The organism is Allobosea sp. BH3 (genome assembly GCF_025499465.1).
Lineage (GTDB): Bacteria > Pseudomonadota > Alphaproteobacteria > Rhizobiales > Beijerinckiaceae > Allobosea.
This window is the reverse complement of record NZ_JAIMCA010000004.1, coordinates 610004-665545: the sequence shown is the minus strand read 5'-3', so window position 1 is coordinate 665545 and position 55542 is coordinate 610004. Positions and strand designations below refer to the sequence as shown.

General features: G+C 66.7%; 53 protein-coding genes and 1 tRNA gene (2 of these 54 only partly in view). 28 read left to right on the top strand and 26 right to left on the bottom strand.

Annotated features, from left to right (window positions below):
- Positions 1–31: the start of a hypothetical protein gene (locus BoBH3_RS16085; RefSeq protein ID WP_262331818.1), read on the bottom strand. Its footprint begins 320 nt before the window's first position; only the first 31 of its 351 coding nucleotides appear in the window; the start codon lies at positions 29–31; its stop codon lies off the left edge, out of view.
- 416 nt (positions 32–447) lie between these two features.
- On the opposite strand from BoBH3_RS16085, the gene BoBH3_RS16080 reads away from it, so the two are divergent.
- The 5 genes from BoBH3_RS16080 to BoBH3_RS16060 all read left to right on the top strand — a co-directional run bounded on the left by BoBH3_RS16080 (position 448) and on the right by BoBH3_RS16060 (position 8050).
- Positions 448–2694, top strand: coding sequence for a TonB-dependent hemoglobin/transferrin/lactoferrin family receptor (locus tag BoBH3_RS16080; RefSeq protein ID WP_262331817.1), 2247 nt, complete (start codon positions 448–450; stop codon positions 2692–2694).
- A gap of 94 nt (positions 2695–2788) precedes the next feature.
- The gene (locus BoBH3_RS16075; protein ID WP_262331816.1) at positions 2789–3541 is read left to right on the top strand and encodes a ChuX/HutX family heme-like substrate-binding protein; all 753 of its coding nucleotides are present in this window, start codon (positions 2789–2791) and stop codon (positions 3539–3541) included.
- On the top strand, positions 3525–4415 hold the full coding sequence (locus BoBH3_RS16070; RefSeq protein WP_262331815.1) for a ChaN family lipoprotein: 891 nt from the start codon (positions 3525–3527) through the stop codon (positions 4413–4415). The genes BoBH3_RS16075 and BoBH3_RS16070 overlap by 17 nt, the downstream gene beginning before the upstream one ends.
- Positions 4412–6151, top strand: a complete 1740-nt coding sequence (locus BoBH3_RS16065; RefSeq protein WP_316045109.1) for an ABC transporter ATP-binding protein/permease — start codon at positions 4412–4414, stop codon at positions 6149–6151. The genes BoBH3_RS16070 and BoBH3_RS16065 overlap by 4 nt, the downstream gene beginning before the upstream one ends.
- A 36-nt stretch (positions 6152–6187) precedes the next feature.
- Positions 6188–8050, top strand: a complete 1863-nt coding sequence (locus BoBH3_RS16060; protein WP_262331814.1) for an ABC transporter ATP-binding protein — start codon at positions 6188–6190, stop codon at positions 8048–8050.
- A 72-nt stretch (positions 8051–8122) separates the two neighbouring features.
- Here the strand turns inward: BoBH3_RS16060 and BoBH3_RS16055 are convergent, their stop codons facing one another.
- Positions 8123–8461: a response regulator gene (locus BoBH3_RS16055; protein WP_262331813.1), complete on the bottom strand. Its 339-nt coding sequence runs from the start codon at positions 8459–8461 to the stop codon at positions 8123–8125.
- Positions 8462–8654: 193 nt separating this feature from the next.
- Here BoBH3_RS16055 and BoBH3_RS16050 point away from each other — a divergent pair, with 193 nt between their 5' ends.
- On the top strand, positions 8655–9380 hold the full coding sequence (locus BoBH3_RS16050) for a Crp/Fnr family transcriptional regulator (protein ID WP_262331812.1): 726 nt from the start codon (positions 8655–8657) through the stop codon (positions 9378–9380).
- 135 nt (positions 9381–9515) lie between these two features.
- A complete protein-coding gene (locus BoBH3_RS16045) occupies positions 9516–9782 on the top strand; it encodes a DUF6894 family protein (RefSeq protein WP_262331811.1) in 267 nt (88 codons plus the stop codon).
- 234 nt (positions 9783–10016) lie between these two features.
- On the opposite strand, the gene BoBH3_RS16040 is transcribed toward BoBH3_RS16045, so the two are convergent.
- From BoBH3_RS16040 to mnmA, 4 genes are all read right to left on the bottom strand, one after another.
- Positions 10017–10292, bottom strand: coding sequence for a hypothetical protein (locus BoBH3_RS16040; RefSeq protein ID WP_262331810.1), 276 nt, complete (start codon positions 10290–10292; stop codon positions 10017–10019).
- A 168-nt stretch (positions 10293–10460) separates the two neighbouring features.
- Positions 10461–10537 (bottom strand) — tRNA-Met (locus BoBH3_RS16035).
- Positions 10538–10625: 88 nt separating this feature from the next.
- Positions 10626–11261 (bottom strand): class I SAM-dependent methyltransferase, encoded by a 636-nt coding sequence (locus BoBH3_RS16030; RefSeq protein WP_262331809.1) that lies wholly within the window; start codon positions 11259–11261, stop codon positions 10626–10628.
- Between the two features lie 23 nt (positions 11262–11284).
- A complete protein-coding gene (gene mnmA, locus BoBH3_RS16025; RefSeq protein ID WP_262331808.1) occupies positions 11285–12469 on the bottom strand; it encodes a tRNA 2-thiouridine(34) synthase MnmA in 1185 nt (394 codons plus the stop codon).
- Positions 12470–12704: 235 nt separating this feature from the next.
- On the opposite strand from mnmA, the gene BoBH3_RS16020 reads away from it, so the two are divergent.
- The 8 genes from BoBH3_RS16020 (at position 12705) to flbD (ending at position 20523) form a co-directional block, all read left to right on the top strand.
- Positions 12705–14060 (top strand): flagellar hook-length control protein FliK, encoded by a 1356-nt coding sequence (locus tag BoBH3_RS16020; protein ID WP_262331807.1) that lies wholly within the window; start codon positions 12705–12707, stop codon positions 14058–14060.
- Positions 14061–14075: 15 nt separating this feature from the next.
- Entirely contained in the window at positions 14076–14744 is a 669-nt protein-coding gene (locus BoBH3_RS16015) for a flagellar hook assembly protein FlgD (protein ID WP_262331806.1), read from the top strand.
- 106 nt (positions 14745–14850) lie between these two features.
- The gene (gene sciP / locus BoBH3_RS16010) at positions 14851–15126 is read left to right on the top strand and encodes a CtrA inhibitor SciP (protein ID WP_038359348.1); all 276 of its coding nucleotides are present in this window, start codon (positions 14851–14853) and stop codon (positions 15124–15126) included.
- Between the two features lie 200 nt (positions 15127–15326).
- Entirely contained in the window at positions 15327–17009 is a 1683-nt protein-coding gene (gene fliF / locus BoBH3_RS16005; RefSeq protein WP_262331805.1) for a flagellar basal-body MS-ring/collar protein FliF, read from the top strand.
- Positions 17010–17113: 104 nt separating this feature from the next.
- Positions 17114–18103, top strand: a complete 990-nt coding sequence (gene fliG / locus BoBH3_RS16000) for a flagellar motor switch protein FliG (protein WP_410050616.1) — start codon at positions 17114–17116, stop codon at positions 18101–18103.
- Positions 18104–18170: 67 nt separating this feature from the next.
- Entirely contained in the window at positions 18171–18749 is a 579-nt protein-coding gene (locus BoBH3_RS15995; RefSeq protein ID WP_262331803.1) for a FliH/SctL family protein, read from the top strand.
- An 11-nt stretch (positions 18750–18760) separates the two neighbouring features.
- A complete protein-coding gene (fliN, locus tag BoBH3_RS15990) occupies positions 18761–19111 on the top strand; it encodes a flagellar motor switch protein FliN (protein WP_262331802.1) in 351 nt (116 codons plus the stop codon).
- Positions 19112–19155: 44 nt separating this feature from the next.
- A complete protein-coding gene (gene flbD, locus BoBH3_RS15985) occupies positions 19156–20523 on the top strand; it encodes a sigma-54-dependent transcriptional regulator FlbD (protein ID WP_262331801.1) in 1368 nt (455 codons plus the stop codon).
- A 15-nt stretch (positions 20524–20538) separates the two neighbouring features.
- Here the strand turns inward: flbD and BoBH3_RS15980 are convergent, their stop codons facing one another.
- Both BoBH3_RS15980 and BoBH3_RS15975 read right to left on the bottom strand, forming a co-directional pair.
- Complete coding sequence (locus BoBH3_RS15980; protein WP_262331800.1) at positions 20539–20871, bottom strand: hypothetical protein; 333 nt, start codon at positions 20869–20871, stop codon at positions 20539–20541.
- A 135-nt stretch (positions 20872–21006) separates the two neighbouring features.
- Positions 21007–22449, bottom strand: a complete 1443-nt coding sequence (locus BoBH3_RS15975; RefSeq protein ID WP_262331799.1) for an MFS transporter — start codon at positions 22447–22449, stop codon at positions 21007–21009.
- A 197-nt stretch (positions 22450–22646) separates the two neighbouring features.
- Here BoBH3_RS15975 and flhA point away from each other — a divergent pair, with 197 nt between their 5' ends.
- The gene (gene flhA, locus BoBH3_RS15970) at positions 22647–24773 is read left to right on the top strand and encodes a flagellar biosynthesis protein FlhA (protein WP_262331798.1); all 2127 of its coding nucleotides are present in this window, start codon (positions 22647–22649) and stop codon (positions 24771–24773) included.
- A 78-nt stretch (positions 24774–24851) separates the two neighbouring features.
- Positions 24852–25736: a DMT family transporter gene (locus tag BoBH3_RS15965; protein WP_262331797.1), complete on the top strand. Its 885-nt coding sequence runs from the start codon at positions 24852–24854 to the stop codon at positions 25734–25736.
- A 6-nt stretch (positions 25737–25742) separates the two neighbouring features.
- Here the strand turns inward: BoBH3_RS15965 and BoBH3_RS15960 are convergent, their stop codons facing one another.
- Positions 25743–26780 (bottom strand): lysylphosphatidylglycerol synthase transmembrane domain-containing protein, encoded by a 1038-nt coding sequence (locus BoBH3_RS15960; RefSeq protein WP_262331796.1) that lies wholly within the window; start codon positions 26778–26780, stop codon positions 25743–25745.
- 248 nt (positions 26781–27028) lie between these two features.
- Positions 27029–27403, bottom strand: coding sequence for a CopM family metallochaperone (gene copM / locus BoBH3_RS15955; protein WP_262331795.1), 375 nt, complete (start codon positions 27401–27403; stop codon positions 27029–27031).
- Between the two features lie 592 nt (positions 27404–27995).
- Here copM and BoBH3_RS15950 point away from each other — a divergent pair.
- Positions 27996–28610, top strand: a complete 615-nt coding sequence (locus tag BoBH3_RS15950) for a GNAT family N-acetyltransferase (RefSeq protein WP_262331794.1) — start codon at positions 27996–27998, stop codon at positions 28608–28610.
- Between the two features lie 60 nt (positions 28611–28670).
- Here BoBH3_RS15950 and fliJ read toward each other — a convergent pair whose 3' ends face one another.
- Positions 28671–29075, bottom strand: a complete 405-nt coding sequence (fliJ, locus tag BoBH3_RS15945; RefSeq protein WP_262331793.1) for a flagellar export protein FliJ — start codon at positions 29073–29075, stop codon at positions 28671–28673.
- Positions 29076–29304: 229 nt separating this feature from the next.
- On the opposite strand from fliJ, the gene BoBH3_RS15940 reads away from it, so the two are divergent.
- A complete protein-coding gene (locus BoBH3_RS15940) occupies positions 29305–30510 on the top strand; it encodes an MFS transporter (RefSeq protein ID WP_262331792.1) in 1206 nt (401 codons plus the stop codon).
- A 5-nt stretch (positions 30511–30515) separates the two neighbouring features.
- Here BoBH3_RS15940 and BoBH3_RS15935 read toward each other — a convergent pair whose 3' ends face one another.
- Together BoBH3_RS15935 and fliI are read right to left on the bottom strand one after the other, a co-directional pair.
- Entirely contained in the window at positions 30516–30869 is a 354-nt protein-coding gene (locus BoBH3_RS15935; protein WP_262331791.1) for a DUF1304 domain-containing protein, read from the bottom strand.
- Complete coding sequence (fliI, locus tag BoBH3_RS15930; protein ID WP_262331790.1) at positions 30869–32215, bottom strand: flagellar protein export ATPase FliI; 1347 nt, start codon at positions 32213–32215, stop codon at positions 30869–30871. Before fliI ends, BoBH3_RS15935 begins: the two co-directional genes overlap by 1 nt.
- A 385-nt stretch (positions 32216–32600) precedes the next feature.
- On the opposite strand from fliI, the gene ctrA reads away from it, so the two are divergent.
- The gene (gene ctrA / locus BoBH3_RS15925) at positions 32601–33302 is read left to right on the top strand and encodes a response regulator transcription factor CtrA (protein WP_047580924.1); all 702 of its coding nucleotides are present in this window, start codon (positions 32601–32603) and stop codon (positions 33300–33302) included.
- A gap of 306 nt (positions 33303–33608) precedes the next feature.
- On the opposite strand, the gene BoBH3_RS15920 is transcribed toward ctrA, so the two are convergent.
- The 6 genes from BoBH3_RS15920 to chpT all read right to left on the bottom strand — a co-directional run bounded on the left by BoBH3_RS15920 (position 33609) and on the right by chpT (position 39953).
- Positions 33609–34472, bottom strand: a complete 864-nt coding sequence (locus BoBH3_RS15920; RefSeq protein WP_262331789.1) for a CheR family methyltransferase — start codon at positions 34470–34472, stop codon at positions 33609–33611.
- The gene (cheB, locus tag BoBH3_RS15915) at positions 34469–35584 is read right to left on the bottom strand and encodes a chemotaxis-specific protein-glutamate methyltransferase CheB (protein ID WP_262331788.1); all 1116 of its coding nucleotides are present in this window, start codon (positions 35582–35584) and stop codon (positions 34469–34471) included. Before cheB ends, BoBH3_RS15920 begins: the two co-directional genes overlap by 4 nt.
- A gap of 73 nt (positions 35585–35657) precedes the next feature.
- Entirely contained in the window at positions 35658–36023 is a 366-nt protein-coding gene (locus BoBH3_RS15910; protein ID WP_038359309.1) for a response regulator, read from the bottom strand.
- A gap of 30 nt (positions 36024–36053) precedes the next feature.
- On the bottom strand, positions 36054–36560 hold the full coding sequence (locus BoBH3_RS15905; RefSeq protein WP_262331787.1) for a chemotaxis protein CheW: 507 nt from the start codon (positions 36558–36560) through the stop codon (positions 36054–36056).
- Entirely contained in the window at positions 36557–39196 is a 2640-nt protein-coding gene (locus tag BoBH3_RS15900) for a chemotaxis protein CheA (RefSeq protein ID WP_262331786.1), read from the bottom strand. The genes BoBH3_RS15905 and BoBH3_RS15900 overlap by 4 nt, the downstream gene beginning before the upstream one ends.
- Before the next feature lie 115 nt (positions 39197–39311).
- Positions 39312–39953 carry a histidine phosphotransferase ChpT gene (gene chpT / locus BoBH3_RS15895; protein WP_262331785.1) on the bottom strand — a complete coding sequence of 214 codons (642 nt, stop codon included), beginning with the start codon at positions 39951–39953 and terminating at the stop codon, positions 39312–39314.
- A 177-nt stretch (positions 39954–40130) separates the two neighbouring features.
- Between chpT and BoBH3_RS15890 the strand changes: the two genes are divergently transcribed.
- Positions 40131–40964: a 3'(2'),5'-bisphosphate nucleotidase CysQ family protein gene (locus tag BoBH3_RS15890; protein WP_262331784.1), complete on the top strand. Its 834-nt coding sequence runs from the start codon at positions 40131–40133 to the stop codon at positions 40962–40964.
- 10 nt (positions 40965–40974) lie between these two features.
- Here BoBH3_RS15890 and BoBH3_RS15885 read toward each other — a convergent pair whose 3' ends face one another.
- Complete coding sequence (locus tag BoBH3_RS15885) at positions 40975–41493, bottom strand: YHS domain-containing (seleno)protein (protein ID WP_262331783.1); 519 nt, start codon at positions 41491–41493, stop codon at positions 40975–40977.
- Positions 41494–41786: 293 nt separating this feature from the next.
- On the opposite strand from BoBH3_RS15885, the gene BoBH3_RS15880 reads away from it, so the two are divergent.
- The 4 genes from BoBH3_RS15880 to BoBH3_RS15865 all read left to right on the top strand — a co-directional run bounded on the left by BoBH3_RS15880 (position 41787) and on the right by BoBH3_RS15865 (position 45668).
- Positions 41787–42383, top strand: coding sequence for a DUF1134 domain-containing protein (locus BoBH3_RS15880; RefSeq protein ID WP_262331782.1), 597 nt, complete (start codon positions 41787–41789; stop codon positions 42381–42383).
- A 203-nt stretch (positions 42384–42586) separates the two neighbouring features.
- Positions 42587–43657: a coiled-coil domain-containing protein gene (locus tag BoBH3_RS15875; protein ID WP_262331781.1), complete on the top strand. Its 1071-nt coding sequence runs from the start codon at positions 42587–42589 to the stop codon at positions 43655–43657.
- 197 nt (positions 43658–43854) lie between these two features.
- The gene (locus BoBH3_RS15870; RefSeq protein ID WP_262331780.1) at positions 43855–44808 is read left to right on the top strand and encodes a sugar kinase; all 954 of its coding nucleotides are present in this window, start codon (positions 43855–43857) and stop codon (positions 44806–44808) included.
- Complete coding sequence (locus BoBH3_RS15865) at positions 44808–45668, top strand: TIGR01459 family HAD-type hydrolase (protein ID WP_262331779.1); 861 nt, start codon at positions 44808–44810, stop codon at positions 45666–45668. The genes BoBH3_RS15870 and BoBH3_RS15865 overlap by 1 nt, the downstream gene beginning before the upstream one ends.
- Here the strand turns inward: BoBH3_RS15865 and BoBH3_RS15860 are convergent, their stop codons facing one another.
- Both BoBH3_RS15860 and ribA read right to left on the bottom strand, forming a co-directional pair.
- Entirely contained in the window at positions 45669–48029 is a 2361-nt protein-coding gene (locus BoBH3_RS15860) for a hypothetical protein (RefSeq protein ID WP_262331778.1), read from the bottom strand. It lies immediately after the preceding gene.
- Positions 48030–48072: 43 nt separating this feature from the next.
- Positions 48073–49200: a GTP cyclohydrolase II RibA gene (gene ribA, locus BoBH3_RS15855; protein ID WP_262331777.1), complete on the bottom strand. Its 1128-nt coding sequence runs from the start codon at positions 49198–49200 to the stop codon at positions 48073–48075.
- A gap of 272 nt (positions 49201–49472) precedes the next feature.
- Between ribA and BoBH3_RS15850 the strand changes: the two genes are divergently transcribed.
- Positions 49473–50036 carry a cytochrome b gene (locus BoBH3_RS15850; protein ID WP_262331776.1) on the top strand — a complete coding sequence of 188 codons (564 nt, stop codon included), beginning with the start codon at positions 49473–49475 and terminating at the stop codon, positions 50034–50036.
- A 10-nt stretch (positions 50037–50046) separates the two neighbouring features.
- On the opposite strand, the gene BoBH3_RS15845 is transcribed toward BoBH3_RS15850, so the two are convergent.
- The 4 genes from BoBH3_RS15845 to BoBH3_RS15830 all read right to left on the bottom strand — a co-directional run bounded on the left by BoBH3_RS15845 (position 50047) and on the right by BoBH3_RS15830 (position 53265).
- A complete protein-coding gene (locus tag BoBH3_RS15845; protein WP_262331775.1) occupies positions 50047–50886 on the bottom strand; it encodes a small ribosomal subunit Rsm22 family protein in 840 nt (279 codons plus the stop codon).
- Between the two features lie 11 nt (positions 50887–50897).
- Positions 50898–51950, bottom strand: a complete 1053-nt coding sequence (locus BoBH3_RS15840; RefSeq protein ID WP_262331774.1) for a glycosyltransferase family 4 protein — start codon at positions 51948–51950, stop codon at positions 50898–50900.
- Positions 51947–52348, bottom strand: a complete 402-nt coding sequence (locus tag BoBH3_RS15835; protein ID WP_262331773.1) for a 6-pyruvoyl trahydropterin synthase family protein — start codon at positions 52346–52348, stop codon at positions 51947–51949. Before BoBH3_RS15835 ends, BoBH3_RS15840 begins: the two co-directional genes overlap by 4 nt.
- Before the next feature lie 113 nt (positions 52349–52461).
- The gene (locus tag BoBH3_RS15830) at positions 52462–53265 is read right to left on the bottom strand and encodes a zinc-dependent alcohol dehydrogenase (protein WP_316045108.1); all 804 of its coding nucleotides are present in this window, start codon (positions 53263–53265) and stop codon (positions 52462–52464) included.
- Between the two features lie 259 nt (positions 53266–53524).
- Between BoBH3_RS15830 and mdoH the strand changes: the two genes are divergently transcribed.
- Entirely contained in the window at positions 53525–55354 is a 1830-nt protein-coding gene (gene mdoH, locus BoBH3_RS15825; protein ID WP_262331771.1) for a glucans biosynthesis glucosyltransferase MdoH, read from the top strand.
- Positions 55351–55542, top strand: the start of a protein-coding gene (locus BoBH3_RS15820; RefSeq protein WP_262331770.1) for an FkbM family methyltransferase. The gene runs 567 nt beyond the window's last position; only the first 192 of its 759 coding nucleotides appear in the window; the start codon lies at positions 55351–55353; the stop codon falls past the right edge of the window. Before mdoH ends, BoBH3_RS15820 begins: the two co-directional genes overlap by 4 nt.

Below are 55542 nucleotides of genomic sequence, written 5' to 3'. Positions count from 1 at the left end.
CGACGGCGATGGTGGCGGTTATCAATAGCATTCGCATCGTAGACTCCTTTATCGCCCGCATTGAACCCCGCCAAGGTTCAACGAGGCGTGAACGAGGCTGTCGGAAAGCGTTCATCGGCAGGCCGACGCGGCGACACGTTGCCGCTGCCCAGGATTCTCAAACCCTGGATTTCGGCCGCAGTGCCATGTCGCAAGCGGATGGTCCGGCTCAGCAAGGCTCTTCGCTGCTGCGCTCCCGGTGTCGAAAGGGGGGCGGTTTTCTCGTTGAATTTGCGCGATTGTTCAGTGTTTGTGTTGTTATATTTGTAGTCTATCCCCGTAGAGTTGAATCGATATACGTATATATTTGAATTATAATAAATATTATATTGCGACTCTATTAAGATTCAACTTGCGAATCCTTTTTCGACGCGATTAGACGCCTCGGTGTGGGACTGGGGTTATCTGATGAATAATAGTTCAAAACTGGCTTTCCTGGCGGCGCTTCTGTCGTCGACGGCCCTTTCAATCGCGCAGGCGCAGACCGTTCCGGCGGCTGGCCAATCTGCCGAGCAGACGATCTCGCTGGACCAGATCACGGTTACGGCAACACGGGGCGAAAAGCAGGCGCTCGACGTGCCGGGCACGGTCAACGTCATCTCGCGCCAGGAACTTGATGAGCGCATCACCCGCGATACGCAGGATCTCGTGCGCTACCAGCCGGGCGTCTTCGTCAATCGCCAGACCTCCAGCACCGACCCGTTCGGCAACTATGGCGGCTTCACGATCCGCGGCGTCGGCGGCAACCGCGTCCAGATGCAGGTCGATGGGTCTCGGGTGATCGAGCGTATCACTGACGGAAACCGCGACTTCGTGGATCTGCCCTTCCTCAAGAGCGTCGAGATCGTGCGTGGCCCCGGATCGGTGCTGTGGGGCGCCGATGCGCTCGGCGGTATCGTGGCCTACCGCACGCTCGACCCGCAGGATCTGCTCAAGGGCAAGGACAAGCCTTACGCGGTCAAGCTGGACGCCAGCTATGACAGCTTCGACCGCTCCTTCGTGAAGACCGGCGTGGCGGCTTTCCGCTTCTCGCCGCTGCTGGAAGGCATCTTCGGCGTCAGCCAGAGAACCGCACAGGAAGGCAAGCTCACCAATGCGCGGGCGGATGGCGGCCGCTGGGGTTGCCCGGTGCCGACGACCCGCTTCCTGGGTTGCGACACGCTTAACCCGCTGGACACGACGGTCTGGAATGCGTTTGGCAAGCTCGTCTTCAAGCCGACGCCGGACCACACCCTCAAACTGACCGGCGAGTATTTCGACAGCGACATCACGGTGAACCAGCTCAACGACTACAACGTCGTCAGCTCTGGCATCCGCAACGGCGCCTATATCCGCAATCAGGTGAAGTCGCGGAAGCGGCTCGCATTCGAGCACGAATGGGATGTCGGCGCGAGCTTCCTCGATTCAATCCGCTGGCAGGCATCCTATTCGCCCCAGGGCCGAACCTTCGTCAGCAACCGGCTTCAGACGCTGGCCAACGGCCAGCAGCGCTTCACGCGCGGCCTGCTGGACTACACCGAGGAGTTCTCGCAGCTCGATATTCAGGCCAAGTCGAGCTTCGCGCTGGGTTCAAGCTTCCACAGGCTGACCTACGGCTTCCAGGGCGACATCACCAAGACCGACTATCAGCGGCAGGACGACGTCCGGAACCTCACCACTAATGTGCTGACGACGACCGTCGCCGGCGGCTTCAACTTCGCCAACGCCACGACGACGCGCGCAGACATCTATCTGCAGGACGAGATTGAACTGCTGGGCGGGCGATGGACGATCACGCCCGGCGTCCGCTACGCCAACTACAACATCGATCCTCGCGTCGGAACGGGCTACGTCATCGTGCCCGGCAAGGAGCCCCGCGAGCTCGAATCCCATCGCGTGATCCCGCAGATCGGCACGATCTTCAAGCTCGACGACACTTACTCGGTCTATGCGCGCTACGCCGAGGGCTTCAAGATGCCGACCTCGCAGCAGCTCTTCACCTCGCTGCCCTTCGGCACCCAGACTCTGGTTCCCAACCCGGATCTCAAGCCGGAAAAGGTCAAGTCCTACGAGGCTGGCGTGCGTGGCCGGTTTGCGGATGGCTGGTTCTCAGTCGGGGCGTTCCATGCCAACTATCAAGACTTCATCCAGGAACTCTACGAGGTGCCTGGCACGCTCGACATCACGTCGCGCAATCTGGCGAAGGTCAAGATTTCCGGCATCGAGGCCTCGGGCGAATGGCGCTTCCATGAGCGCTGGGTCGCCAATGTCGCGGTCAGCTACCAATACGCGAAGCAGAGGCAGACGCCGGGCGCGGCCGAAATTCCCTATAACGTCAGCCCGCTCAAGGCGGTGACGGGCCTCAAGTACCTGATGCCTGAATATGGGCTGGAGGCCGAGGTTCTGGCGACCTTCGCAGCGGGCGCGACCCGGGCGGATGCATCGACCACCTTCAAGCCCGGCGGATATTCGGTGTTCGACGCCTATCTGAACTGGAAGCCGACTTCGTTCATCACGGTGCGCGGTGGCGTGCAGAACATCTTCGACAGGCGCTACTTCGCCGACGTGCTGAACTACGGCAAGACGGCGACGGTCGCCGTCGCGGCCGCCAACCCCCTCGAACTGCAGACCGCGCCGGGCCGCACCTTCAAGGTGGCTGCTTCCGTCGAGTTCTGACGACGCCTCAGAGACGCAGCGCCCGCGGGCGCGGCGGATCGGCGACGCTCCGTCCCGAGACCCCGGAGCGTCGCAATCTTTTGGAGAGACCACAATGACCAGCGAGACCCATCCGCGCGAGCGCCTGAAACAGGCCCCGGCCGAGATCCTGAGATGCCTGCCCGCCCTGGGGCGCGTCATGCTGAGCACCCGCTCCGGCGGCGCCACGCATGAGCGCATGGGCGCGGTCGAGACCGTCACGGCTGAGGCCGATGCCATTCGCCTGGGCGGCACCTTCCACGACAGCCGGATCGACCTGACCACGGTCGTCAGCATGGTCGCCGATCGCACGGCCACGATGCGCGACCGGGTGCTACCGCGGCTGGAATGCCAGGACGCGGCGGGCGAGAGCCTGTTCAGCCTGATCGCACTCGATGGACTCGAGCCCTTCGACAAGGCGCTGGAGTCCTTCGGTGCCGGAGAGAAGCTCGATCCTCTCGTGCGCGATGCACCGGGAATGGGCGGTGCGGCGGATGTGCCGGAGGACGATCTCGGCGCCCGCAGCTTCGCCGCGATCCTTGCCAGCGGTGCCGCCATCACCATCGATATCGAGCGGCCCGGCCTGTTCCAGCACTGGGAGGGCGCGCTGCCGGAGCCGAAGCCGGCCATGGGCTTCGTGAACATCATGCAGCCGGACTTCCATCTGCATCTCAAGGCCGGCGCCGTCGCAGGCTGGGAGCGGCAGGAGGCGGACGGCACCGTCACGCTCCATGCCCGCGACGCCGAGGGCAAGAGCTTCGGCCTTGTGCTGCGCGGCCCCGCCGCTGCTTTCGGCGAGGTTCCGGAAAGCCATGCTGGTCGCGGCTGAGCCGAGCCCGGCGGGCGAGGGCCTCGCCCATCCGCGCGCGCGCTGGCTCTGCCCGGGCACGGGCAGGCTGCAGCCACAGGGCGAGGTGATCGGGGAGGCTGCGAAGAAGCGCGTCGTGCTGCTCGGCGAGTCCCACGACATCGCCGAGATCCATCGCTGGCAGCTCCATGTCACAGCCTTCCTGCACATGCTGCGGCCGCAGATGGCGGTGGGATTCGAGATGTTTCCGCGGCGGATACAGCCGGTGCTGGATGCGTGGGTCGATGGCGCGATGGACACCGCAACCTTCATCGAGCGCAGCGAGTGGGCACAGGTCTGGGGATTCGATCCCGAGCTCTACCTGCCGCTATTTCATTTCTGCCGGCAGCAGCGGGTGAAGATGCTGGCGCTCAACTGCTACCGAGAACTCGTCACGCGCGTCGGCCAGGCCGGCTGGGATGCGATCCCTGTCGAGGAGCGCGATGGCCTGACCCCGTCGGCGCCTGCCACCGATGCCTATCGTGCCTATCTCGAACGGCTGATGAAAAGCTTCGGCGGCGCGGAGCGACCTGCCGGCGCCGCATCGCCGGTGAGCGACCGCTTCCTGCGCGCGCAGCAGACCTGGGACCGCGCCTTCGCCTGTGGCATCGCCGACCATCTGGCGGCGGTGCCGGACGACCTCGTGATCGGCATCATCGGGCGTGGCCATCTCGAATATGGCCACGGCACGCCCTATCAGCTGCGCGATCTGGGCATCGAGGATGTGGCGGTGCTGCTGCCGGGCACAGCCGAAGCCTATGACGCGGCAGCCCTCACGGGCATCGCCGATGCCGTGTTCCGGCTCGACACGCCCGAGCCGCCCGCGCCGCGACGCGAACGCCCCAAGCCGGCATGATGTCTATTCTGCGCCATATCGCCCACCTGACGAAGCTCTGCGTCAAGGGGCCGGGCGGGCTGCTTGGCGTGCTGCAGTTCCTGGCCATCGTCGGGCTCGGACTGATCGGCGTGCGGATCGGCGTCCAGCTGATCACCTGGAACGCGGACTTCTACAACGCGATCCAGAAACTCGACGTGCCCGCCGTCCTGCAGCAGATACAGGTCTATTTCGGCCTGACCGCGATTTCCGTCGTGCTGCATCTGGCCTCGGCCTATATGCGCCGCATGCTGCAGATTCGCTGGCGGCATTCGCTGACCGAGGCCACGCTCGAGCGCTGGCTGTCAGGCAAGGCCTATTGGCATCTGCGCGATCGCACGGAGGCCGGGCTGGACAACCCGGACCAGCGCATCGCGGAGGATTGCCGCATCTTCGTCGACAAGCTCACCGACGAGGCGCTGGACCTGATCACCCGCGTGGTCGGCCTGGTCTCGTATGTCGCGATCCTCTGGTCGCTCTCGACCTTCCCGCTGGCTTTCGTAATGGCGGGCTTCTCGATCGAGATCCCGCGCTACATGGTCTGGGCGGCGCCGATCTATGTCGTGATCGCGACCTTCATCACGCACGGACTCGGCGCGCCACTGAAGAAGCTCGATTTCGAGCAGCAGCGCCGCGAGGCCGATTTCCGCTTCGCCCTGACGCGGCTGCGCGAGAACATCGAGCCCGTGGCGCTCGCCGGCGGGGAGGCGGCTGAGCGCAACGAGCTGTCGCGCCGCTTCGCGGCGCTGGCCAGGAACTGGTATGCGCTGACCAATCGCGAGTTGATCCTCGGCTTCTTCTCCCGGCCCTATTTCCAGACCGTGCTGACGATTCCGATCTTCCTGGCGCTGCCGGCCTATCTTGCCGGGCGCGTGACCTTTGGCGGGCTGATGCAGCTGCGCTCCGCCTTCCAGAACGTCGTCACGACGCTGTCCTGGTTCATCTTCTCGTACAAGGATCTGGCACAGCTGGCCGCTACCGCAAGCCGGCTCAGCCATTTCCTCGCCGCCGCCGAGGCGGCGAGCCGGGCGGGTGCGAAAGCCGGCCCCGAAGTCTCTGACGGTGAGCTCTTTCGGGTGAACGGCCTTGTGCTCGCGACGCCCGACGGGCGCGCGCTGGCGCCGCTGCCAGAGCTCGAACTCAAGGCCGGCGAGTCCTGCTGGATCATGGCTCCGTCAGGCTTCGGCAAGAGCACGCTGGTCAAGGCATTGGCCGGTCTCTGGCGCCATGGCGAGGGCTCGATCGAGCGCCCGGCCGCGTCGATCAGCTTCGCATCGCAGCAGGTCTACCTGCCGCTTGGCAGCATGGCCGCGGCGCTGGCTTATCCCGCGCTGCCGGAGGCGTTCAGCGAGGCGGAGTATCAGCGAGCGCTCGAGGCCGTCGGTCTGGCCAACCTCGGGACGCCCGAAGAGGCGGACTGGCAGCGCATCCGCCATGGCCTGTCCGGTGGCGAGCGGCAGCGGCTCGCGCTCGCGCGCCTGCACCTGCAGAAACCGGACTGGCTGGTGCTCGATGAGGCGACGAGCGCGCTGGATGCCGAGGCGGAGGGGCAGATCCTGTCCGCGCTACGACGGGCGCTGCCGGACGCGACCTTCGTGCTCATCGCGCATCGTGAGCCGCAGGGCATCGCCCTCTCCCGGAGGATCGAGCTGGGGTGGCAGCCGCGCGCGGGGGCCGCACAGGACGTTGCCGGCTCCGTTTCCGAACCCGTAGGCTGACGACCTGCACCCCAAACTCACATCTCTTCGGTCGCCATGATGCGCTTTCCATCGCCGGCTCAGGCCGCTGCCGCCGCCCGCCGCAAGCTCGCCCGCTGGAACCAGGTTCCACGGCTGCTGCGGTCGCTGTGGCGGACGAGCCCCGCCCTGTTCGTGACGGTGGCGATCGTACGGCTGCTGCGCGCCCTGCAGACGCCCGCTGTGCTCTTTGTCGGCAAGCTGATCATCGACGAGATCGTGCTGCAGACACGGACGCCGTCCCCCGGCCCGACCCTGAACGACTGGATCGAGAGCGGCAGGGCCTCGGCGCTGGCGAGCTGGATTTTCGTGGAATTCCTGCTGGTCGCCGGCGGCAATGCGCTGAACCGCCTCGGCATGCTAGTCGAGGGGCTGCTCTCGGAACGGCAGGGCTTCGCCCTCGGCGCCCAGCTCGTCGAGCGGGCGGCGGAGCTGGACCTCACGGATATCGAGGGCAGCGTCGCGCAGGACAAGCTGCAACGCGCCAATGCCGCGACGATGATCGGCTATCAACTCATCACCACGCTGCTCACGCAGGCGCAGAATGCGGTGACGCTGCTCGTGCTGCTGGCCGGGCTGGTCTTCTTCGTGCCCTGGCTGATCCTGCTGCTGCTCGCCGCGCTGCTGCCGACCCTTCTGGTCGAGATGCACTTCAATAGGCGGCAATACGAGGTCTCCGTGGCGCTGGTGCCGGAGCGTCGGCACCTGAGCTACCTGCAGCATGTCGGCGCGGCGGCCCACACGGCCAAGGAGGTGAAGCTCTTCCGGCTCGGGGGCTATATCGCCGGTATGCTGCGGGGGCTCGCAGCGCGCATCGTCGCCCGCAATCGCGCCCTCGCGCTGCGCCGGGCGGCGTGGAGCAGTATCTCAGGGGCGCTGGGCTCGCTTGCCTATTACGCTGTCTATGCCGCGATCGCCTGGCGCGCACTCAGCGGCGACATCAGCCTCGGTGACCTGACCTTCCTGGCCGGTTCGCTGACCCGGCTCAACGGCCTGTTCGAAGGGCTGATCGTCGGTCTCAGCCAGATCGTCGCGCAGCTCCAGTATCTCGGCGATCTCTACGCTTTCCTGGACATGCGCTCCGCTGTGCCCGAGCCGGCCGATCCGCAGCCCTTCCCGGTGCCGCTCAAGCACGGCGTCGTCTTCGAGGACGTCGGCTTCCGCTATCCGGGCAAGGAGGAATGGGCGCTGCGCGGCCTCAGCTTCACGCTTCCCGCCGGCGAGACGCTGGCGCTGGTCGGCGAGAACGGCGCCGGCAAGACGACCATCGTCAAGCTGCTGACCCGGCTCTATGAGCCGGACGAAGGCCGCATCCTGGTCGACGGCGTCGACATCCGCGATATCCCGCCGCTGGAGCTGCGCGAGCATATCGGAGCGATCTTCCAGGATTTCGTCCGCTACAACCTGATCGCCTCGGACAATATCGGCGTCGGCCGCGTCGGCCGCATCGGGGAGCGCGCGGCGATCGTGGAGGCGGCCCGCAAGAGCCTGGCCGATCCGGTGATCGCCGAGCTTCCCGGCGGCTATGATCAGATGCTCGGTCTCTCCTTCGCGAAGGGGCTCGATCTCTCCGGCGGCGAATGGCAGAAGATCGCCATCGCCCGCGCCTATTTCCGCGATGCCGAGGTCCTGATCCTCGACGAGCCGACGGCCGCCCTCGATGCCCGCTCAGAGGCCGAGATCTTCGAGCGCTTCCGCCATCTCGGTGCCGGAACGACGGCGCTGCTGATCTCGCACCGGTTCTCGACCGTGCGCATGGCCGATTGCATCCTGGTGCTGGAGAACGGCGCGATCCTCGAGAGCGGCAGTCATGCCGAGCTGATGACTCTTGGCGGGCGCTATGCCGAGCTTTTCAATCTGCAGGCTGCCGGATTTCTCTGAGCATCCGCCATCGGGCCTGCTGCAGCATGCTGCGCCTCATTCACCGGCCTGCCCGAGATTTCGGGCGCCCGATCACGCCAACGCTTCCGCAATCGCGGCGTGTATCTGAGCCTGGCCGAAAGGCTTGCCGAGGTAGACGGCGCCCGTCGGCATCGGCCCCAATTCTTCGACCGCGCTGCCCGTCGCAATGATCAGCCCGATGTCCGGATGAAGCTCGCGGGCCTTCGAGGCCAGAGCGAGCCCATCGAGAGCGGTATGGAACTTGACGTCGGTCACGAGCAGCCCGACAGCGTCCAGCCGCTGCAGTTCCTGCAGCGCAGCTTCGGCGCAAAAGAACTCCGCGACCCGCAATCCCGCGCTCTCGAGCGCGTCCACCAGATGCAAATTGATGAATGGGTCGTCCTCGACCACCAACGCAGTCATTGGCGGTCGCTTATCATCGGCACGTAGCATTCCATGCTTCAAGCACGGCAATTTATTTCGTGACCCATCAAATGATATGACCGGGCAACACGATTGATGGCACCGCGTCGGGAGAAGCCCCGAGGCGGATCGCGACAGAGCTGAATGTTCGCGATGCCAGAAGCCAAGCGAAGGAGCCAGAGTGTCCGGATTCTCCTACCTCATAAGGGCATTGGCCGGTCGCGACCGACTGACCGACAATGACAGGGCGCTCATCGAGACTTTGCCGCACCGCCGCCGGAGCTTTCCAAAGGGCGCGCAGCTAGTGGTCGAACACTCGCGCCCCACGGAAAGCTGCCTGGTCACCGGCGGCATTACAGCCCGCGAAGTCTTCCTGTCGGATGGCAGCAGGCAGATCAGCGCGATGCATGTCCCCGGCGATTTCGTCGATCTGCACGCCTTTTTGCTCAAGCTGATGGATCACAGCGTCGTCGCGCTGACTGAGTGCGAAGCGGTGTTCGTGCCGCATGGGGAGCTGCTGCGCATCTCGGAGCAATCGCCACATCTGACGCGACTGTTTTGGCTTTCGACCGTGATCGACGGCGCTATCCAGCGAGCCTGGATCGCCTCCATGGGGCGGCGTTCGCCGCTGTCGCATATCAGCCATCTGCTTTGCGAGATGTATTTGCGCCTTCAGGTCGCGGGCCTCGTCGAGGGCGATACATTCGACTTCCCGATCTCGCAGCCGGACCTTGCAGACATGCTGGGCCTCTCCATCGTGCATGTGAGCAGGACGCTGAAGGAGCTCCGCCAGCTGAACTACTTCACATGGGACGGGGGACGGGTGCGCATGCTGGACTATAAGCGGCTGGCGAAGCTCGCCGATTTCGATCCGACATACCTGAATCTGATCCAGGAGCCGCGCTAGATCAGCGCGCGCCCCGTCGGACGCGAAGAAGCGATCTCGCTTGTTGTCGAAGCTCGGATCTTCCCGAAAGGCGGATTGCACCTATCGCTCCGATGCTCTGGCGGAACTCCCTGCCCCGTGGCGCATTCATGCGACATGCCGAGGTATTTCATCGACAGTTCTGATGGTGCACGTGACGTCGAAGACGACAGCGGCCTAGAACTCGCAAGCGACAGGGCGGCGCGCTCGGCGGCGCTCGATGCCCTCGCCGATATGGTCCGCGACGTGTTGCCCGACGGCGACCACCGGATCTTCAGCGTGAACGTTCGAAACGCGACGGGCGGGGAGCTGTATCAGGCCAAGATCACCCTGGAGGGGAAGTGGCTGGAGCCGGGTTCGGAAGAACGGGACAGCGAGCGCTAACGGACCGTCCAAGCTCGCCAGCGGCCGGGAGCTCTTCAAAGGGTATGATACCTGCGAAGGAAAGTGGTAGCGGGAGATCGTCTCAGTCTACCCCCCCGAGCAGAACAAATCGTGTTCCGCATCAATTTGCGAGCGCAGCGCATGTGGGCCTAGCGGCTTGAATGACTGCTATGGGTCGGAAGCGGCCATCACGGTGAGGCAACCGTGTGCGCCGAATATGTGAACCATCCCAACTTATTCTGGGCATCCGACTGAAAAGCACGCTCCAAAAATGTAGGAAAATGGAGAGAAAGCAGCCGCTACTAAGATTATCAGCAGAAAACGTACTTTTGCTTTAGTGAGACGGCCCAGTATTGCGGTGGCGATTGCAGATAGCAGCCACACCAGGGCCAAATGCAGCCAGGTAGACTGCCGCAGAAAAAAATCACCGCGCCCCGACGCCAGCGCAAGTCCGCTCACCAGAATGAGCTGGAACGCGATAATCCAAAACATTGTCAGAATAATACGCATCGCCATCGTCTGGTAGGGTTTCGCGCAAGCATACGTTCTGAGATTGGTTCCGCAATGGGTCGAAAGCGGACGCACTGGGCATTCCGATTTCCGTCGCGCGTAGTGGTAGCGCCTTGGGTATTGTGAAATTCGCAAAATCCTAAGCGATTACAATAGCTTAGGAGAATTTGGTAGCGGGAGAGGGACTTGAACCCCCGACACGCGGATTATGATTCCGCTGCTCTAACCAGCTGAGCTACCCCGCCACGGACAGGCGAGCCGGCTTGGCCGGCTCGTCGTCGAGGCGCGATATAGGCGTCGTGATGCGGGCTCGTCAAGCCTTGTGGATCAAGCTTAGGCGGAGGCGAGCTTGCGGAGGCGCACCACCTTGAAATAACCGCGCCCGACATGGACCGTCTCATAGCGGCCCGTCGCCGCGCCCCAGCCCGTCAGGCGGCTGACCTTGAAGTCCGTGCTCCAGCCGATCCGCCGCATCAGCGGGGCGAGCCCGGTCCAGAACGGCGCGAGCAGGCCGCCGTCGTCGATCAGGCGGCTGGAGATGATGATCTCGCCGCCCGGCTTCAGCACCCGGTCCATCTCGGCCAGCGCCTGCTCGGGGTCGGGCACCAGCGTGATGACGAACTGCGCCGTCACGGCGTCGAATCGCTCGGGGCCGAAGCCGAGCCGGCAGGCGTCCATCACCATGAGCCCACGGACATGGGCGAGCTTCTGCTCCGCCACCTTGCGATGCGCCACCTTGAGCATGTCGAAGGAGAGGTCGGCGCCGAAGACCCGCGAATCCGGCGTGAAATAGGGCAGGGTAAGGCCGGTGCCGACCCCGATCTCGAGAATGTCCGGCCCGCAGGCGCAGGCCGCGTCCACCGCCTCGCGCTGAGGCCGGGCCAGCAGGCGCTGATAGATCCGATCGTAGAACTTCGCCCAGGTCGCATAGGCGCGCTTCTGGGTGTCGAGATCGTCGGTCGCCGGCATGGAAGGTTCCGCGAGGGGGGCTGTCAGGAGAGGGCGAGGGCGGCGGGCGGTGCGGCCGCCGGCAGGGCGAGGGGGCGGCGCAGGATGGTGCCGCCGCCAAGCACGCGGGAACCCGGCCCGGCGTCAGTATAGATCACGCAGGCCTGGCCGGGCGAGACGCCCTCCTCGTCGATGGCGAGCTCGATGCGCAGCCCCTCCTCGTCGCGGAAGAGGCGGGCCTCGCGCGGGGCGCGCGTCGAACGCACGCGCACCGCAACGTCGAGCCCCTCGGGCGGCAGATCCTCGAGCGCCGTCTCAGCCAGCCAGTTCACGTCGCGCAGGCGGATCTCGCGGGTGCTCAGCGCCTCGCGCGGGCCGACGATGACGCGGGCGCCATCGGCATCGAGCCGCAGCACGTAGAGCGGCTCGGCCGCGCTGATGCCGAGGCCCTTGCGCTGGCCGACGGTGTAGTGGAGCACGCCGTCATGCCGGCCGAGCACGCGGCCGTCGAGATGGACGATCTCGCCGGGGCGGGAGGCGCCGGGCTTCAGTCTTTCGATAACGTCAGCATAGCGGCCGTTCGGCACGAAGCAGATGTCCTGGCTGTCCGGCTTGTCGGCGATGGCGAGACCCAGCTCGGCGGCCAGCGCGCGGGTGCGGGCCTTGTCGATATGGCCGAGCGGGAAGCGCAGCAGGTCGAGCTGCTCCTGCGTCGTGGCATAGAGGAAATAGCTCTGGTCGCGGTTGGCATCGGCGGCGCGGAACAGGCCGCGATGGCCGTTGCCGAGATCGCGGCTGACGACATAGTGGCCTGTGGCCAGCGCATCGGCGCCGAGCTCCTTCGCCAGATCGAGCAGGTCACGGAACTTCACCGTGCGGTTGCACTCGACACAGGGGATCGGCGTTTCGCCCGCGAGATAGCTCTCGGCGAAGCGCTCGATCACGGCGTCGCGGAAACGGCTCTCATAGTCGAGCACGTAGTGCGGGATGCCGATCGCCTCGGCGACGCGGCGCGCGTCGTGGATATCCTGCCCCGCGCAGCAGGCGCCGGCGCGGTGCACCGCGGCGCCATGGTCGTACAGTTGTAGCGTCACGCCGATGACGTCGTAGCCCTCGCGCTTGAGCAAGGCGGCCACCACCGAGGAATCGACGCCGCCAGACATCGCCGCGACGACGCGCGTCGCCGCGGGCGGCTTGGCGATATCGAGGGAGTTGCGGGGTGTGCTCATCGGCTGCAATGGGATCCGGCGGCGCTTAGGCGGCTTTTCGCGCTCTATACCGGCTTTGGCCCGCTGCGGCCAGCAGGATCGGCAATTCCTGCCGGCCCCGCGCGGTATCGAAGGCGATTCTTGCCGCCAATATGGCGATCCGCTTCGCTAAGTCATTGATTTGGAACAAGAGAGCTCTGGCTCGCAACTTGCTCGACGCCACAGGCGTTCGGTTGCCCTGTTGCGAAAGCAGTTCATGTCTGTCCAGGCCTTGTTCAATAATCCGGCTGCTCCAGAGGCTGCCGTCTCCCGTGCCCGCTCCGATAAAGCGGGGCGGCGGGAGACGGGTGCGACCTTCGCGCTGCCGGAGCCGACGAGGAGCAACCGCGACGCCGCGCCGGCCGAGAAGGAGCGTCCGGCAGCCAGATCATCCGCTGCGGATGACAAGCGCGCGGAGGAAGCTCCTCCGCCGAAGAAGAACGACGTAGCGGCGAAGGACGAGCCTGCCGCCAAGCCGGACGAGCCCAAGGCTTCCACCGCCCCCAAGGCGCCCGCGCAGAACGATGCTGCCGCGACGTCCGAAGAGGTCGAGAACGCCGACGAGACGGACAAGGTCGAGCAGGCCGCGCCGCTGACGGGCATTGATTTCCTGCTCGCGATGGCGGCAGCCCAACTCGAGGCCGCCTCCGGCGAGGCGGGGGCAGAGACGGATGCCGAAGCCGGCGTCGGCGAGACCGCTGCCGAAGGCGAAGCGGGCGAAGGCAAGGCGAAGGAGGCTGCCGCCGCCACGCCACAGCCCGTCGCCGTGCCGGTGGTTCCGCTGCCGGTCCAATCCGGCCCAGTTCTCGATGGCGCCGGCATGACCGCGGACGCCGATGGAGAGGCCCTGCAGCAGGTCGCCGGCGACGGGACGGCGCAGGCAGCCAAGACGGCGCTCGCACTCGAGGGTGCGGATAAGGCCGACGGGAAAGCCCAGGCCGAACCTGTTGGCGATGCCCCCAAGCATGCAGCGCATGCAACCTCATCTTCTCCGGCAGATCCGAAACCGTTCGAGATGTTGCTGCAGCAGCCGGTCGCCAAGGCGGAGGCCGGCAAGCTTGTGCAGCAGCTCGATCCGAACAGCTTGATGTCGGGCGCAGCCGCCGCCGCGGGGCAGGGGACTACCGCCACCGGCGCACCGACACCGGTGCATCTCGTTCCCATCGAGATCGGTCTCCGGGCCATGTCGGGCGCGAAGCAGTTCGACATCCGGCTCGATCCGGCCGAACTCGGACGCGTCGACGTCAATCTCTCCATTTCCGACAGCGGCGAGGTCAGCGCCAGGTTGGTGGTGGACCGGGTCGAGACCCTGCATCTCCTCCAGCGCGACGCACGGACGCTGGAGCGCGCCTTCGAGCAGGCGGGGCTGAAGCCCTCCGACGGCGGCGTCGACATCACCTTGCGCGATCCGTCCGACCAGTCGGCCTTCCGCCAGAACCGGCAGCACGACGAGGCGCCGCAGCGCTCGCGGCAGCAGCATGGCGCTGATGCAGGCGACGACGCTTCCCTTTCGATTGATCCCGTTCCGCAGCGCCGCCTCGTCCGGCTCGGCGGCGTTGATCTCAGCATCTGAGCGAGGAGAATCTCCATGGCCCTTACCGGGACAGGCGGCGTCTCCGGCACGTCGAACACCACAACGGTGACCGGCGGTACGACCGGCATCGCCAACAATTTCGACCAGTTCCTGACGCTGCTGACGACGCAGCTCAAGAACCAGTCGCCGCTCGATCCGATGGACACCAACCAGTTCACCGCCCAGCTCGTCCAGTTCGCCGGCGTCGAGCAGCAGCTCAAGACCAACGAGACGTTGGCCTCGCTACTGAGCCTCAACGCGGCCGGCACGGCGACGAACGCGGTCGGCTTCATCGGCGCGACGATCACGGCCGATGGTGCGACGGCCCAGATGGTGAACAGCAAGGCCGACTGGCAGGTCAACATGCCTCAGGCCGGCAGCGCCACCATCACCATCAAGGATTCGAACGGCAGCATCGTCTATTCGGGGACGAAGACCATGACCGCCGGCGACCAGACCTATAGCTGGGATGGCACGACCTCGACCGGCAGCAAGGCGGCGGACGGCCAGTACACGATCACGATCGACGCGAAAAACGTCGCCGGCGAATCGATCACCGCCAAGACGCAGATCAGCGGCGTCGTCGATGGCGTCGACTTCACCGGCTCCATCCCGTCGCTCAAGATCGGCGACATCGGCGTGCCGATCGACAAGGTCAAGAGCGTCGTGCGGAAGAACGGTTGAGGGAGCGAATCAGTGATGCACCACCGCCCCGGCGCTTTAGGCAATTCTTAAAGACGATTGCCTATGCTGGCTCACAGTAGCGCTGTTGAGTTGTGTGAGTAGCATCATGACCGAGCCATTGCGACCGCGGGTCAAGTACGTGATCGGACCGGACGGAAGTCCGCTGACGATCGCGGACCTCCCGCCGATGAATACGAGGCGCTGGGTCATCCGGCGCAAGGCAGAGGTGGTGGCCGCAGTGCGCGGTGGGCTACTGAGCCTCGAGGAAGCCTGCCAGCGCTATACGCTGACCGTCGATGAATTCCTGAGCTGGCAGATGTCGATCGACCAGCATGGCCTCGCCGGCCTGCGGACGACCCGGATCCAGCATTACCGCCAGTAAGCGGCGCGATTTTCCGATTTCTTTCAAAGGCGTCGGCCCCAACAGGGCCGGCGCCTTTTGCATTTTTGCCGCGCTCATACAGGCAAAGTTTGGGGCCGCAGACAAAAATTAACCGACTGCTAACCATGCACTGGGAAAAACTTGCCTAGTGGGTCGGGGCAAGCGCGCCCTCCCTTCGATTCTGTGGGACGGATGACGGCGTGAACGCCCTGATCGAGCAGTTTGCCAAATTCGGTGCGGCGCGGCTGGCGGCCATGCTGGCGGTGACGCTGGTGCTTGTCGGCTTCTTCGGCTTCGTCATGCTGCGGATGTCGCAGCCGACGATGAGCGTGCTCTTCACCGACCTTTCGACCCAGGACGTCAACGCCATCGTCAAGGACCTGGACACGCGCGGCGTCCGCTACGAGCTGCGCAATGACGGGCAGACGGTGCTGGTGGCGAAGGAAGACGTGCCGCGCCTGCGGCTCGACCTCGCCGGCAAGGGCATCCCGAGCGGCGGCGGCGTCGGCTACGAGATCTTCGACAAGGGCGATGCCTTCTCCTCGACGAGCTTCGTCCAGAACATCAACCATCTGCGGGCGCTGGAAGGCGAGCTCGCCCGGACGATCCGCTCGATCGGCCGGGTGCAGCAGGCGCGCGTCCATCTCGTCATCCCGGAACGGCGCCTGTTCGAGCGCGACCGCGAGCCGCCTCGCGCCTCGATCGCACTCAAGCTCGCGGGCGATCTCGACGCTGCGCAGGTGCGGGCCGTGCGCCATCTCGTGGCGTCGGCGGTCGACGGGCTGAAGCCCGAGCGCGTCTCGATCGTGGACGAGCGCGGCCGGCTCCTGGCGGACGGCGCCCAGAGCGAGCAGGGCCTGATCGGGCTCGGCATCGAGGAGCGCCAGACCACGATCCAGAAGCGCCTCAAGTCGCAGGTCGAGGAGATCGTCGCCAGCGTCGTCGGCTATGGCCGGGCGCGGGTGCAGGTCACGGCCGATCTCGACACCAACCGGGTCGAGAGCCGCTCCGAGAATTTCGACCCGGAGAGCCGCGTCCTGCGCTCCAGCCAGAACCGCAACGAGAGCTCGACGACCACCGACAACAACGGCACGGTCACGGTCGGTAACGAACTGCCCGGCGCCCAGCAGACGCAGGGCACGAACCAGAACCAGCGCGAGAATTCCGCGAAGAACGAGGAAGTGGCCAACTACGAGATTTCGCGCACCACCCGCACCGAGGTGCTGGAAGGCGGGCGGATCAAGAAACTCTCGGTCGCCGTGCTCGTCGACGGCGTCTACAACCGCAGCCCCTCCGGCGAAATGGCCTACCAGCCGCGCAACAACGAGGAGCTGGAGCGGATCGGCGAGCTGGTGCGTACCGCTGTCGGCTTCGACCAGCAGCGCGGCGACAAGGTCGAGGTGGTCAATTTGCGCTTCGCCGACGCGCCGCCGCCGCCGAACGACCTCGTCGAGCAGACTCTGATGCAGAAGATGCTCTCCTTCAGCAAGGAGGACATCGTCCGCTTCGTGGAGCTCGGCGTGATCTCGCTGCTGACGCTGATCGTGCTGATGACGGTGGTCCGGCCGCTGCTGAAGCAGGTGCTGGCGACCGACAACAGCGCCGACGTGCGCGGCCTCCCGTCCTTCATGCGCGATGCAGTCGATGCCGATGGCAATCCGACGGGGGACCCGGCCGGCACGGGAATGCCGGTGGCGATCGGCCCCGATGGAGAGGTGATCCAGATCGAGCCACCCGCCTCGGACCGGATGCTCGCGCTCGCGCAGATCAAGGGCCAGCTCAAGGCGCAGTCCGTGGAGAAGATCGGCCAGATGGTGTCGCAGAACCCGGCGGACTCGCTCGCCGTGCTGCGTAGCTGGATCCACGAGAAGTCAGCAGCGTGACGGGTATCTGAGCCATGGCGGAAAACAGAGCCCTCGCGACGCGCGGCACCGGGCAATCGGACGTCACACCGAACAGTTTCGGCACGGTGACCAACGTTGCCGAAATGACCGGCCCGCAGCGCGCGGCTGTCATCCTGCTCGTGCTGGGCGACGAGCACGGCCGGCAGCTCTGGAAGGAACTCGACGACGACGAGATCCGAATCGTCACCCGCGCCATGGCCGAGCTCGGCACGGTCGATTCCGATGATGTCGAGAAGCTGATGGTCGATTTCGTCGGCTCGCTCTCGGCTGCCGGCGCCGTCACCGGCTCACTCGACCGCACGATCTCGCTGCTGGAGAAGATCCTGCCGAGCGACCAGGTCGCGCTGCTGATGGAGGAAATCAGGGGCCCGGCCGGCCGCAACATGTGGCAGAAGCTCGGCAACATCGATGCCGCAGTGCTCGCGAACTTCCTCAAGAACGAATACCCCCAGACCATCGCCGTGATCCTCTCCAAGATCCGGGCGGACCATGCCGCCAACGTGCTGCGCAACCTGCCGAACGAGCTGTCCGTCGAAGTGGTGGGCCGCATGCTGAGGCTCGAATCTGTGCAGAAGGAAACGCTCGACCACATCGAGAACACGCTGCGCACCGAATTCGTCTCGACGCTCACCCAGACCCGCCGGCGCGACCCTCACGAAATGATGGCCGACATCTTCAACGGCTTCGATCGCCAGACCGAGCTGCGCTTCCTGTCGGCGCTGGACGCCTCCAATGCGGAATCGGCCGAGCGCATCCGCGCCCTGATGTTCACCTTCGAGGACCTGATCCAGCTCGACCCCGCCGGGCTGCAGACGCTGATGCGGCAGGTCGACAAGGACACGCTGACGCGTGCGCTCAAGGGCGCGAGCGAGACGATGCGCAACTTCTTCTTCGGCGCCATGTCCCAACGCGCGGCCAAGATCATGCAGGACGACATGGAGGGGCTCGGCCCCCTGCGCCTCAAGGAGGTAGACGAGGCCCAGAGCCGACTCGCGCAGCTCACGAAGGACCTCGCGGAGAGGGGCGAGATCGTCCTGTCCAAGGGCAATTCCGAAGACGAGCTGGTGTACTGAGATGGCCACCGCCACGAAATTCACCTTTGGGACGGACTTCGGTGAGGGTGGACGCCGGAGCGGCGAAATGGAGCAGGCCGCAGCCCGGGCCGAGCTCGCTGCGCAGAAGGCCGCCGCCCGTGAGGAGGCCCGCGTCGAGGCCCTCGCTGAGGGCTTTCGCTCCGGTCAGGACCAGGCCAGGCAGGAGATTGAGGCGCAGCTCGGCGCGCTTGCCGGCCAGCTCGCCCAGTCGGCGGAGCGGCTCTTCGTGGAACAGGCGGCTCGTTCCGCCATGATCGAGGAACAGGCGGGGCATCTCGCCATCACGCTGGCGAGGGCACTCGCCGGTGCCGCGCTCGCGGAGAAGCCGCAGGCCGCTCTCGCCGGAGCCATCCGCGAATGCCTCGGCCACGCTCGGCAGGCGCCCCATCTCGTGCTGCGCGTCAACGAGGCGGCGGTCGAGATGGCCGAGGAGCTGGCCCGCCGGCTCGCCGCCGAGCAGGGTTTTGCCGGCAGGCTGATCGTGCTGGGAGAGCCGGAGATCGCGCCCGGCGACGGACGTATCGAATGGGCGGAGGGCGGTTTCGTCCTCGACAGCCAGCAGATTGCGGCGCTGGTCGAGCATGCGGTGCTGCGTGTGTTCGGCCGCAGCCTCACAGAATCATGAAGGTTTGAGCCATGAGCCAGGAGAACGACCTCAACCTGCCGCCGCTGAACCAGGCCGACCTGTCCTTCGATCGGGACAACGCCAAGCCCGACCGCTCGGGCCCGGTCCCGGTCAAGACGGCAGAGGATCTGGAGCAGGTCTTCGACGTGCCGGTCACGGTTTCAGCGGTGCTCGGCTCTTCGAAGATGGCGGTGGGCGATATGCTGCAGATCGTGCCTGGCACGGTGCTGGAGCTCGACCGGCGTGTCGGCGAGGCGATCGACATCTTCGTCAACGAGCGGCTGGTGGCGCGCGGCGAGGTCGTCGTCGTCGAGGACCGGCTGGGCGTGACCATGACCGAAATCATCAAGGCCGACCGGTGACGTCGGGCCGCGACTATACGACTACAGAAAGAAGGGGCTGAGCCATGCGTCTCATCATCGCCGGCGGTCTCCAGGGACAGATCATCGCCGCGGCCAAGATCGCGATGTCGCATGGGGCGGCGGTGACGCATACCGACGGGCTCGAACAGACGCTCGCCGTGCTGCGCTCGAAGGGCGCCGATCTGCTGATGATCGACGTGGTGCAGCCGATCGCAGCTTACGTCGCCGCGCTGGAGGCCGAGCGTATCCGCACACCGATCGTGGCCTGCGGAACCTCGACCGACACCCGCGCCGCCGTTGCCGCCATCCAGGCCGGCGCGCGCGAATACGTGCCGCTGCCGCCCGATCCGGACCTGATCGCCGCAGTGCTCGAGGCCGTCGCAGCGGACCAGTCGAGCCTGATCTGGCGCGATCCGGCGATGGAGCGGGTCGTGCAGCTCGCCTCTCAGATCGCGCGCTCGGAAGCCCCTGTTCTGGTCACCGGCGAGAGCGGCACCGGCAAGGAGGTGATCGCCCGTCACCTGCACCAGAAGTCGGGCCGCAAGGACAAGGCCTTCGTCGCGGTGAACTGCGCCGCCATTCCCGACAACCTGCTGGAATCCGAACTCTTCGGCCATGAGAAGGGCGCCTTCACCGGCGCCATTGCCCGCCGCATCGGCAAATTCGAGGAAGCGAATGGCGGCACGCTGCTGCTGGACGAGATTTCGGAGATGGATGTGCGCCTGCAGGCCAAGCTGCTGCGCGCGCTGCAGGAGCGGATGATCGACCGCGTCGGTGGCACGCAGCCGGTGAAGGTCGACATCCGCATCATCGCGACCTCCAACCGCAACCTGGGCGATGCGGTGCGCGAAGGCTCCTTCCGCGAGGATCTGCTCTACCGGCTGAACGTTGTGCATCTGCGCCTGCCGGCGCTGCGCGAGCGGCCCGGCGACATCCTGGCGCTGGCCGAGCATTTTTCGAAGAAATATGCCGATCTGAACGGGCTGCCGCAGCGCCCGATCGCCGCCGAGGCCCGCAGACTGCTCACCGCCAATGCCTGGCGCGGCAACGTACGCGAACTCGAGAACACGATGCACCGGGCGGTGCTGCTGGCGACAGGCGTGGAAATCGGGGGCGAAGCGGTGCTGACGCCGGAGGGCGAGTTGCTCTCGGCCGCCGCTCCTGCGCGCGATACCGCCGCACGCGCGGCACAGACGGCGGAGGCGATGACGCGTTCGCTGGTGGGGCATACGGTGGCCGATGTCGAACGGGAGCTGATCCTCGACACGCTCGACCATTGCCTCGGCAACCGCACCCATGCGGCCAAGATTCTGGGGATCTCGATCCGCACGCTGCGCAACAAGCTCAGCGAATATACCTCTGCGGGAATTACCGTGGCGGAGCCGGGTCAGACGCGCATCAACGCGGCCTGACCCGGAGGTTCGCTCTCACCAATAGCGGCGGCGATAGTAGCGCGGTCGTGCATAGTAGCGCGGGCGATAATAATAGCGCGGACGGGCATAGTAGCGCGGACGAGCATAATAGCGTGGGCGCCGGTAATAGTAGTACTGGCTGAATTCGGCGTCGGTCTTGTCGAGCGCTTCCTTCGTCTCGGCCGAGACGGCCTCGTCGCTCTTGTGCTCTTCACCCTTGTCGGGCGCGCGATCCGGGCGCGGCACCGGCACGAGCTTCGGCTGTGCGGCTTCCGTTACGGCAATGCCGCCGAAGCCGGCTGCCGTAACGCCACCGACCAGCGCCATCAGGAATGAACGTCTGTCCACTATGACCTCCAGGCTGTCTGACTGCATCTCCCATGCATTCTTAAGCGCGGAATGCAGGCGGGAAATAATGCATTTAGAGGATGGCTTGTTCCGTCCAGCTGCGTTCGGCAATCGGCGACTGCGGGTGGCCCACCATCAGTCGACGGCGTTGAGCGGCCGGGCGACGGCTTCGAGCGGCTTGCGCTCGGCGCGGACGGCGTAGCGAGCCGCGATGAAAGCGGCGGCCAGCATCAGGGCCGCACCGAGCAGATAGCCGCCGAAGACGCTGGTGCGGGAGCCGGTGTCGATCAGGATGCCGAAGAGCCAGGGGCCGGCAATGCCGCCTGCGCCCGTGCCGATGGCATAGAAGAGCGCAATGGCGAGCGCGCGCATCTCGACAGGGAAGGTCTCGGAGACCGTGAGATAGGCGGAACTCGCCGCTGCCGAGGCGAAGAAGAAGACGACGCTCCAGCACAGGGTGAGCTGCGTGGCGGTGAGCAGGTCCTGCTGGAAGAGATAGCCCGTTCCGGCCAGCAGCAGGCCGGACAGCGCATAGGTCGTCGCGATCATGACGCGCCGGCCCAGCGTATCGAAAAGCCGGCCGATCAGGAGCGGGCCGAGGAAATTGCCTGCGGCGAAGGGCAGGATGAACCAGCCGACCTGTTGCGAGGGCACGCCGTAGAAGTCGGTCAGGATCAGGGCGTAGGTGAAGAAGATCGCGTTGTAGAAGAAGGCCTGCGCCAGCATCAGAGCGAGCCCCACCAGCGCGCGCTCGCGATGGATGACGAAGAGCGCCTCGAAGACCTCGCCGAGCGGAATGGCGGTGCGTGGGCGCAGGCGGGTCAGTTGGAGCGTCTCGCCGGGCCGCGGGACCGAGCTGCAGCGCCGCTCGATGTCGGAGACGATGGCTGCGGCGCGCTCGGTATGGCCATGGCTGATGAGCCATCGCGGGCTCTCCGGTATCCATTGCCGGAGGAAGAGGATGACGAGGCCCAGCGCCGCGCCGATGAAGAAGGCGAGGCGCCAGCCCTTCTCGGGATCGATCACGGCGGGATCGAGCAGGATGATGGCGCCCAGCGCACCGAGCGCCGCGCCGATCCAGAACGAGCCGTTGATGACGAGGTCCGTCCAGCCGCGCATGCGGGCGGGGATGAGTTCTTGGATTGTAGAGTTGATGGCGGTGTATTCGCCGCCTATGCCCATTCCGGTCAGGAAGCGGAAGGCGATGAAGCTCGCCACGTTCCAGGAGAAGGCGGTTGCCGCCGTGGCGGCCAGATACACCAGCACCGTGATGGTGAAGAGCTTCTTGCGGCCGAGCCGGTCGGTGAGCCAGCCGAAGAGCACGGCGCCCAGCACGGCGCCTGCGATATAGGCCGCACCGGCCAGCCCGATCTCGGTATTGGTGAGCCTGAGGACCGGGCTTTCCTTCAGGGCGCCGGAGACGGAGCCGGCCAGCGTGACCTCGAGCCCGTCCAGGATCCAGGTGACGCCGAGCGCGACGACGACGAGCGTGTGAAAGCGGGACCAGGGCAGGCGATCCAGCCGCGCGGGCACGTCGGTTTCGATCGTGCCGCGCTGTTCCGCGGCCGGCGCTGTCATGCCGGTTTCCTCCACCTGCTGCCGGGGCGGTGGGATAACCGGCTGCCCGCGGGAAGGTTCCGCCCAGGATTGGGGCAGGTGGCTCCGAGCCTTCTTAGCAATTCGTTCACCATATGCCCGGCAAGAATTGCCGGGTCGTGCCCCGCTTCGGGGCGCGCGAGCCCGCATGGCGGGCCAAGGGATGGGCGGAGCGGTCAATGACCGATGTGACGGCGGGGCAAGGCAGTAGCGGTTTCCGCCTTCCCGATCGGGATGCGCTGGCGAAGATCTTCAACCGGCCTGATCTTTTCCTCGCCTTCGGCGTCATGGGCATCCTTGTGGTGCTCATCTTCCCGATGCCGGCGCTGCTGCTCGACCTGCTGTTGGCGCTCTCGATCATCCTGTCGGTGCTGGTGCTGATGACCGCGCTCTTCATCGAGGAGCCGCTGGAGTTCTCGGCCTTCCCGACCGTGCTGCTGATCGTCACCATGTTCCGGCTGGCGCTCAACCTCGCCTCGACGCGCCTCATCCTGGCGCATGGGCATGAGGGCACTGCGGCTGCGGGCCATGTCATCGAGGCTTTCGCCGGCTTCGTCATGAGCGGCAATTTCGTGATCGGGGTGATCGTCTTCACCATCCTGATCATCGTGAACTTCGTGGTCATCACCAAGGGCTCGGGCCGCATCGCCGAGGTCGCGGCGCGCTTCAGCCTCGACGCCATGCCCGGCAAGCAAATGGCCATCGACGCCGATCTCTCCGCGGGGCTGATCGACCAGGAGGTCGCCAAGGTCCGCCGCAAGGAGTTGGAGGACGAATCCTCCTTCTTCGGCTCGATGGACGGTGCCTCCAAATTCGTGCGCGGCGACGCCATCGCCGGCCTGCTCATCACCTTCATCAACGTGCTGGGCGGCATCATCATCGGCGTGGCGCAGCAGAACCTGAGCTTCGGCCAGGCGGCGCATAACTACACCCTGCTCACGGTGGGTGACGGTCTGGTCAGCCAGATTCCGGCGCTGATCGTCTCGACCGCGGCGGGCCTGCTCGTCTCCAAGTCCGGCGTCCGCGGCTCGGCCGACAAGGCGCTCGGCAAGCAGCTTTCTGGCTATCCGAAGGCGCTCGGCATGTCGGCGGGGGTGATGCTCCTGATCGCGCTGCTGCCCGGCATTCCGATGATGCCCTTCCTGGTGCTGGCGGGGGGCTCAGGTTTCCTGGCCTATCGCTTCGGCAAGACGGCGAAGGAGCGCGCGGCTCAGGTCGAGGCCGGGGCCGGCGAAGCGGGAGCGGTTGCCGCCGATGGCACGCCGCGCGAGGAGACGCTCAACGACCTGCTCAAGATGGACGAGCTCAAGATCGAGATCGGCTACGCGCTGCTGCCGCTGGTCAATGCGCAGGACGGGCAGGACCGGCTGACGGATCAGGTCAGGGCGCTGCGCCGGCAGCTCGCGGCGGAACTCGGTTTTGTCATGCCGGCAGTCCGCATCGTCGACAATGTCCAGCTCGAGGCGAACCACTACTTCATCAAGATCAAGGAGATCGATGCCGGCCAGGGCATCGTCTATGCCGGCCAGTACATGGCGATGGACCCGATGGGCGGGGCGGTGAACCTGCCTGGCCACAACGTTCTGGAGCCGACCTTCGGCCTGCCCGCGACCTGGATCGACGGGGCGCTGCAGGACGAGGCGCAGATCCGCGGCTACACCGTGGTCGACGCCGCCACCGTGATCTCGACGCATCTTACCGAGGTGCTGAAGTCGAACATGCCGGAGCTGCTCTCGCATGGCGAGGTGCAGAAGCTGCTGCGCGAGCTGCCGAAGGACCATGCCGATCTCATCAAGGAGATCGTGCCGAGCCAGATCTCGACCACCGGCATCCAGCGCGTGCTGCAACTGCTGCTCTCCGAGCGCATCTCGATCCGCGACCTGCCGACGATCATCGAAGGCATCGCCGAGGTCTCGGCGACCGTACGCAACCCGCGCGACATCGCCGAGCACGTCCGCGCCCGGCTCTCGCGCCAGATCTGTGCGCAGTTCGCCAATCCGCAGGGTGTGCTGTCGATCATCACGCTGTCGCCCGCCTGGGAGAGCGTCTTCGCCGAATCGATCATTGGTCAGGGCGAGGAACGCCACCTCGCCATGCAGCCCTCGCGTCTGCAGGAATTCGTGCATCATGTCCGCGAGAAGTTCGAGGACGCGGCGCGCATCGGCGAGATGCCGGCGCTGGTCGCTTCGGGGCTGGCTCGTCCCTTCGTGCGCCAGATCATCGAGCGCTTCCGCCGCGAGACGCCGGTGCTGTCGCAGGCGGAAATCCATCCGCGCGTGCGCCTCAAGACGGTCGGCTCGGTCTGAGGCAGGCCGCTTTTCCACGGGTCGTCGATGCCCGCGGCGCAATGGTGGCGCCGCGGGCCTTTGCTTATGACGGCGCGCATGAGCCGCAACGCCGCCCTGTTCGCCATCCTGTGTCTGGTCTGGGGCCTGACGTTCCTGCCGGTCAGGGTCGCCTCGGAGCACGCGTCGCCGCTGCTGCTGGCGTCGGCCCGTTTCGTCATAGCCGGCGTGCTCCTGCTCGCCTGGGCCGGGCGCGACGTTCTCAAGGTGCCGCGTGCCGCCTGGCCGCGGCTGATCGCGACCTCGCTTCTCGTCAACACCGCCAACTACGCATTCCTGTTCTGGGGCGCGGCCCACGCGCCGTCCGGGCTTTCGGCCATCGTCAACATGGCGACGATCCCGGTCTGGACGCTGCTCGCCAGCCGGATGCTCGAAGGCCAGGCGATCACCGCCCGGCGGGTGCTGGCCATCGCGCTGGGAATTGTCGGGCTCGGCTTCCTTTTCGCGCAGCGTCTCGTCGGCGGTGGAAGCGCGTCGGGAGATGTCCTCGAGGCCTGGGGCCTAGCCGCGGTCGCCTTCGGCACGCTCTGCTACTGCGTGGGCGCCGTGCTGAGCCGGCGGATCGCGGGGACGATGCCGACGCTGACGCTGGCAAGCTGGCAGACCGCGATCGGTGCGCTCGGTCTCGTTGCAGCGACGCTGGCGCTCGAACCGGTCGGGGCTCGCGAACTCGCGACCCTGCTGCGCTGGCCGGTCGCGCCCGCCGTAGCCTTCCTGGTGGTCGCCGGCTCGCTCGTCGGCTTCACCATCTACATCAGGCTGCTGCGGGACTGGGGCGCGTTCGGGGCGGGGCTCTATGCCTTCGTCAGCCCGGTCATTGCCGTCATTGCCGGCGTCCTGCTGCTGGGCGAGCCGTTCGGCCCGAGCGAGGCGGTTGGAGCCGTGCTGATGTTCGCCGCCGCGGCGATCGCGCTGCGCCGCTGACAGCTTCTAGGGTGGTGGCGCGATGCGCGTGCTGCGCTTGAGCTGGGCACGCTCGAAGGCGAGCACGATCGGCAGCGAGATCACCAGCGGCAGGATCAGGTAGAACAGCCGCCAGATCAGCAGCGCGGCGAAGACGGCAGGCGCCTGCATGCCCGGCATCACCGCGAGGAAGACCGCTTCCATCACGCCGACGCCGCCCGGCACCTGGCTGAGAAGCCCGGCCGAGAAGGAGAGCAGAAAGGCGCCGAGGACGATCATGAAGCCCGGATTTCCCTGCTCCGGCAGGGCGAAATAGATGATGCCCGCAGCGCCCGCGAGTTCCAGCGGCGCAGCCAGATATTGCCGGGCGACGATGCGCAGCCGTGGGTAGATGAGCTCGAACTTGCCGATCCTGAGCGGCTTGAGCTTGAGCCAGGAGCCGATCGTGTAGAGCGCGACGAAGGCGAGCATGCCGACGCCGATCAACCGCGCCGTGCCGTCGCCGATGGCGAACCATTTCGACATCCGCGTCAAAGGTCGCAGGATCTCGGGCTCGTAGACCAGCACGATGCCCATGAGCAGGATCGTGCCGAAGGCGAAGGTGAAGGAGCAGAGCGCCACCAGCACGGCGACATCAGCCGCATTCAGGCCCTTCGCTGTATAGGCCCGGTAGCGCACCATGCCGCCCGAGAAGACCGAGGCGCCGATATTATGCGAGAGCGCATAGGTCACGAAGGAGCAGAGCGAGATGTAGAACCAGGAGATGCCCTTCTCCTTGCCGAGATGGATCAGGGCGATCCGGTCGTACCAGGCGAGCGCGGCATAGGCGACGAGCGTCGCGAGCGCGGCATGGAAGAAGGCCTCGTGCGGAATGACCGCGATCTTGTGCCCGATCCGGTGGGCGATGATCTTGATGCTCTCCCAGAGACCGGCGTTTTCCAGCAGCGCCTGGATCGCGTCGTCGGTCCCGGCCTCGGCCTTGAGCTTGTCCCAGAGCAGTTCGACGGACCAGACGACGGCGATGAGCCCGATGATCGGCCAAAGGTAGTCGAGATAGCGTTTCATGCAGGCCGCTGGGCTGGAAACCGAGGGTGGGAATGCGTGGTAGGCGGCCCACGTCGTCACAGCTATGGCATCGGACCGAAAGGTGGGTTCCACTTTCGGTCCGATGCCATAGCAATGAGTTAGGTCATCGTGACCGCGTCCGATAGGACGCGCGATGATCTAAGGCGCGAACCTGTCCAATCTCTCTGCCAGTGGGAAGGGACGAGAGCAAGCGCCCGAAGGCGCCTGCCCACGCCCGTCAGCACGGGCTACTTGCCGTTCTTCTTCAGCCAGTCGTGCATCATCGTGACCTCCTTCTCCTGGTCTCGGATGACGCTTTCGGCGAGCTTCCGGATCTCAGGGTCCTTGCCGTGGGCGAGGGCGACCTTGGCCATGTCGATCGCGCCCTGGTGATGCGGGATCATGCCGCGGACGAAATCGGCATCGGCGTCGCCTGAATAGGCGATGTCCATGTCCTTGTGCATCCTGGCATTCGCGTCCTTGAAGGCCTTGGTGGCGGCGCTCTCAGCGGTGGCCGGAGCAGCTGCTGCGGGCGCCCCATGATGCTGGTGCTGCTGAGCCAGAGAGAGGTTCGGCATGCCGGCCGCCAGCAGGGCGGCCAGTGAAAGGGCGATACGGTTCATCTGTCTTGTCCTTGATCGGTGGAATCGGGGATCGCGCCGCGCGGCGGCGTCATGACCCCTCGCATTATTGGTTCGCTCTCAGGTCGTCCGGAGCCCGGATCGAGGCGGGTGCTCGGCGGGTTCCGGGGACAGGCCTCGGACCGGGCTGGCCGACGGCAGGCGGGCTCGCGACCAGGACAAGGCGGCGGGCAGAAGCGGCGCCTCCGGCGCCTCCGCGATCAGGCCGCAGCCGACGACGCAGCATGGCGCGGGTGCCTGATGGGTGGTGGCAGCACCTGCGTCTTCATGGCAGGGCGTGGTGGCGGCTCCGGACGTGTCCGTGACGGTTGCATGCGCGGCTGCATTGGCTTGGCCCGGCCTCGCGGGGCTCATCATCATCGAAGCGGCCAGCGTGACATGCGGCAAGACAGCCAGGCACATCACAAGCAGGGCGAAGACCAAGCCGAGTTTCCGCCCGCCATGGCGCTGCCGTGTCGAGTTCGCTGCGCTGTCGGGCCGGGCGAGAGTCATTGCGAGGCGATCCTTCGGACCGGATCATGTCATGATCGCGGCGGCGTTGCACTTTCGCCGGACGCCGCGTAGCAAGCGGCCCATGTCGAACAGCCTCACCGTCACTCTCACCGGCACGACCGACCTGCCGCCCGGCAAGATCGCCGCGGTCGTCACCTCGCTCGAGATGTTCGCCCGGCCGCCGGAGCGTCCGGACCCGGAGGGCATGGAAGCGTTTTCGCTCGATCCGATCGATGGCGGGGATGTCGAGCGCTATCTCGCCATCTATCGCCTGCTGGGTGAGCGCTGGATGTGGTTCAGTCGGCTGGTCAAGCCGCGCGATGAGCTTCAGGCGATCCTCTCCGACCCGGCCGTCGACCTTTATGCGGTGCATTTCGAGGGCCGCGACGTCGGGCTGCTTGAACTCGACTTCCGCGTGGCAGGGGAGGGCGAGATCGCCTTTTTCGGGCTGGACGAGCCGGTCGTCGGGAAGGGGGCGGGGCGCTGGCTGATGAACCGGGCGCTGGCGCTGGCCTGGGCCAAGCCGATCTCACGCCTGTGGGTGCATACCTGCACGCTCGACCATCCGGCCGCGCTCGCCTTTTACCAGCGCTCGGGCTTTGCCGTCTTCATGCGCGGCATCGAGATCGACGACGACCCACGGGTCAAAGGGCAGATGCCCGCCGACAGCGTGCCGCATCATCCGGTCATCAGGTAGAAACGAAAAAGGGAGCCGGCGGCAGTCCGCCCGGCTCCCCGGAATGATCGACGGTCGGCTTCAGGCGCGGGAGCGCAGGCCGATCGCGTCCATGGTGGCCTGATCGCGTGCGGCTTCGGCGGCACGCTCGGAGGCGCGCTCGCGATCCTCGAGGATCTCGACCTTCTTCATGTCCTCGAAGGCTTCCTGAAGCTCGGCCTTGGCCTCGTCGAGCTGGCCCTTCAGGTTGTCTGCCGACTGGCGCAGGTTGTCGCGCCGGCCGAGAGCCGCCTTGGCGTAGGTCGGGTAGGCGAAATGCGCGGGATCGGCGATGCCGGCGCGGGCTTCCTCGGATTGGATCTCACGGTCGAGATCGCTCGCCATCCGATGGAAATCGGCGATCATCATCTCGATCTGGCTCACCCGGCGACGCTTTTCGTCGACCTGGAAGCGCTTCAACCTCAGAAGGGTCTCTCGCGACTTCATGTCGTTAAACTCCTGACTACGCATTGGCCGCAGCCGACCCCTCGGCCGCGTCCGAACTCTTTTCCGCGAGACGGCACCAAGATGACTCAAGGAGGTTGACCTTTCCTTACCGAAACGGGCTGCTTTTTCTGCATGGTCAGGTCGCGCCGCCGCTCCTGCCGCGGCCTGTCGCGATGATCTAGTGACTGCGGCGGTGCCCGTCTGGCGCCGTTCCCCGCGGATTCCTGCCTTGATTGCTTCCCATCGCTTCGGCGGGCATGCCCCGCTGCTTGTCGGCCTCGGCCTCACGCGCATCATCGGCTGGGGCTCGACCTTCTATTCGCCCTCGGTGCTCGTCGGTGCGCTCGATCGCGAGATCGGCCTCAATGCCGAGGTCGTCTTCGGCGGCATCACCATCCTGCTGATCACCGGAGCGCTGGTCGCGCCTGCGGTCGGACGCGTGCTCGACCGCGAGGGCACGCGCCGCTCGATGTGCGTGGGCGCGATCGTCTGCGCGCTCGGGCTCGGTGTGCTGTCGCTGGCACAGGGACCGGTGAGCTATCTCGCGAGCTGGTTCGTGATCGGGCTTGGCCATGCGATGTCGCTCGCCAATACCGGCAACGTCACCATCTCCCAGTTGATGGGCGACCGGACGCGGCGGGTGATCGGCCTGATGATGCTGATCACGGGGCTTGCCTCCAGCGTATTCTGGCCTCTGACCGCGACGTTGATGAACGCTTTCGGCTGGCGAATGACGCTCATCATCTTCGCGGCGATGCAGATCGTGATCGTGCTGCCGATATATGCCGCGATCCCGCGCTATCAGCCGGTTCCTGCGCCGGCGACCAAGCCTGAAGTCGCTTCAGTCGGCGAGCATGGGCGCGTCGCGCCGGAGGCTCGCCGAACGGCGTTCTGGCTGGTGGCGCTCGCCTTTTCCGCCAGCGGGCTCGTCTCCTGGGGGCTGCCGCTGCATCTGATCAGCCTGTTCCAGGAGGCGGGGCTGACACAGGCCGAGGCCGTCTGGGTCGCGACCCTGAGCGGGCCGGCCACGCTTGCCGCGCGCGCGATCGATGCGACGCTGGGGGAGCGGCTGCCGGCCGAGAAAGTGGCGCTGTTCGGCCTGTTGCTGGGGCCGGTCCTGTGCCTGGCGCTTCCCTTCGTGGGGATGACGGTCATCGCTGCCGCAGTGTTCATCACGCTGTTCAGCGGAGCGCTAGGCGTGATCTCGATCGCGCGGGCGACTCTGCCGCTCGCCCTGTTCGGGCGCAACGGCTTCGCGACGATGCTCGGCAAGCTCGCCGTGCCGCAGAACATGACCTTCGCCGCCGCGCCGCTGCTCTTTGCGGTGATGGTTGAGCGGCTCGGGGCCAACGCGACGCTGATGATCTCGGCGGCCATCCAAGCCGTCGGCTTCGCCGCGATGCTTGCGCTGGTGCGGATGGTGGCCCGCCGCTGAGGCGATCAGATCCGGGCCAGCAACGTGGCGATGGCCAGCGCGGCCGGCAGGGCCTGGATGTATAGGATCTTGCGGCTGGCGGTCATCGCGCCGAAGAGGCCGGCGACGAGAACGCAGGTCAGGAAAAACAGCTTGATCCCGAAGCCTTCCGCTCCGAGCCAGAGCCCCCAGGCGAGGCCCGCGACGAGGAAGCCGTTATAGAGCCCCTGGTTGGCGGCGAGCACCTTTGAACCCGCTGCGAACTCCGGCGTAAGTCCGAAGGCCTTGTGGCCGCGCGGAGTGTCCCACCAGACCATTTCCAGAATGACGATATAGACATGGATCAGGGCGACGAAGCCGGTCAGAAATGCTGCGACCATCAGGCGGTCCCGTCCATGATCTCGGCGAGGCGCTGGTAGCATTCCGGCAAGGGCGTGGCGTCGTCCTTGGCCTGCTTGAGGAAACCCTCCAGGGCGGGATGCAGGCGGATGGCCTCATCCACCTCGACGGAGGCACCCTGGCGATAGGCGCCGAGGCGGATCAACTCCTCCATGTCGGCATAGGTTGCGAGCGTGGCGCGGGCCTTCTGCACGACCGGGTAATAGGCCGGATCGCAGGAGCGCGGCATGGTGCGCGAGACCGATTTGAGGATGTTGATCGCCGGATAGCGCCCGCGCTCAGCGATGGAGCGTTCCATGACGATATGGCCGTCGAGAATGCCGCGTACCGCGTCGGCCACAGGCTCGTCATGGTCGCCGCCATCGACCAGCACGGTGAAGAGGCCGGTGATCGCGCCCTCGCCGATACCCGGCCCCGCGCGCTCGAGCAGGCGGGGCAATTCGGCGAAGACCGTGGGCGTATAGCCCTTGGTGGTCGGGGGCTCGCCGGCGGCCAGGCCGATCTCACGCATCGCCATGGCGAAGCGCGTCACCGAATCCATCAGGCACATGACCTGGAGGTTCTGGTCGCGGAAATATTCGGCGAGCGTCAGCGAGGTCAGCGCCGCCTGCTTGCGCATCAGGGCGGGCTCGTCGGAGGTAGCGACGACGACGATGGAGCGGGCGAGACCCTCCGGCCCCAAATCTTCCTGCAGGAACTCCTGCACCTCGCGGCCGCGTTCTCCGACGAGGCCGATGATGTTGACGTCGGCCCTCGCATAGCGGGCGAGCATCGAGAGCAGGACCGATTTGCCGACGCCCGAGCCGGCGAAAATGCCCATGCGCTGGCCGATGCAGCAGGTCAGGAAAGCGTTGAGCGACCGCACGCCGAGGTCGAGCGGGGCGCCGACGCGGCGGCGGGCATGGGCGGGCGGCGGGTCGTTGCGGAAGGCGTAGAGCGTGTCGCCTTGCGGCAAAGGCGGGCCGCCGTCGACCGGCCTTCCGAGCGCATCGACGACCCGGCCGAGCCAGGCCGAGGTGGGGCGCAGGCCGGGCTGTGCCCGGTCGACATGGACAGGGCAGCCGCGGCGCACGCCGTCGAGCCCGCCGAAGGGCATGACCAGAGCCTTCTCGCCGGAAAAGCCGACGACCTCACAAGGCACGCGGGTGCCGGGTGCGATCTCGATGCCGACGCGCCCGCCGAGGCTCATCGCGCCGATGGGGCCCGCCACCTCGACGAGCAGGCCGCGCACGCCGATGACGCGCCCGTAAATGCTCAAGCTGTCGAGCCCGCCGATCGCGGAGGCGAGAGCGGAGAGGCGATCCTGGCCGTGGGTGGTGTGGGTCATGCAGGCCGATGCTGCAAAAGGTTGGTAACAGTTCCTAACGAATCACGTCCTTTTACCATTCATTAAGGTGTGTGGTTAACACTAAGGATCGAGGCTGCAGCGTGTCGCGGGGCGTTTTCGCTCCGATTCGCGAAGCACTCTCCGCGAAAGGGCGCTTTCGCGGAAGAAAGTTGATCGGTCCGTGTCATATTCGACTCACCCGGACAGGATCGTTCACTTTCTCCCAGGAAGCGCTTGCGCACGGGAATCACGGTTTGTTAACCAGTTTCCTTATAGCGTGTCGCGTGGCGTTTCATTGGGCAAGTGCGTCGTCGTCGAGGGCCGGCAAGGCTCGGGCGGAAGCAACGGTCAAACCTGCCCTGCGGGCGAAATTGGGGACGTGGACATGCGGGTTCTGCTGATCGAGGACGATAGCGCGACCGCTCAAAGTATCGAGCTCATGCTCAAATCCGAGAGCTTCAACGTCTATACGACGGATCTCGGCGAAGAGGGCGTCGATCTCGGCAAGCTCTACGATTACGACATCATCCTCCTCGACCTGAACCTGCCCGACATGTCGGGCTACGAGGTGCTGCGGTCGCTCCGCGTCGCCAAGGTCAAGACGCCCATCCTGATCCTCTCCGGCCTCGCCGGCATCGAGGACAAGGTTAAGGGCCTGGGCTTCGGTGCCGACGACTACCTCACCAAGCCTTTCCACAAGGACGAGCTGGTCGCCCGCATCCATGCGATCGTCCGCCGTTCGAAGGGCCATGCCCAGTCGGTCATCACCACCGGCGACCTCGTCGTGAACCTCGACACCAAGACGGTCGAGGTCGACGCGGCCCGCGTGCATCTGACGGGCAAGGAATACCAGATGCTGGAGCTGCTTTCGCTCCGGAAGGGCACGACGCTCACCAAGGAGATGTTCCTCAACCATCTCTATGGCGGCATGGACGAGCCCGAGCTCAAGATCATCGACGTCTTCATCTGCAAGCTCCGCAAGAAGCTCGCGAATGCGTCCGACGGCAAGAACTACATCGAGACGGTCTGGGGCCGCGGCTATGTGCTGCGCGAGCCGTCAGAGGCCGAAGAGCGCATCCCGGCCTGACGCTTTCCGATCGCTCGACCGTCATCAGGCGGTCACGAAACGATGCGACATGACGCTTGACCTGATCGTCGGATGTACACGACAGGTCGACGGGGACCCCGCCGAGAGGCGGGGTTTTTGTTTGTGCGGTGGCATGGTCCATTCGCCGTCGCGAGGGCCGCTCCAGGCGCTTCGCCGACCTACCGTGGGATGACGGCGCGCTTCTGTAGAGCCTTTCCGCGTCTCTTTGAGTCGCGGAAAGGCTCCATCTCATGTTTCGCTACGTGTTCTTCACGCGAGCCGGTGTCCGCTTCGCTCGAAGAGGCTCTAGCGACGCCGCCCGCCGACCGCGGCGAGCCGGTTCGTTCCGGCCGGGAAGCTTCGTGTCAGGCGGTGGATGCCGCGATGATCCGGGTCGATCGCGAATTTCGTGGTCAATCCCAGCACCGTCTCCGGCGTGCCGAGCACGAAGGCGCCGTCCGAGAGCAGGCGCGGGGTCAGCAGGTCCAGAACTTTCATCTTCGTGGGAACGTCGAAATAGATCAGGACGTTGCGGCAAAAGATGATGTCGAAGCGGCCGAAATGGTCGTTGGGTTCCAGCAGGTTGTGCTGGCGAAAGTCGACCATCGCGCGCAGCCGCTCGGAAACCTGCCATGTGTCCCCCCGCTGCTGGAAATGCTTCAGCAGCATCTGGATCGGCAGGCCACGCTGGACCTCGAACTGGCTGTAGACGCCCGCCCTTGCCTTATCGAGGACCTCCGCAGAGATGTCGGTGCCGACGATGTCGATCTTCCAGCCGGCCAGACGGTCGGCTGCTTCGTCGATCAGCATGGCGAGCGAATAGGCCTCCTGACCGCTGGAGACCGCGGCGCACCAGATCCTCAGCGTGCGGCTGCCGGCATTGGCCGCGATACGCTCGGGCAGAATCACGTCGCGGAACTGGTCGAAGGGGATCTTGTCCCGGAAGAAGAGCGTCTCGTTCGTGGTCATGGCGTCGACCACGGCGCTTTCGAGGCTGCGGTCCCGTCCGTATCGGAGTTGGTCGACGAGGCTCGCGATGTCGACGATGCCGCGGCGGCGGCAGAGGATGCTCAGCCTGCTTTCCGCCAGATAGCGCTTATCGACGCTGAGCGAGAGGCCTGAGCGCTGCTGGAGCAGCAATCGCAGGAAGGCGAAATCGGCTTCAGTCATGCGACCTGCACCCCCTTCACGAGGGAACGGATCGAGACGCCGATGGCGTCGAGCGGGATGACGGCACTGGCGTGCCCGGCCCGCACCACCGAGCCCGGCATGCCCCAGATGGTGCTGCTCGGCTCGTCCTGGACGAGAACGGCCGCACCGGCCTGGCGGAGCGCGCCGGCGCCATCGGTGCCATCGCTGCCCATGCCTGTCAGCACGAGGCCGAGCGCGGCCGCGCCGAGATGGCGGGCAGCGTCGCCGAACAGCACGTCGACGGCGGGGCGGCAGAAGTTGACGGGCGGCTCGTCGCCGATGCGCGCGACGATGTGACCGAGGCGACGATCGATACCGAGATGGCGGCCGCCCGGCGCGACATAGATGGTGCCGCGCATCAGGCGCTCGCCATCGTGAGGTTCGCGAGCGGGCACGCCGATATGGCCGGATACCTGCTCGGCAAAGGAAGCCGTGAAGAGTGGCGGCATGTGCTGGACGATGAGGACCGTCAGGTCGCTCAGCCCCGCGCCGATGTCGAACAGGACCTTGGCGACGGCGCGCGGCCCGCCTGTCGAGGCGCCGATAACGAGATAACGCGGCATCGCCGAGACGAGCGGGCGCAGGTTGATCGGGCCGAGGCGCGCCTGCCGCGGGTCGGCGCCCGGCGACGCAGCGTCGGATTTGGCGGCCGTCTGGGCGAGGTTGCCAAGCTTGGCGAGGAACTCGCTGCGGAACTCCAGCGAAAGCGTCATGCCACTGCGGTTGTCGGGCTTCGAGACGATGTCCATGGCGCCCTGCGTCATGCATTCGAGCGCCATGCGCGTGCTGTTCTCGTTCAGCGTCGCGGAGAGCAGGATGCCGGTATGGGGGCTCTCGCGCAGGATTTGCGGCAGCGCGGCCGCCCCGCCATCGCCGGGCAGGTCGAGATCCAGCACCATCACGTCGGGCTTGTAGCGGATGGCATGAGCGACCGCCGTCTCGCCGTCGGCTGCGACGGCGACGACATGGAAATGGCCGATCTCGCCCAGCCAGCGCGCGAACAGGCCGCGCACGAGAGCGGAGTCGTCGGCGATGACGACCGTCTTGTGCCGGCTTGCCGGGCTGGCTGGAATGGGGCGGTGGACTGTCATACCGGTGCTGTTGTTCTGTTTGGAGGCACCGGCGGCGGAAGGCCGACGGGCAGGCTCGTCGTGTCCGATCTGGTTAGAGCAGGCCGACCTGATGGAACTTCGACGCCACGATCTCCTTGTCGAAGGGCTTCATGATGTATTCGTCCGCGCCGGCATGCATGGCCCGCGCGATATGGGCGATGTCGTTCTCCGTGGTGCAGAAGACGACCTTCGGCCGCTTGCCACCCGGCATCTGCCGAAGCGTGCGCAGGAACTCGTAGCCGTCCATGATCGGCATGTTCCAGTCGAGCAGCACGGCGTCGGGCATCTCGCCCTTGCAGGCGTCGATGGCGCGCGCGCCGTCTTCGGCTTCCGCTATGCGGAACTGCAGGCCTTCAAGAATGCGGCGGGCCACCTTCCGGATCACCGCGGAGTCGTCGACAACAAGGCAATACTTCATGGTCGGTCTCCAAAACGGGGGCCACGCCGGTCAGGCTGCGGCGCGAAGGTCGAGGTCAAGGACGGCATCGAGATCGAGGATGACGAGAAGCTGGTCTGCAAGCCGGTGAACCCCCATCGCCAGCGTCGCCCAGATGCGGTCGAGATGGACGGGGAGAGGTTCGAGAGTCGAGCGGTCGAGCCGGATCACCTCGCCTACGGCGTCGACGATCAAGGCGAAGGCTTCGCCGCCATGGTCGATGCCGATGGCGGTGAGCTCGCTGCGGCCATGCGTGTCGAACTTCAAGGTGGCCGGCCGGCCGAGCCGCTTGCGCAGGCAGATCGCGGTGACGATGCGCCCGCGCAGGTTGATAAGGCCGACGATCTCGTCGGGCGCGCGAGGTACCGCGGTGATGCGGTTGGCGATGAAGACGTCCTGCACGCGGCTGATCGGCAGGCCCAGCAGCTGCTCGCCGATGCGGATCGTCACATAATCGAGCGAGTCGCCGAAACCGGGCGCAGGCTCGACCTGCATGCTGTTGCGCTCCGTGAGGGTCATGCTGCGTTCCTGATATCCACGCCGGCGGCATTCAGTTCGCGCAGCAGCGCGCGACGGTCGAACTTCGCGACGATGTCGTCGAGGCCAGCCTGGCCGGAGCGGGCATAGAGATCCGGCGTCGCGCAGGTCGTCAGGCCAATGATGCGCAGCCGGTCAGTGCCGGCCCGCTCCCGCAAAGCTGCCGCGAAAGCGAAGGCAGCGTCAGCGTCGCGATCGAGATCGATCAGGGCCGTGCTGAAATGTTCCTCCGTGGCATCGGCGCCGGGCGTCTCGAACCCGCTCTTCATCGTGAGGGAGTGGCCCGAGGCCTTGAGCAGGGGGCTCAGCATCTCCCGCAGGAAGTCGGAAGGCTCGATCAGCAGCACACGACCCGGCGCCATGGAGCCACGGCGGCCGGCGAACCAGCCGGGCTCGTTGAGCGGCAGGTAGTGGGAGAGATCAACGATTTCCGTGGCGCGGCCCCGAACCATCGCGGAGCCGATGACGCCGTGCTCATCCGCCGCCGCCATCTCGAGATCGAGGCTCTCCTCGACGATGTCGACGATGGCCTCGACGGCGAGCGCCACGGTCAGGTCACCGTCGGACACGATGACGAGGGGCTGGACGCCCTGGCTCTGCAGGACCGAACCGGCAACCGGCATCACCGGGACGAGGCGATCGCGATAATGCAGGAGCGTGCGGCCTCCGCCCTGCTGGAACTCGCTCGCATCGACTTCTTCCAGCCGCGTCACCAGCGAGAGCGGCAGCGCCTGCAGGCGGCCGCCGCCGGCCCGGAAAACCAGCATCGTGGTGCGTTCGCCGCCCTCCCGGGCGGCATTGGCGGTATCCTGAGGGTCCGCGCCCTTCTCGTCCACCATGGCCGCACCGACGAGGCTGGCGACGCCGTTGGGATCGACGATCAGGACCACGGCGCCGTCGCCGAGGATGGTGTTGCCCGAGAAGAGCGGGATATGCCGAAGCTTGCTCGACATCGGCTTCACGACGATTTCCTCGGTGTGGAAGACGCTGTCGACGAGAATGCCGAACTGCCGTTCGCCGATCTGGGTGACGACGATGAAGCCGTCGCCGCTCGCCGTCCGCGGGGCGTGCATCAGCTCGCCGAGCGAAACGATCGGCAGCAGGCGGCCACGCAGCCGGAGCACCGGCGCGCCGTTGATCTCCTCGATATGGGTGTCGTCCCCGGCCTTCACCCGCACCAGTTCGCGGACCGCGAGCTGCGGGATGGCGTAGCGCTCCGCGCCCGCGACCACGATCAGGGCGGAGACAATGGCGAGCGTCAGCGGAATCTTGATGGTTATGGCCGTGCCGAGGCCGGGCCGGCTTGTGATGTCGACCGTGCCGCCGATCGAGTCGACATTCGACTTGACGACATCCATGCCGACGCCGCGGCCGGAGATCGCCGTCACGTTCTCGGCGGTCGAAAAGCCTGGCTGGAAGATGAAGCGGGCGATCTGGGCGTCGCTGAGCTTCTCGACCTCCGCTTCGGTGGCCAGGCCGTTGACGACTGCCTTGGTGCGGATGCGCTGGAAATTGAGCCCGCGCCCGTCGTCCGAGATCGAAATCGAGACGGAGCCGCCCTCGTGGGAGGCCGCCAGCCGGATCGTTCCGTGCTCGGGCTTGTCCGCCGAGCGACGCTCCGCCGGCGTCTCGATGGCGTGGTCGGCGCAGTTGCGCACCATGTGGAGCAGCGGATCCTTGATCAGATCGAGGATCTGGCGGTCGAGCTCTGTCTCGGCACCTTCCGTGACGAGCTCAATGCGCTTGCCGAGCTCGCCGCTGAGATCGCGTACGATGCGCGGCAGCTTCGACCAGGCGTTGCCGATGGGCTGCATCCGCGTCTTCATGACGCCGTCCTGCAATTCGGCAGTGATCAGCGACAGGCGCTGCAGTGGCCCCTTGAGCCCTGCATCCTCCTGCCGGCGGGCGACCTCCAGGAGCTGGTTGCGCGTCAGCACCAGCTCCGAAACCATGGTCATCAGATGCTCGATGGTGTCGACATTGACCCTGAGCGTCGCGGGGCCACCGCTGCGGGAGAAGCTGGCACCATCCTCCGCGGAGCCTTCGCTGCCGTCGATGCGGCCGTCGCGGCCGCGATGCGGACCGGGAGCGCTGCGGAAGACGAGGTCCTCTTGCGTGGCCGCGGATGAAGGCTCTGCGGCCGGGACGTTTTGCGATAAGTCAGCGGTCTGGCCGTGGCGGGCCAGATAGGCGGCGACGGGATCGAGCGAGTGGTCAGCGCCGGTTGCGCGCAGTTCGCTCCTGGCGTGTTCCGCCAGCGCCTGCAACTCGGCGATCAGCGTCTCGTCGTTGCCTTCCGGCTCTTGCCCCTTCTCGGCGAGCTCGGAGAGGATGTCCTTGATCCGATCGATCGTCTCGAGAATCGCGGTGACGGCGATGGTGTTGACGGTGGCCCCGTCGCGGAACTGGCCGATCACCGATTCCGCGGCATGGGTCAGCGCTTCCAGGCGCGGCAGGCCAATGAAGCCGCAGGTGCCCTTGACCGTATGGACGAGCCTGAAGATGTTGCGCAGGATTTCCCGGTCATTGGGATCCTGCTCGAAGCGGACGAGCTCCCGGTCGACCGTGTCGAGGTTCTCGCCGGTCTCCGTCAGGAACTCTTGCAGCAACTCGTCCATGCAGGAACATCACTCAACGCGACACGCTGCAGGAACTTAAGCATGAGAACGGTTTAAGATCGGTTGAGAGAAGGGGCCTTCCGTGTCGCGGAACGGCCCCCAAACCACCCGCGCCTCAGCTTTTCTTGCCGGCCTTGATGGTCACGGTCTCGCCTTCGATCGAGATCGCGATATCCATGTCCGCTGCCCGCGCCACCATGCCGGCGTAGACCGGCTGGACGGCATGGGCGTCGATCGTGCCGCCCGGCGCGTTGCCGGCCAGCAATTCCTCGACATGGGCGGGGATGCGCGCATGCGAGCCGGTGGCGGTGATCTCGAACGAACCCTGCTCGCCCTCGACGATGGCGCGCGAGACGAGCTTGCCGCCGCGCGGCACGGCCTGCGCCGCGATGACGAGAAGGTTGAGCAGGAGCTTGACCTGGTTCTTCGGCAGGAGGGCGCGCGGCGCTTCCCAGTCGAGCGAGAGCTTCTCGTCGTTGAGGAAGCCGTTGGCGACGTTGCCGGCATCGCCTAGGTCGATCATTGCCCCTGCCGAGCCCGCTGCCCCGAAGGCGAGGCGGGCGAATTGCAGCCGCGCCGAGGCGTTGCGGGCGCTCTTCTTGATGAGTTCGAGCGCGAATTCGCGCATGGAGGGGTCATCCTCCTCCAGAACCTCCAGGGCGTTCACAATCGCGCCGACCGGACTGATCACGTCGTGGCAGACGCGGCTGCAGAGAAGAGCGGCCAGATCGAGCGAGTCGAGCGAGATAGCGGACATGGAGGTGAAATCCTGCATTCTGCGATGCGCCTGGGGTAGGGCGCCCTTGCTGTCAGGTATGCTGTCATGTTGGTTTTCATGTGGTTAATCCCCATATGAACCGCTTGTTAGGGACCCCGAGCCGACATTCGTGCGAGGTTCCACAGCCCCTCGGGGTGAATGTTCGAAGGATGGGCCATGATCGGCCGTGACGACCCCCGCCTGCGGGACCGCGACGGGCTGGGGCGCAAACTCGCGGAAGCCGCAAGGCTGAGTGCTGCCGTCCTCCTGGGGAAACGGGCCGCCTGCGAGGTCAAGCTCAAGCAGGACGGCTCGCCCGTCTCCTCCGCCGATCTCGCGGCCGACGATGCGGCGAAGGCGGCGCTGGCCCGGCTGCTGCCGGATTTTCCGATCGTCAGCGAGGAAACCGTCGGCAGCGTGGTTCCGGGCGCCATCTTCATCCTGCTCGATCCGCTCGACGGCACGCGCGAATTCCTGGCCGGCGGCGACAGCTATTGCGTGGCGATCGCCGTGGTGAGCGAGGGCAGGCCGATCGCAGGCGCGATCGCGGCCCCCGAGATGGGGCGGCTCTGGTTCGCAGGCGAGCACGCCTATGCGCAGGATTTCGCGCCGGATGGTTCCGCGCTCGGCCCGGCGCGGCCCGTGGCGGTCCGCGACCTGCCCAAGGACGGACCGGTCGCTCTGATCAGCCGTTTCCATGGCGATGGTCGCAGCGACGGCATCACGGCTGCCGTATGCTGCAGCAAGGGCATTCCGCTCTCATCGGCCGTGAAGTTCTGCATCATCGCGTCGGGCGAGGCCGACCTGCATGTGCGCTGCGGCCAGACGATGGAATGGGACATTGCCGCCGGCGATGCGATCCTCTCGGCCGCGGGCGGGATTGTGCTGACGCTGGACGGGGCGCGGCCGCATTATGGCGTGGCGGAAAGGCAGTTTCGCAATCCGCCCTTCGTCGCGGCTTCCAGCGAAGCGCTCGCGCGCAGGGCGATCGCCGGCGATACGGGCTGCTAAAGTCGCCCGCTTACCGCGCGACGAAGCGCAGCACGGAACTCCAGCGCCCCTCGGCCTGGGCCAGCATCCCGGCATTCTGCAGGAAGCGGCGGCGGTTCTCCGCCGTCCGGAACAGGAAGAGCCGGGAGCCGACGATGGCGAACTGGCTGGGATCGCTGTCGACCGCGACGCCGTCCGCGACGCCGGTCGGATCGAAGCCGGCGAAGGCCGGCGCATAGATCGCCGGCGCGTCCCGGAAGGCTTCCAGATTGGCCTGCGACGCAAAGCGCCAGACGATACCGTCCTGCATCAGCTCATATGTAGCGAGGCCGGCCTCGGGCTTGCCCCCGAGACGATAGGAGACCGGGTCGAAGCCGTTGATGGCGAGCCCGGTGCGCAGGTCGCGCTGCATCAACTCACCCAGCGCGGGCAGGGCCGGCAAGTCGGCCGGCAGCCCCGGCGCGTTGGCGCGCGCGGCCGGGCCGGCGGCAGCCAGGGAGAGCAGGCAAGCGGCCAGCGGCAGCAAACCGCGCCATGTTACGGCCTTCATCGCGTCAAATCCTCTAGAGGCCGATTCGCGCGAGTCGAAAGCTCGCAAGCTCTGCCGGGCCTGCTTCTGTCTCCAATCTTCATCCCTTGGATAGATTTGCGGCGTATCAAACCCGTTACGTAATTGATTCGTATTCGCCGGGTTTTGCGCTTTGCATGCCGGGCGAGTGGCGGACAGCCCAGGATCGGCCCGCCTTCCGGCTCGCATCGCATCCGCCCGGAGCCGATCGGCCGGACGATCAAACCGCCCTTGGCGCCGGGCTTCGGCCTGGCCCCTGTCCGGAGATCATGTCCATGAACCAGACCCGCCGCTATCTCATCAAGAGCGGTCTCGCCGTCGCAGGCACCAGCCTGACGGGGCTCGCTGCTCCGGCGCTCGCCCAGAGCAACCAAGGCTACAGCAACCAGCGTTCCTTCTCGCAGAACGAGCTCGTCGGCTCGGGCCACAAATTCTTCGGCAACGTCTCGCGCGGGCTTGCGCTGACGATCGAGGAAGCCGTGCGGCGCTGGGGCGAGCCCAATGGCTATGTGCTCGGCCAGGAGGCGTCCGGCGCCTTCGTCGGCGGGCTGCGCTATGGCGAGGGCCAGCTCTTCACCCGCAATGCCGGCGATCGGCGTGTGTTCTGGCAAGGGCCGTCGATCGGTTTCGACTTCGGCGGCGAGGGCGCGCGCACCATGATGCTCGTCTATAATCTGCCGGTGGTCGACGCGCTCTATCAGCGCTTTGCCGGCGTGGACGGTTCGGCCTATTTCGTCGGCGGCTTCGGCTTCACGGCGCTGACGGCGGAGGGCATCACGGTGGTGCCGATCCGCACCGGCCTCGGCTGGCGGCTCGGCGTCAATCTCGGCTACCTCAAGTTCACGCCGAGCGCGACCTGGAACCCGTTCTAGATCGCTGCGTGCTGACTATCTCTCTCTTGGTTATCGCATCGGATTGATCCGAAAAGTGGATTCCACTTTTCGGCCCGATGCTGCCGGCCTGGCATTCTTCTCGTGCTCCTGCGTTAGGGCAATTGGCGACAATTGCTGGCCAAGCCTGAGCCGGCATGGCAGTTTCGCTCAAGCCCGCGTTGCGTAGCCAGGAGCCTGTAGCCTTGATCGAAGCCGCCATGCTGTTCGCGCTCGGCTTCCTTTGCGCGAGCCTGCTCGCGCTGGCTGCCGTCCCGGCCCTGTCGCGACGGGCCGACCGGCTGGCGCGGAAGCGCGCCGAGGCTGCGTTTCCGCTGTCGCTCGCCGAGATCGCGGCCGACCGGGACCATCTGCGGGCGGAGCTCGCCATGCGCATGCGCGCCGTCGAGCAGGAAGCCGAGCGTGGCTTCGCAGCCAAGGCCAGCGCAATGCAGGAGCTCGGCCAGCGCGACATGACGATCGGCCGGCTAGAGCGCGAGCGCAGCGAGCGGGACCAGCGGATCGGCAAACTCGAAGGCGAGCTGGCCTCGACGCGGGGAACGCTTGAGGAGACCCGTGCGGCCCTTGCAACGGAAAAGGCCGGCCATGTCGATACCCATGCGACCCTCGACAAGCGTGTCGCGGATCTGGCGAGCCTTGAGGAGGTCCTGGGCGAGACGCGGGCGGCGCTGAAGGGGACCGGCGCGGATCTCAGTGCGCGCAACGAAGAGCTCAAGCGCGAACGCGAGACAATAGAGCAGGTCGAAGCGCGGCTCGCAGGGCGGGAGCGCGAGCTTGCGGGCAGCCGCGATGCCCATGAAGCGCTGCGCGTCGCCCAGGTCGAGGACCGAACGCGGATTATGGTGCTGCAGGGCGAGCGCGACCAGCTTGCGGCCCGGTTGACGGCGGCGGAGGATCGGCTCGCTCGCGGCGAAGCGGCTTTGGCCAAAGCGGAGCAGTCGAGCGAGCAGGCGCTGGCTTCGGCCAGGGAAGAGTTGGCCGCCGCCCAGCTCGGACATCGGAAGGAGGTCTCCGCCTTGCATGACAGCCAGCGTGAGCGCGAGAGCCAGATCGAGGTGTTGCATGCCGAACTCCAGACCCTGGAGGGCGCTCTGAGCCAGGGCCGGGAGGAAAGAGAGCGGCTGCGCGAAGAAATCTCCGACCTGCGCAAGACGGGCACCGAGGCAAGACAGGACGGCGCAGCGCTGCGACAAGAGATCGTCCGCCTTGCCGACCGGCTGATGAGCCTGCCACCGAAGCAGGAAGCCGCCGAATAGGTTCGGCCCGAAAAGCGCGTTCCCTTTTTCAGGCCGATGCTCCAGATCGCTGCGCCTCCTATCGGACGCGAAGCGGCGATCTAGCCGCTTGTTTCAGCATCGGATCGTTCCGAAAAGTCGATTCCACTTTTCGGTCCGATGCTCTAGGAAGGCGGGCCTCCCGACGCTTTTGCGCCAGCTGAATGGTTTCGAGCCCCGTGACAGACAGCCATTTTGACCTTCTCTGCCTCGGCGAGCCGCTCGGCGAGTTCAACGCGACCCGCGCCGAGACCGGCGCCTTCCTGTTCGGACATGGTGGCGACACGTCGAACTGCGCGGTGGCGGCGGCACGGCAGGGCATGTCCGTGGGCTATCTCGGCGCGCTCGGCGACGATGCCGCCGGCCATTCGATCCGCGCACTGTGGAAGCGCGAGGGCGTGGACGACGCCCATGTCCCGACGCATCCGAGCGCGCCGACCGGGCTCTATTTTGTCGATCACGGCCCCTCCGGCCATGTCTTCTCCTATCTGCGCGCCGGCTCGGCAGCGAGCCTCTACGGCCCGCGCGACCTGCCGCGGGATCTCATCCGCTCGGCGCGCATCGTGCAGGCTTCCGGCATCAGCCAGGCGATTTCGGCTGTCGCCTGCGATGCTGTGTTCGATGCCTTCGATACGGCGCGCAAGGCCGGGGTGCTGACCGCCTACGACACCAATCTGCGCCTCAAGCTCTGGCCGCTGACGCGGGCTCGCGCCATCATCCACGCCGCCTGCGGCATGGCCGATATCGTGCTGCCCGGTCTCGACGACGCGACGCAACTCACCGGGCTCAACAATCCCGACGCCATCGCCGATTTCTATCTCGGCCTCGGCGCGCGCGTCGTGGCGCTGACGCTCGGTCATGAGGGTTCGCTGGTGGCGACGCCGGTGCGGCGCGAGCGCTTCCGGCCGATCAAGGTCAACGCCATCGACGCCACTGGCGCCGGCGACTGCTATGACGGCGCCTTCCTCGCCGAATATCTGCGCACGGGCGATGCGTTTGCGGCCGGCGCCTACGCCAATGTCGCCGCAGCGCTCTCGACGCAGGGCTACGGCGCGGTGGCGCCGCTGCCGAGCCGGGCCGATGTCGAGGCGCGCATCGCGGACGAGGCCGACAACGCCGGAGCCAAGGGCTGATGGGCGTTCCGGTGCTTGAGCGGGCGGGCGAGCTGCTCGCTCGCTACGACGTGCTGATCAGCGATGTCTGGGGCGTGGTCCATGACGGGGTCTGGGCGCTGGAGCCGGCCTGCACGGCGCTGAGCGCTTTCCGCGCGGCGGGCGGCTCGGTGGTGCTGTTGTCGAACGCACCGGCTCCATCCGAACAGGTCGCGAAGCTGCTCGACAAGAAACGCGTGCCGCGGGACGCCTGGGACAGGCTCGTCACCTCCGGCGACGTCACGCGCGCGCTGATCGCGGAAAGCCATCACCGCCTCGTCTACCATATCGGCTGGGAAAGCGACCGCTCGGTCTTTGCCGGGCAGGATGTCGAGCTGGTCGATGAGGAGAAGGCGGACATCGTCGTCGCCACCGAACTCTTCGACTACCGCACGGAGCAGCCCGAACAGTACCGGCCGCTGCTGGCCCGCTTCGCCGAGCGCGGCCTGCCCTTCGTCTGCGGCAATCCCGACCTCGTCGTGCATGTCGGAGAGGATCTGCTGCCCTGCGCCGGGGCTCTGGCCATGATCTATGAGGAACTGGGCGGCTCGGTCGCCTGGGCCGGCAAGCCCTATCGCCCGGCCTATGACCTTGCGCTCGCTGCCGCGGCCGAAGCGCATGGCGGGCGCAGCGTGGAGCCCGGCAGGGTGCTGGTGATCGGCGACGCGGTTCGGACCGATCTGGCCGGGGCGCGGATGATGGGCTTCGACAGCCTGTTCATCGCAGGCGGCATCCACCGGGACGAGACGATGCGCGATGGCGTGGTCGATCCTGCCGGACTCGCCAAGGTGCTCGACGGGCTCTCGGTTCAGCCGATCGCGGCGATCGCTGCCCTGGGCTGATCAGCCGGCGGTGAGTGCTGCGTGGATGCGCGTGGCGATATCGCGCCAGAGCCCGTGCAGCGGGCGGAAGACGAAGCGCACGTTCGAGCGCCCAGCCGGCACGGCAACCGCCCTGAACAGCACATTGGCGCGCAGCAGTTCGGCCGGCTCGCTGTCGACCTCGACCTGCCACCAGGGCTGCCAGACGTCGTTGAGGACGAGGTATCCGCCGCGTGGCGCGTCGACAGCGAGCGTCACCGTCGTCGTGCCGTAGTCGCGGATAGCCACCGTGCCGGCGCTGGCCGGGCCGGGCGGGAGAGGCGGTGTATCGCGGTCGAGCAGCGCGGTCTGGCGCGGATCGAAGTTCTGCGGCCATTGGCCGGTGGCGAGGATCGTGTCGAAATCCGCCTTCTGGGCCTGGGTCACGAGCAGCGCACGCGGCAGGGCGCGCGGGTTCTCGTAGACATAGGCGTCGGCGGTGCGGGCGATCTGGCGCAGGTCGCCGGGCCTGAGCTTCGGGTCGATCTGTTCGACGGGCACGCCCGTCGCGATGAAGCGCAGGCCCAGCATGTCGGCCAGCAGCGAGCGATAGCCCGGCATCAAGGCTGAGAAAGTCCGCTGGTCGGGCAGGGCGACATGGTCGCCGGCTCCGGTCGCCTTGCTGTAGAGGGCGAGCCGGAGGGGATTGTAGCCCAGCGTGTTGTCGAGTTCGTGGACGAGGCTGGCGTTCGGCCAGTGGAAATCGATGGCAGCGAGCTCGATGCGGTCCCGTCGGTCGGGCGCTGCGGTGCGGGCGGTCTCGCGCTTCAGCAGGGCGATGGTCTCATTGGTGCTGTCGTGGCGCAGTACGTCGTAGCGCTGTGCGGGCAGGGCGGTGGATTCGCTCGGGCCATTGTTGACCGAGAGGTCCATGACCAGCATCGCGGCGATAACGAGCGTTGCTGCGAGCCACGATCCGCGCTTCGCCAGACCATGGGCCGCGACCAGCGCGCCGAGGGTGAGGACGCCACAGAGCAGGGTGATGATACCGGCCGAGATCGCGACCGGCACCCGCCCGACCGTCCAGGCGAGCCAGCCGGCGAGGCCGAAGAGACCGGCGAAGATCAGCACCTCAATAACGATCTGCCACCAGCGGGCTTTCGGGGCGGTTCCCGCCATGACGAGGTGTGTGAGATAGCCGCCGATGATCGCCAGCAGCGCTCCGAGGATGAAGAGCGCATCCGCCGGGCGGCGATATAAGCTGACGCCCGGCAGCTCGAAGAGCAGCCGGAAACCCGGCGTGTAGCGGCCGAGTGCGTAGACGAGCACGATCAGCGCCGCGACGGTCAGAGCCACGATCTCCCGGCGCCAGAGGCCCCCGCGGACGAGACCCACGGTCAGGATCAGCCCCATCGGCAGCAGGCCGAGATAGAGCTGGCTCATATTGCGGGCGAGGAAGAGATCGAGCGGGCCAAAACGCGCTTCCCACCCGGGACTTGGCGCGCCCCAGAAGTTCATCAGCGGCCCGGCCGCGCCGTAGAGATTGGCGATGAGCCCGGTCAGGAGCGCGGCGGGGTGAAGCGAGCCCTTCTCGGCCCCGGCGAGGTCGATCATGGGTCGGTTCGATTCCTGCGCGATGAAGGCGGTGAGCAGAATCGGCACCGTCGCGACGAGGATCGCGCCGAGTGTGCCGGCCAGGAGCGGCGGCAGGCAGGTGCGGAGTGCGTGCCAAGGCCGCCGTGCCATCAGGATGGCGGCGATCACGAGGAATGCGAGGACGTAGACGCCGATCAGCGCCACCTGATCGCGTCCGAGCACCATGAAGCCGGAGACGATGCCGGCGGCGAAGCCATACCCCACCGAGCCACGCTGCAGCGCGCGGGAGAGCAGGAAGAACGTCACCGCGAAATAGCCGAGGCTGAGGACCTGCCCGACATGCTGGATGCGCCAGGCGGCGGCCGCGCCGAAGGCGAAGGACAGCGCAGCAACCACCGCTCCGGCCGGATGCCAACCGCGGTCCCTGAAGACGAGGACGAGGGCCAGCGCCCCGACGAGCAGGGTGCCGAGAACGGCGCCGTCGCTCCAGCGGAAGTCCGGCGCGGGATTCAGCGCTGCGATCAATGCGAAGGGCGGCGAGAAGATCAGCGATTGCGGATCGGCGACCTGCGGCGAGCCGGAAAAGACATAGGGCGCCCAGAAAGGCGAGAGTCCCTTGTGCCAGGCATCGGCGAGGAACTGGAGCTGCGGGTGGAAATGTGCCTTGGCATCCCACGGAATAGTGACGGCGCCCGAGAGCCAGGGCCAGGACAAGGCGAGCCAGCCGAGGAACACGATGAGGCAGACGCTGGCCAGCGGCCAGCGTGGCGGAATGTCGTTGTGGAGGGCGGCTTCGGGCTCCGGCATCAGCCTCGCATGATCGTGGGCGCGCCCTTCACAAGGACGGCTCCTAGTCCTTCGGCGCGGCGCGCGCCATCAGCGCGTCCATGTCGATGAAATGGCCGGCGCGGTCCCGCTTGGAGGCGAGATAGCGCACGTTGTGGGCGGTCGGCCGGCCGAGCACGCGCTGGCTCGCCGCGACCTCCAGCCCCGCCGCCTCGATCGCGCCGATCTTCTGCGGATTGTTGGTCAGCGCGACGACGCGCGAGACGCCGAGCTGCTTCAGCATTGTGGCGGCAAAATCGAAATGGCGCTGGTCGAGGTCGAAGCCCAGCACCTCGTCCGCTTCATAGGTGTCCCAGCCCTGGCTCTGGAGCTTGTAGGCGCGCATCTTGTTGGCGATGCCGTTGCCGCGGCCTTCCTGGTCCAGATAGAGCAGCACGCCGCCGTCATTCTCGGCCATCCACTGCACGGTCTCGCGCAGCTGGTCGCCGCAGTCGCATTTCAGCGAGCCGAAGAGATCTCCAGTCAGGCAGGCGGAGTGCAGCCGCACCGGCACGGCGGCGTCGAAATCCAGCTGGCCGACGATGATCGCGACCTGGTCGCGCAGGCCCTCGCCGCCGCGAAAGACGACAAACTCCGTTTCGGGGGCGCCTTCCAGAGGCACGGGTGCGCGGCCGACGATCCTGAGCGAGGCAGCCTGCTCGGCGCGATAGCCGCCGACGGCAGCCATTCCGACCTCGATCAGGGGCTCGCCGGCGATATCGGCAGCCTCGACGGGCACGAGGATGACGGCGGGCAGGACCAGCGAGAGCCGCGACAGCTCCAGCGCCGCCTCGTCGAGCGCGGAAGCTGGGGCGATGGGGGCGTCCATGCGGCCGTCGAGCTTGAGCGCGAGCGTCTCGATGCGGGCGAGATCGATGGTGGGCAGGGCGAAGATGCCGGCCTCGCCACGAGCCTTGGCGCCGAGGCGACGCAGGCGTGCCGCGCTGAGCACGAGATGGCCGTTGCCGCGCGCCAGTTGGTCGAGCCGCTGCACGAGATCGTCATCGGCGAGCTCCGCCGAAAGGGCGAGCGCAAGCGTGTTCCCGTCCCGCAACAGCACGGGGCGGGCGGCCCGGAATTCGGCGATCGCCCGGTCGACCTTCACGAGAGCGGTTTCCAGGGCAGGGCCGAAGAGCGTACGCGACTCAGGCATCGGAAGTCCGTCAGATTGGGCCGGGGGCCGGCCGGGGAGCATCGAGGGCACCATTCAACAGCGATATAGGGGTTCGTTGACCGCCCTGCCAGCAACGCCCCGCCCCGATGCCGGTTCCGTATCAGAAAACCGCATCGGTCTGAACACGTCTTGAGGAAAATACGCCGGAATTGGGGAAATGGATCACCCCTCTTTCCACAGCGGCCTGTAGGCTCGACCCTTTGAACCTGAGATGAATATCTTCCCTAGCGGCAGAGAGAGGAAATGCCCCGATGCGGAAAGAAACGATGATGGGGCGCTCCTACAGCGTCACCGCCCGCACTCTGCACTGGGTCACCGCGATCGCCGTCTTTGCGATGATCCCGGTCGGCGTCACGATGAGCTATCGCGGCAATGTGCTCAACCTGTGGGACGGGCTGACCAATGCGCTCTACAGCGGCCACAAGCTCATGGGCTTCCTGATCCTGTGGCTGACCGCCGGGCGGCTGATCTACCGCCTGCTGCATGGCGCGCCGCCGGACGAGCCGACGCTGAAATGGTGGGAGAAGGCGGCGTCGCATCTCGTCCACTGGCTGCTCTACGGGCTGTTGCTGGTCGTGCCGGTGCTGGGCTGGATCGGCGTGTCGCTTTACCCGGCGCTCGGCATCTTCGACCTGTTCAATCTGCCGGCGCTCACCAGCCCCGACGAGGCGGCGGCGCAGCGCGTGCTCGGCATCCACGGAAAGCTTGCGCTGCTGCTGGGCGCGCTTGCGCTGATGCATATCGGCGCGGCGCTGTTCCACCACCTGATCCGCCGGGACGGTGTCCTGCGCCGGATGTTGCCGGGGCTGCGCTAGGCCCGTGCCTTCAGACGGGCCGGGCCCAGAGGTCCTGGTGGCCGATGCGGGCCGAGTGCGCCTCGCGGCGGGCGAGGAGCCATTCGTTCAGCGCGGAAGGCTCGATCCGCGCCGTCTCGCCGACCGCGCCGGCGATACCCTCTGCCAGCACTGCGCGAAGCTCACCAAAGCGATCGTCGACGAGCCAGCTGCTGTCGCCCGTCGAGACGGCGAAGCCGGATTTGCGGAAGGCTTCTGCCATGATCTCGCAGGCATCGGGACCGGCTGCCGGGCCGAAGCCCTTGTCGCGGCGCTGATGCTCGGTGAAGGCGGCGTGGATGCCCGCATCGGCGGGATGGGCCGGCTGCCAGTCCTCGCGGCCGTCATAGGTCAGCACCGCATGGAGCGGCAGGTGCTGGCTCGCCAGGGCCGCAACGAAGCGCTCGATCCAGCGCTTCGAGGTCAGATCGAACAGGGCGGCCGCGGTGACGAGGTCGGGCTGCCAGCCCAGCACCCATTCCAGGTCCCTGTCGAGATCGATCCGGCGGGTGTCGACCGTGATCGACTTGCCCCCCTTGGTGAGGACGAGCTCTTCGCCCTGCTCGCGGGCTTCATCCGCCCAGTCCTTCAGGCGTTCGCGTGCGAAGTCGAGCAGCTCGACGTCATGATCGACGAGGGTCCAGTGCTGCCGGTCGGGCAGGGCGGCATAGGACGCGCGGAGGTTGGAGCCCGCACCGCTGCCCAAATCGAGCACGGCGATAGAGGACTTCTCGGCGAAATGGGCGCCGACGGCGGCGAGCACCTGCGGATTGCGCGCCGCGTGGTCCGCCGGCTCGCGCAGCGCCAGCCATTCGGGAGAAAAACCTGTCATCAGACCACCTTTTAGCCGCCGTCGCGCAGGCAGGCTGCGGCGACGATGCGGGCCGTGTCGTGCCAGCGCGGCAGGTTGCCAGCTGCCGCCCATGCGGCATCGGAACGTGCCCTGCGCTCGGCGGGCGCATCAATCAGCGTCGCGAGCGCCTTGGCAAGTGCCGCAGTGTCGCCGGGGGGCACTTTGAGCGCCGCGTCGTCGGGCAACATCTCGGCGCCTGCGCCGCTCAAGGTGCAGACGATCGGCAGTCCGCGCGCCAGGGCTTCGGTCAGCACCATGCCGTAGCCCTCGAACAGGGACGGCATGACGAAGAGATCCGTCTCTCCATAAAGTTCATCGAGCCGCTCCGGTGGAACGGCTCCTGCAAGCAAGATGCGGTCCGACAGCCCGGCGGCGTCGATCTGGGCGCGCAGCGCCGCTGTCGTCGCGGGGGCATAGTCGGGCGAGCCGGCGATGGTCAGGCGCCAGTCGCGATCGGCGATCCGGGTGAGCGCCTCCACCAGCACGTCGTAACCCTTGCGTGGAATCAGCGAGCCTACGGCGGTGAGCCGCAGCGGCCCTTCGCCACCGCTGCCGGTCGCGCGGCGGGCCGTATCTACGCCGGGCTCCGCGACGGCGATGCGGTCGGCAGCCACGTCGAAATCCGCCGTCAGGATGCGCGCCGTCGAGGGGCTGCTCGCCACCACGCGGCGGGCATGGCGCAGGGCGGCGCGCTCGCTGAGCCGGAGCGCTTCCGCCTGCAGGGGGGCGAGCCCGGTTTCGAGCGCGAGCGGATGGTGGACGAGCGCGACCAGACGGTCCGAGAAGCGGGCGGCGAGCGCTTCGGGAAAGGCTCCGAAGGCCAGCCCGTCGATCAGCAGCGTTTCGTCGGCGGAAGTCGTCACGAGAAGCTTCTCGGTCAAGGCGAGGTGGGCCTTAGTCGGGAAGGGGAATCCAGCCGGCAGGGCCAGATGTCGGGCCTCGATGCCGGCCTCTCTCCATTCCCGCAGCAGGCGACGGTCATAGCCATAGCCGCCGGTCGGCAGGTCGATGTCGCCCGGAATGGCGAAGACGACGGCGCTCACGCCAGTGCGCCCTCATAGGCGGCGCGGGCGAGGTCGGTCTCGTGAAGCGTCACGCGGATCTTCGCGAGGCCTTCGCCATCCGCTCCCAGTGAGCCGGACTTCGCGGCAGCCGCCATGGCGTCGAATATATGCTTGCAGAGGAATTCGGTGGTCGTCAGCACGCCGGCGAATTGCGGCAGCGTGTCCAGGTTCTGGTAGTTCAGCGGCTTCAGCGTCCGGCTCAGCACATCGAGCGCGGCGCCGATATCGACCACGACGTTCTGGCGGTTGAGCGCCTCGCGGAAGAAGGCGACGTCGACCACGAAGGTCGCGCCGTGCATGTTCTGCGCCGGGCCGAAGAACGGATCCGGCAGGGAATGGCCGATCATGATGCGGTCGCGGACTTCGACGGAGTACATGCGGTCTCCCGATATGGCGTTTCAGCGCTCGGATAGCGCGGCCGGCCGGCGGCCGAGGGGCTGCGAGAAACGCAGAAGACAGCCGTCCGGATCCTGAACGAGTGCCAACGCGGTCATGGCCGCGTCTCATAGCAAATCGCAGCGGTCAGACCAGCGGCACCACGTTCGAGCAGCTCCGGTATACGCCGAGGGGCGTCGCGGAAGGCGATCTCCTCGCTGATGAGGGCATCGAGCCTGTCGTCGGCCAGCAGTGCCATGGCAGCCTCGGCGCGGCGGGAACTGTCCCAGCGGGCGCGGCGCGATTGAGAGATCATGCCGACCTGCGACGAGATGAGTTGCAGCCGCCGCGCATGGAAGGCGCCGCCGAGCGGTGCCGACACCGCCCCCTCGCCATACCAGCTCAGCTCGACGATGCGCGCTTCTGTTCCAGCCGCGGCGATGGCCGTGGCGAGACCGCTTGAGGTTGCGCTGGCGTGGAAGACGAGGTCGGCCCCCTGCGGGGCTGCGTCCGGCAGGGCGAAACCGAAGCCGAGCTTGTCGGCGAGTGCCGCACGTGCAGGTTCGATATCGACCAGCGTCACCTGCGCGCCCGGCAGTCGCGCTCCGAGCCAGGCGACGAGCAGGCCGAGCACGCCGCCGCCGACCACGACGATGCGGTCGGCCGGGCCGGAGCCGCCGTCCCAATGCGCATTCAGCGCCGTCTCCATATTGGCGGCGAGGATGGCGCGGCGCGCCGGCACGGCATCGGGCACGGGCATCAGGCAGGATCGAGGGGCGACGAAGCGATCCTGGTGGGGGTGCAGGCAGAAGACCGTGCGGCCGAGCATATCGGCCGGGCCTTCATCGACGCGGCCGACGGCGCAGTAGCCGAACTTGACCGGAAAGGGAAAGTCCCCCTCCTGGAAGGGCGCGCGCATGCGCTCATGCTCGCAGGCCGGCACGCGACCTTCGGAGACCAGACGCTCCGTGCCGCGGCTGACACCACTCCACAATGTCGTGATCTGACAGTCGTCCGGACCGGCCGCAGGCAGCGAAACTTCATTCAGGCGGCATTCACGGGGGGCCGTATACCAAAGCGCCAGAGCTTTTGCCCTTGCGTTAGCCGTATATGCCGGCTTTAGCTCCCGCGCCATTTACGTCCGATCCCGTCCGTCCGAGCCTGCCTGCCGCCGCTCCATGACCGAGACCGTCACGAACCAACGACCCGCTCCGACCACGTTCCAGCGGGCAGCGCAAGAGGCCGAGCCGACCGGTATGACACCGGCCGGGCTGCAGGCCCGGGCGACGCTGCGCCGGCGGCGGCTTCTCATGCTCGCGCTGAACCTCTCGACCCTCGCTGCGCTGCTCGCGGGACTGGGCCATGTGCTCGGCGCCGGCGGCTGGACAGCGGCGGATGCTGCGATCTTCATTGCTTTCCTCATCGGTGCGCCCTGGACTGTGGTCGGATTCTGGAACGCCGTGATCGGGCTCTGGTTGCTGCATGGGCGGCAGGACGGGCTCAAGGCCGTCGCGCCCTTCGTCGAGGCGGGCGAGCGGGCTTCACCCATCACGCTGCGCACCGCCGTGCTGATGACCCTGCGCAACGAGGACCCGGCCCGTGCCTTCCGCCGGCTCAAGGTTGTCAAGGAAAGTCTCGACGCGACGGGCGAGGGCGTCTGGTTCGATTATTTCGTGCTGTCCGACAGCAGCGATCCCGAGGTGGCGGCCGCCGAGGAGGCGCTGGCTGCGGCCTGGGCGCAGGAGATCGGCGAGCCGGCGCGGCTGACCTATCGCCGACGCCTCGATAATGCCGGCTTCAAGGCCGGCAATCTCCGCGATTTCTGCGAGCACTGGGGCGATCGCTACGAGTTGATGCTGCCGCTCGACGCCGACAGCGTCATGGCGGGAGATGCCATCGTGAAGCTCGTACGGATGATGCAGGCGCATCCGAAGCTCGGCATCCTGCAGAGCCTCGTCGTCGGCATGCCGAGCCGCTCGGCCTTCGCGCGCATCTTCCAGTTCGGCATGCGCCACGGCATGCGGCCCTACACCATGGGATCGGCCTGGTGGAGCGGGGACTGCGGGCCGTTCTGGGGTCACAACGCGCTGGTGCGGATCGCGCCGTTCCGGAATTTCTGCCATCTGCCGGTCTTGCCGGGCAAAGGCCCGCTCGGCGGGGCGGTGATGAGCCATGACCAGATCGAGGCGGTGCTGATGCGCCGCGCCGGCTACGAGGTGCGCGTGCTGCCGGTCGAGGACGGAAGCTGGGAGGAGAACCCGCCGACCATGCTCGATTTCGCCCGGCGGGACCTGCGCTGGTGCCTGGGCAATCTGCAATATCTGAAGCTCCTCGACCTGCCCGATCTCAAGCCGATGAGCCGCTTCCAGCTCATCTGGGCGGTGCTGATGTTCCTCGGCCTGCCGGCCTGGACGCTGATGATCGCGCTCGCGCCGCTCAAGGTGCTGGAGGACCGCGCCATCGCCGATTATCCGGCCCTGGCGGCGGCCGGCCTCTACCTCATGTTCCTGGCGATGTATCTCTCTCCGAAGCTCGCCGGCTTCGTCGACATCCTGCTGACGAAGGGCGGGGTGCGGCGCTATGGCGGGATGGTGCGCTTCCTCGCCTCGGCCGCGATCGAGATCGTCTTCGCGTTCCTGCAGGGCGCCGTTTCCAGCTTCCGCACCACGCTCTTCATGATCGGGCTCGCTTTCGGGCGGGCGCGGATCGGCTGGAACGGCCAGGCGCGGGATGCCCATGCGCTCTCGCTTGCCACTGCCTTCGCGGGCCTGTGGCCGCATCTCCTGTTCGGGGTCTATCTGTTCGCGGCGCTGTGGGCTCTTTCACCCGCCATATTGCTCTGGTCGCTGCCGCTGGCGGCCGGTTACCTCCTCGCCATTCCCTTCGCCATGATGACGGCCTCGCCCGCGCTCGGAGCCTGGCTGGCGCGGCGCGGGCTCTGCGGCATCCCGGAGGATTTCGCGATGCCGCCGGTGCTGGCCGCCATTCGCGAGGGGGAGCGAGCATGAATGCCGTCGCCTATCCGAAGGGGACTGTGAAGGCGTTGTCGCGCTCTCTGCGCGTCTATCACGGGGATCGGCAGCGCCATGCGGCGATGGACCGGCTCTACGAGGCCTTCCTGGCGCCCGGCGATCTCGCCTTCGACATCGGCGCCCATGTCGGCGACCGCGTGTCCTCCTTCCGGCGGCTTGGCGCG

Bases quoted from the DNA above. Each gene is read 5' to 3' on its own strand.
- BoBH3_RS16080 (WP_262331817.1), top strand. From the start codon at position 448: ATGAATAATAGTTCAAAACTGGCTTTCCTGGCGGCGCTTCTGTCGTCG.
- BoBH3_RS16075 (WP_262331816.1), top strand. From the start codon at position 2,789: ATGACCAGCGAGACCCATCCGCGCGAGCGCCTGAAACAGGCCCCGGCC.
- BoBH3_RS16070 (WP_262331815.1), top strand. From the start codon at position 3,525: ATGCTGGTCGCGGCTGAGCCGAGCCCGGCGGGCGAGGGCCTCGCCCAT.
- BoBH3_RS16065 (WP_316045109.1), top strand. From the start codon at position 4,412: ATGATGTCTATTCTGCGCCATATCGCCCACCTGACGAAGCTCTGCGTC.
- BoBH3_RS16060 (WP_262331814.1), top strand. From the start codon at position 6,188: ATGATGCGCTTTCCATCGCCGGCTCAGGCCGCTGCCGCCGCCCGCCGC.
- BoBH3_RS16045 (WP_262331811.1), top strand. From the start codon at position 9,516: ATGCCGAGGTATTTCATCGACAGTTCTGATGGTGCACGTGACGTCGAA.
- BoBH3_RS16040 (WP_262331810.1), bottom strand. From the start codon at position 10,292: ATGCGTATTATTCTGACAATGTTTTGGATTATCGCGTTCCAGCTCATT.
- BoBH3_RS16030 (WP_262331809.1), bottom strand. From the start codon at position 11,261: ATGCCGGCGACCGACGATCTCGACACCCAGAAGCGCGCCTATGCGACC.
- mnmA (WP_262331808.1), bottom strand. From the start codon at position 12,469: ATGAGCACACCCCGCAACTCCCTCGATATCGCCAAGCCGCCCGCGGCG.
- BoBH3_RS16020 (WP_262331807.1), top strand. From the start codon at position 12,705: ATGTCTGTCCAGGCCTTGTTCAATAATCCGGCTGCTCCAGAGGCTGCC.
- BoBH3_RS16015 (WP_262331806.1), top strand. From the start codon at position 14,076: ATGGCCCTTACCGGGACAGGCGGCGTCTCCGGCACGTCGAACACCACA.
- sciP (WP_038359348.1), top strand. From the start codon at position 14,851: ATGACCGAGCCATTGCGACCGCGGGTCAAGTACGTGATCGGACCGGAC.
- fliG (WP_410050616.1), top strand. From the start codon at position 17,114: ATGACCGGCCCGCAGCGCGCGGCTGTCATCCTGCTCGTGCTGGGCGAC.
- BoBH3_RS15995 (WP_262331803.1), top strand. From the start codon at position 18,171: ATGGAGCAGGCCGCAGCCCGGGCCGAGCTCGCTGCGCAGAAGGCCGCC.
- fliN (WP_262331802.1), top strand. From the start codon at position 18,761: ATGAGCCAGGAGAACGACCTCAACCTGCCGCCGCTGAACCAGGCCGAC.
- flbD (WP_262331801.1), top strand. From the start codon at position 19,156: ATGCGTCTCATCATCGCCGGCGGTCTCCAGGGACAGATCATCGCCGCG.
- BoBH3_RS15975 (WP_262331799.1), bottom strand. From the start codon at position 22,449: ATGACAGCGCCGGCCGCGGAACAGCGCGGCACGATCGAAACCGACGTG.
- flhA (WP_262331798.1), top strand. From the start codon at position 22,647: ATGACCGATGTGACGGCGGGGCAAGGCAGTAGCGGTTTCCGCCTTCCC.
- BoBH3_RS15965 (WP_262331797.1), top strand. From the start codon at position 24,852: ATGAGCCGCAACGCCGCCCTGTTCGCCATCCTGTGTCTGGTCTGGGGC.
- BoBH3_RS15960 (WP_262331796.1), bottom strand. From the start codon at position 26,780: ATGAAACGCTATCTCGACTACCTTTGGCCGATCATCGGGCTCATCGCC.
- copM (WP_262331795.1), bottom strand. From the start codon at position 27,403: ATGAACCGTATCGCCCTTTCACTGGCCGCCCTGCTGGCGGCCGGCATG.
- BoBH3_RS15950 (WP_262331794.1), top strand. From the start codon at position 27,996: ATGTCGAACAGCCTCACCGTCACTCTCACCGGCACGACCGACCTGCCG.
- fliJ (WP_262331793.1), bottom strand. From the start codon at position 29,075: ATGAAGTCGCGAGAGACCCTTCTGAGGTTGAAGCGCTTCCAGGTCGAC.
- BoBH3_RS15935 (WP_262331791.1), bottom strand. From the start codon at position 30,869: ATGGTCGCAGCATTTCTGACCGGCTTCGTCGCCCTGATCCATGTCTAT.
- fliI (WP_262331790.1), bottom strand. From the start codon at position 32,215: ATGACCCACACCACCCACGGCCAGGATCGCCTCTCCGCTCTCGCCTCC.
- ctrA (WP_047580924.1), top strand. From the start codon at position 32,601: ATGCGGGTTCTGCTGATCGAGGACGATAGCGCGACCGCTCAAAGTATC.
- BoBH3_RS15920 (WP_262331789.1), bottom strand. From the start codon at position 34,472: ATGACTGAAGCCGATTTCGCCTTCCTGCGATTGCTGCTCCAGCAGCGC.
- cheB (WP_262331788.1), bottom strand. From the start codon at position 35,584: ATGACAGTCCACCGCCCCATTCCAGCCAGCCCGGCAAGCCGGCACAAG.
- BoBH3_RS15910 (WP_038359309.1), bottom strand. From the start codon at position 36,023: ATGAAGTATTGCCTTGTTGTCGACGACTCCGCGGTGATCCGGAAGGTG.
- BoBH3_RS15905 (WP_262331787.1), bottom strand. From the start codon at position 36,560: ATGACCCTCACGGAGCGCAACAGCATGCAGGTCGAGCCTGCGCCCGGT.
- BoBH3_RS15900 (WP_262331786.1), bottom strand. From the start codon at position 39,196: ATGGACGAGTTGCTGCAAGAGTTCCTGACGGAGACCGGCGAGAACCTC.
- chpT (WP_262331785.1), bottom strand. From the start codon at position 39,953: ATGTCCGCTATCTCGCTCGACTCGCTCGATCTGGCCGCTCTTCTCTGC.
- BoBH3_RS15890 (WP_262331784.1), top strand. From the start codon at position 40,131: ATGATCGGCCGTGACGACCCCCGCCTGCGGGACCGCGACGGGCTGGGG.
- BoBH3_RS15885 (WP_262331783.1), bottom strand. From the start codon at position 41,493: ATGAAGGCCGTAACATGGCGCGGTTTGCTGCCGCTGGCCGCTTGCCTG.
- BoBH3_RS15880 (WP_262331782.1), top strand. From the start codon at position 41,787: ATGAACCAGACCCGCCGCTATCTCATCAAGAGCGGTCTCGCCGTCGCA.
- BoBH3_RS15865 (WP_262331779.1), top strand. From the start codon at position 44,808: ATGGGCGTTCCGGTGCTTGAGCGGGCGGGCGAGCTGCTCGCTCGCTAC.
- BoBH3_RS15860 (WP_262331778.1), bottom strand. From the start codon at position 48,029: ATGCCGGAGCCCGAAGCCGCCCTCCACAACGACATTCCGCCACGCTGG.
- ribA (WP_262331777.1), bottom strand. From the start codon at position 49,200: ATGCCTGAGTCGCGTACGCTCTTCGGCCCTGCCCTGGAAACCGCTCTC.
- BoBH3_RS15850 (WP_262331776.1), top strand. From the start codon at position 49,473: ATGCGGAAAGAAACGATGATGGGGCGCTCCTACAGCGTCACCGCCCGC.
- BoBH3_RS15845 (WP_262331775.1), bottom strand. From the start codon at position 50,886: ATGACAGGTTTTTCTCCCGAATGGCTGGCGCTGCGCGAGCCGGCGGAC.
- BoBH3_RS15835 (WP_262331773.1), bottom strand. From the start codon at position 52,348: ATGTACTCCGTCGAAGTCCGCGACCGCATCATGATCGGCCATTCCCTG.
- BoBH3_RS15830 (WP_316045108.1), bottom strand. From the start codon at position 53,265: ATGCGCGCGCCCTTCCAGGAGGGGGACTTTCCCTTTCCGGTCAAGTTC.
- mdoH (WP_262331771.1), top strand. From the start codon at position 53,525: ATGACCGAGACCGTCACGAACCAACGACCCGCTCCGACCACGTTCCAG.